The organism is Exiguobacterium sp. s28 (assembly GCF_018618135.1).
Classification (GTDB): Bacteria; Bacillota; Bacilli; order Exiguobacteriales; family Exiguobacteriaceae; genus Exiguobacterium; species Exiguobacterium mexicanum_A.
In genome coordinates this window covers 1-57,671 of record NZ_JACSLL010000008.1, presented here as the reverse complement: position 1 = coordinate 57,671, position 57,671 = coordinate 1, and the positions used below count along the sequence as shown (strand labels likewise).

At 45.4% G+C, this 57,671-nt stretch carries 53 protein-coding genes and 6 pseudogenes (1 of these 59 running past the window's edge); 35 read left to right on the top strand and 24 right to left on the bottom strand.

Annotated elements, in window-relative coordinates; genetic code table 11:
• From KNP78_RS09910 to KNP78_RS09900, 3 genes are all read left to right on the top strand, one after another.
• Window positions 1-502, top strand: partial view of a hypothetical protein gene (locus KNP78_RS09910; protein WP_214823937.1) — the 3' portion only. 335 nt of this gene lie to the left of the window's left edge; the window shows 502 of its 837 coding nt (coding positions 336-837); the start codon falls outside the window, past its left edge; the stop codon is at window positions 500-502.
• Complete coding sequence (locus KNP78_RS09905) at window positions 486-2,177, top strand: hypothetical protein (protein ID WP_214823935.1); 1,692 nt, start codon at window positions 486-488, stop codon at window positions 2,175-2,177. The genes KNP78_RS09910 and KNP78_RS09905 overlap by 17 nt, the downstream gene beginning before the upstream one ends.
• Before the next feature lie 294 nt (window positions 2,178-2,471).
• Complete coding sequence (locus KNP78_RS09900) at window positions 2,472-4,358, top strand: hypothetical protein (protein WP_214823933.1); 1,887 nt, start codon at window positions 2,472-2,474, stop codon at window positions 4,356-4,358.
• 184 nt (window positions 4,359-4,542) lie between these two features.
• Here the strand turns inward: KNP78_RS09900 and KNP78_RS09895 are convergent, their stop codons facing one another.
• The 3 genes from KNP78_RS09895 to KNP78_RS09885 form a co-directional block, all read right to left on the bottom strand.
• On the bottom strand, window positions 4,543-5,568 hold the full coding sequence (locus tag KNP78_RS09895; protein ID WP_214823930.1) for a tyrosine-type recombinase/integrase: 1,026 nt from the start codon (window positions 5,566-5,568) through the stop codon (window positions 4,543-4,545).
• A 280-nt stretch (window positions 5,569-5,848) separates the two neighbouring features.
• A complete protein-coding gene (locus KNP78_RS09890; protein WP_214823929.1) occupies window positions 5,849-6,673 on the bottom strand; it encodes a hypothetical protein in 825 nt (274 codons plus the stop codon).
• Window positions 6,674-6,865: 192 nt separating this feature from the next.
• Window positions 6,866-7,573, bottom strand: a complete 708-nt coding sequence (locus tag KNP78_RS09885; protein WP_214823927.1) for a YecA family protein — start codon at window positions 7,571-7,573, stop codon at window positions 6,866-6,868.
• Between the two features lie 440 nt (window positions 7,574-8,013).
• On the opposite strand from KNP78_RS09885, the gene KNP78_RS09880 reads away from it, so the two are divergent.
• Genes KNP78_RS09880 through KNP78_RS09865 form a run of 4 tightly spaced genes read left to right on the top strand, consistent with a single transcriptional unit; the run spans window position 8,014 to window position 11,378 of the window.
• A complete protein-coding gene (locus tag KNP78_RS09880; RefSeq protein ID WP_214823919.1) occupies window positions 8,014-9,132 on the top strand; it encodes a hypothetical protein in 1,119 nt (372 codons plus the stop codon).
• Window positions 9,133-9,156: 24 nt separating this feature from the next.
• Entirely contained in the window at window positions 9,157-9,753 is a 597-nt protein-coding gene (locus KNP78_RS09875; RefSeq protein ID WP_214823917.1) for a hypothetical protein, read from the top strand.
• A 23-nt stretch (window positions 9,754-9,776) separates the two neighbouring features.
• A complete protein-coding gene (locus KNP78_RS09870) occupies window positions 9,777-10,757 on the top strand; it encodes a hypothetical protein (protein WP_214823914.1) in 981 nt (326 codons plus the stop codon).
• Between the two features lie 57 nt (window positions 10,758-10,814).
• Window positions 10,815-11,378 (top strand): hypothetical protein, encoded by a 564-nt coding sequence (locus tag KNP78_RS09865; protein WP_214823912.1) that lies wholly within the window; start codon window positions 10,815-10,817, stop codon window positions 11,376-11,378.
• A gap of 764 nt (window positions 11,379-12,142) precedes the next feature.
• Here the strand turns inward: KNP78_RS09865 and KNP78_RS09860 are convergent.
• Complete coding sequence (locus KNP78_RS09860) at window positions 12,143-12,616, bottom strand: hypothetical protein (protein WP_214823910.1); 474 nt, start codon at window positions 12,614-12,616, stop codon at window positions 12,143-12,145.
• A gap of 106 nt (window positions 12,617-12,722) precedes the next feature.
• On the bottom strand, window positions 12,723-12,914 hold the full coding sequence (locus tag KNP78_RS15810) for a helix-turn-helix domain-containing protein (RefSeq protein ID WP_353049067.1): 192 nt from the start codon (window positions 12,912-12,914) through the stop codon (window positions 12,723-12,725).
• 365 nt (window positions 12,915-13,279) lie between these two features.
• On the opposite strand from KNP78_RS15810, the gene KNP78_RS09850 reads away from it, so the two are divergent.
• From KNP78_RS09850 to KNP78_RS09760, 19 genes are all read left to right on the top strand, one after another.
• Complete coding sequence (locus KNP78_RS09850; protein ID WP_214823906.1) at window positions 13,280-13,768, top strand: helix-turn-helix domain-containing protein; 489 nt, start codon at window positions 13,280-13,282, stop codon at window positions 13,766-13,768.
• Between the two features lie 298 nt (window positions 13,769-14,066).
• A complete protein-coding gene (locus KNP78_RS09845) occupies window positions 14,067-14,249 on the top strand; it encodes a hypothetical protein (protein WP_051627825.1) in 183 nt (60 codons plus the stop codon).
• Between the two features lie 12 nt (window positions 14,250-14,261).
• Complete coding sequence (locus KNP78_RS09840) at window positions 14,262-14,486, top strand: hypothetical protein (RefSeq protein WP_012390467.1); 225 nt, start codon at window positions 14,262-14,264, stop codon at window positions 14,484-14,486.
• 66 nt (window positions 14,487-14,552) lie between these two features.
• Window positions 14,553-15,653: a hypothetical protein gene (locus KNP78_RS09835; protein ID WP_214823904.1), complete on the top strand. Its 1,101-nt coding sequence runs from the start codon at window positions 14,553-14,555 to the stop codon at window positions 15,651-15,653.
• Window positions 15,654-15,667: 14 nt separating this feature from the next.
• The gene (locus KNP78_RS09830) at window positions 15,668-18,037 is read left to right on the top strand and encodes a VirD4-like conjugal transfer protein, CD1115 family (protein ID WP_214823902.1); all 2,370 of its coding nucleotides are present in this window, start codon (window positions 15,668-15,670) and stop codon (window positions 18,035-18,037) included.
• A gap of 16 nt (window positions 18,038-18,053) precedes the next feature.
• A complete protein-coding gene (locus KNP78_RS09825; protein ID WP_128124162.1) occupies window positions 18,054-18,296 on the top strand; it encodes a hypothetical protein in 243 nt (80 codons plus the stop codon).
• Window positions 18,297-18,312: 16 nt separating this feature from the next.
• The gene (locus KNP78_RS09820; RefSeq protein ID WP_211781024.1) at window positions 18,313-18,720 is read left to right on the top strand and encodes a hypothetical protein; all 408 of its coding nucleotides are present in this window, start codon (window positions 18,313-18,315) and stop codon (window positions 18,718-18,720) included.
• A gap of 20 nt (window positions 18,721-18,740) precedes the next feature.
• On the top strand, window positions 18,741-20,702 hold the full coding sequence (locus KNP78_RS09815; protein ID WP_371819211.1) for a pLS20_p028 family conjugation system transmembrane protein: 1,962 nt from the start codon (window positions 18,741-18,743) through the stop codon (window positions 20,700-20,702).
• Between the two features lie 6 nt (window positions 20,703-20,708).
• The gene (locus KNP78_RS09810) at window positions 20,709-21,008 is read left to right on the top strand and encodes a DUF5592 family protein (protein WP_214823897.1); all 300 of its coding nucleotides are present in this window, start codon (window positions 20,709-20,711) and stop codon (window positions 21,006-21,008) included.
• 1 nt (window position 21,009) lies between these two features.
• Window positions 21,010-21,630, top strand: a complete 621-nt coding sequence (locus tag KNP78_RS09805) for a hypothetical protein (protein ID WP_214823895.1) — start codon at window positions 21,010-21,012, stop codon at window positions 21,628-21,630.
• Window positions 21,631-21,647: 17 nt separating this feature from the next.
• Entirely contained in the window at window positions 21,648-23,600 is a 1,953-nt protein-coding gene (locus tag KNP78_RS09800; RefSeq protein ID WP_214823893.1) for a VirB4 family type IV secretion system protein, read from the top strand.
• Entirely contained in the window at window positions 23,600-24,706 is a 1,107-nt protein-coding gene (locus tag KNP78_RS09795; protein WP_214823891.1) for a lysozyme family protein, read from the top strand. Before KNP78_RS09800 ends, KNP78_RS09795 begins: the two co-directional genes overlap by 1 nt.
• A gap of 30 nt (window positions 24,707-24,736) precedes the next feature.
• Complete coding sequence (locus KNP78_RS09790; RefSeq protein ID WP_214823889.1) at window positions 24,737-25,315, top strand: hypothetical protein; 579 nt, start codon at window positions 24,737-24,739, stop codon at window positions 25,313-25,315.
• On the top strand, window positions 25,316-26,155 hold the full coding sequence (locus tag KNP78_RS09785; RefSeq protein ID WP_214823886.1) for a hypothetical protein: 840 nt from the start codon (window positions 25,316-25,318) through the stop codon (window positions 26,153-26,155).
• Between the two features lie 192 nt (window positions 26,156-26,347).
• Window positions 26,348-26,599 (top strand): hypothetical protein, encoded by a 252-nt coding sequence (locus tag KNP78_RS09780; RefSeq protein WP_214823884.1) that lies wholly within the window; start codon window positions 26,348-26,350, stop codon window positions 26,597-26,599.
• On the top strand, window positions 26,592-27,746 hold the full coding sequence (gene mobP2, locus KNP78_RS09775; RefSeq protein WP_214823882.1) for a MobP2 family relaxase: 1,155 nt from the start codon (window positions 26,592-26,594) through the stop codon (window positions 27,744-27,746). Before KNP78_RS09780 ends, mobP2 begins: the two co-directional genes overlap by 8 nt.
• A gap of 9 nt (window positions 27,747-27,755) precedes the next feature.
• Entirely contained in the window at window positions 27,756-28,205 is a 450-nt protein-coding gene (locus KNP78_RS09770; protein ID WP_214823881.1) for a hypothetical protein, read from the top strand.
• A gap of 5 nt (window positions 28,206-28,210) precedes the next feature.
• Complete coding sequence (locus KNP78_RS09765; protein ID WP_214823879.1) at window positions 28,211-28,498, top strand: hypothetical protein; 288 nt, start codon at window positions 28,211-28,213, stop codon at window positions 28,496-28,498.
• Between the two features lie 4 nt (window positions 28,499-28,502).
• Entirely contained in the window at window positions 28,503-29,939 is a 1,437-nt protein-coding gene (locus KNP78_RS09760) for an ImmA/IrrE family metallo-endopeptidase (protein WP_214823877.1), read from the top strand.
• 69 nt (window positions 29,940-30,008) lie between these two features.
• On the opposite strand, the gene mphN is transcribed toward KNP78_RS09760, so the two are convergent.
• From mphN to KNP78_RS09745, 3 genes are all read right to left on the bottom strand, one after another.
• Complete coding sequence (mphN, locus tag KNP78_RS09755) at window positions 30,009-30,899, bottom strand: macrolide 2'-phosphotransferase (RefSeq protein ID WP_214758528.1); 891 nt, start codon at window positions 30,897-30,899, stop codon at window positions 30,009-30,011.
• Between the two features lie 535 nt (window positions 30,900-31,434).
• A complete protein-coding gene (locus tag KNP78_RS09750) occupies window positions 31,435-31,659 on the bottom strand; it encodes a DUF3006 domain-containing protein (protein ID WP_024127775.1) in 225 nt (74 codons plus the stop codon).
• Window positions 31,656-32,498 carry a ComEC/Rec2 family competence protein gene (locus tag KNP78_RS09745; RefSeq protein ID WP_214823875.1) on the bottom strand — a complete coding sequence of 281 codons (843 nt, stop codon included), beginning with the start codon at window positions 32,496-32,498 and terminating at the stop codon, window positions 31,656-31,658. The genes KNP78_RS09750 and KNP78_RS09745 overlap by 4 nt, the downstream gene beginning before the upstream one ends.
• Window positions 32,499-32,642: 144 nt before the next feature.
• Between KNP78_RS09745 and KNP78_RS09740 the strand changes: the two genes are divergently transcribed.
• From KNP78_RS09740 to KNP78_RS09730, 3 genes and pseudogenes are all read left to right on the top strand, one after another.
• Window positions 32,643-32,924, top strand: coding sequence for a hypothetical protein (locus KNP78_RS09740; protein ID WP_214823868.1), 282 nt, complete (start codon window positions 32,643-32,645; stop codon window positions 32,922-32,924).
• Window positions 32,925-33,047: 123 nt separating this feature from the next.
• Window positions 33,048-33,428, top strand: coding sequence for a hypothetical protein (locus tag KNP78_RS09735; protein ID WP_214686262.1), 381 nt, complete (start codon window positions 33,048-33,050; stop codon window positions 33,426-33,428).
• A gap of 56 nt (window positions 33,429-33,484) precedes the next feature.
• Window positions 33,485-34,428, top strand: a pseudogene (locus KNP78_RS09730) (DNA/RNA non-specific endonuclease).
• Between the two features lie 76 nt (window positions 34,429-34,504).
• Here the strand turns inward: KNP78_RS09730 and KNP78_RS09725 are convergent.
• The 6 genes from KNP78_RS09725 to KNP78_RS09700 all read right to left on the bottom strand — a co-directional run bounded on the left by KNP78_RS09725 (window position 34,505) and on the right by KNP78_RS09700 (window position 39,685).
• Entirely contained in the window at window positions 34,505-35,113 is a 609-nt protein-coding gene (locus KNP78_RS09725) for a helix-turn-helix domain-containing protein (protein ID WP_214689682.1), read from the bottom strand.
• Between the two features lie 204 nt (window positions 35,114-35,317).
• On the bottom strand, window positions 35,318-36,178 hold the full coding sequence (locus KNP78_RS09720) for a hypothetical protein (RefSeq protein WP_214782782.1): 861 nt from the start codon (window positions 36,176-36,178) through the stop codon (window positions 35,318-35,320).
• Between the two features lie 658 nt (window positions 36,179-36,836).
• Complete coding sequence (locus KNP78_RS09715) at window positions 36,837-37,127, bottom strand: hypothetical protein (RefSeq protein WP_214823867.1); 291 nt, start codon at window positions 37,125-37,127, stop codon at window positions 36,837-36,839.
• 874 nt (window positions 37,128-38,001) lie between these two features.
• Entirely contained in the window at window positions 38,002-38,589 is a 588-nt protein-coding gene (locus tag KNP78_RS09710) for an SCO family protein (protein WP_214689690.1), read from the bottom strand.
• A gap of 11 nt (window positions 38,590-38,600) precedes the next feature.
• Window positions 38,601-39,017: a disulfide oxidoreductase gene (locus tag KNP78_RS09705; RefSeq protein ID WP_214823866.1), complete on the bottom strand. Its 417-nt coding sequence runs from the start codon at window positions 39,015-39,017 to the stop codon at window positions 38,601-38,603.
• Window positions 39,014-39,685 carry a DsbA family protein gene (locus KNP78_RS09700; protein WP_214689672.1) on the bottom strand — a complete coding sequence of 224 codons (672 nt, stop codon included), beginning with the start codon at window positions 39,683-39,685 and terminating at the stop codon, window positions 39,014-39,016. The genes KNP78_RS09705 and KNP78_RS09700 overlap by 4 nt, the downstream gene beginning before the upstream one ends.
• A 364-nt stretch (window positions 39,686-40,049) precedes the next feature.
• On the opposite strand from KNP78_RS09700, the pseudogene istA reads away from it, so the two are divergent.
• Window positions 40,050-41,589, top strand: a pseudogene (gene istA, locus KNP78_RS09695) (IS21 family transposase).
• Window positions 41,586-42,344: an IS21-like element helper ATPase IstB gene (gene istB / locus KNP78_RS09690; protein ID WP_214689670.1), complete on the top strand. Its 759-nt coding sequence runs from the start codon at window positions 41,586-41,588 to the stop codon at window positions 42,342-42,344. Before istA ends, istB begins: the two are co-directional and overlap by 4 nt.
• 704 nt (window positions 42,345-43,048) lie before the next feature.
• Here istB and KNP78_RS09685 read toward each other — a convergent pair.
• Window positions 43,049-43,804 (bottom strand): annotated as a pseudogene (locus KNP78_RS09685) (IS3 family transposase); the annotation flags it as partial.
• Between KNP78_RS09685 and KNP78_RS09680 the strand changes: the two are divergent.
• Window positions 43,796-44,920: pseudogene (locus tag KNP78_RS09680) on the top strand (heavy metal translocating P-type ATPase); the annotation flags it as partial. The pseudogenes KNP78_RS09685 and KNP78_RS09680 overlap by 9 nt on opposite strands.
• Window positions 44,921-45,417: 497 nt before the next feature.
• Here KNP78_RS09680 and KNP78_RS09675 read toward each other — a convergent pair.
• The 7 genes and pseudogenes from KNP78_RS09675 to KNP78_RS09645 form a co-directional block, all read right to left on the bottom strand.
• Complete coding sequence (locus KNP78_RS09675) at window positions 45,418-46,269, bottom strand: cation diffusion facilitator family transporter (protein WP_029336174.1); 852 nt, start codon at window positions 46,267-46,269, stop codon at window positions 45,418-45,420.
• Window positions 46,270-46,481: 212 nt separating this feature from the next.
• Window positions 46,482-47,375 (bottom strand): annotated as a pseudogene (locus KNP78_RS09670) (arsenic resistance protein).
• A 321-nt stretch (window positions 47,376-47,696) separates the two neighbouring features.
• Complete coding sequence (locus tag KNP78_RS09665) at window positions 47,697-48,512, bottom strand: ZIP family metal transporter (RefSeq protein ID WP_029336175.1); 816 nt, start codon at window positions 48,510-48,512, stop codon at window positions 47,697-47,699.
• A 124-nt stretch (window positions 48,513-48,636) separates the two neighbouring features.
• Window positions 48,637-49,578, bottom strand: coding sequence for a cation diffusion facilitator family transporter (locus tag KNP78_RS09660; RefSeq protein ID WP_029336176.1), 942 nt, complete (start codon window positions 49,576-49,578; stop codon window positions 48,637-48,639).
• Window positions 49,579-49,601: 23 nt separating this feature from the next.
• Window positions 49,602-49,940 carry an ArsR/SmtB family transcription factor gene (locus KNP78_RS09655; RefSeq protein WP_029336177.1) on the bottom strand — a complete coding sequence of 113 codons (339 nt, stop codon included), beginning with the start codon at window positions 49,938-49,940 and terminating at the stop codon, window positions 49,602-49,604.
• 420 nt (window positions 49,941-50,360) lie between these two features.
• Window positions 50,361-50,780 carry a disulfide oxidoreductase gene (locus KNP78_RS09650; RefSeq protein WP_029336179.1) on the bottom strand — a complete coding sequence of 140 codons (420 nt, stop codon included), beginning with the start codon at window positions 50,778-50,780 and terminating at the stop codon, window positions 50,361-50,363.
• Window positions 50,777-51,451 carry a thioredoxin domain-containing protein gene (locus tag KNP78_RS09645; protein WP_029595508.1) on the bottom strand — a complete coding sequence of 225 codons (675 nt, stop codon included), beginning with the start codon at window positions 51,449-51,451 and terminating at the stop codon, window positions 50,777-50,779. Before KNP78_RS09645 ends, KNP78_RS09650 begins: the two co-directional genes overlap by 4 nt.
• A gap of 384 nt (window positions 51,452-51,835) precedes the next feature.
• Here KNP78_RS09645 and KNP78_RS09640 point away from each other — a divergent pair, with 384 nt between their 5' ends.
• The 3 genes from KNP78_RS09640 (at window position 51,836) to KNP78_RS09630 (ending at window position 56,185) form a co-directional block, all read left to right on the top strand.
• On the top strand, window positions 51,836-53,377 hold the full coding sequence (locus KNP78_RS09640) for an N-acetylmuramoyl-L-alanine amidase (RefSeq protein WP_081828362.1): 1,542 nt from the start codon (window positions 51,836-51,838) through the stop codon (window positions 53,375-53,377).
• Window positions 53,378-53,684: 307 nt separating this feature from the next.
• Complete coding sequence (locus tag KNP78_RS09635; protein WP_214824038.1) at window positions 53,685-55,022, top strand: murein hydrolase activator EnvC family protein; 1,338 nt, start codon at window positions 53,685-53,687, stop codon at window positions 55,020-55,022.
• A gap of 770 nt (window positions 55,023-55,792) precedes the next feature.
• Window positions 55,793-56,185, top strand: coding sequence for a FixH family protein (locus KNP78_RS09630; RefSeq protein WP_029336184.1), 393 nt, complete (start codon window positions 55,793-55,795; stop codon window positions 56,183-56,185).
• 378 nt (window positions 56,186-56,563) lie between these two features.
• Here KNP78_RS09630 and KNP78_RS09625 read toward each other — a convergent pair.
• Window positions 56,564-56,692: pseudogene (locus KNP78_RS09625) on the bottom strand (ATP-binding protein); the annotation flags it as partial.
• 195 nt (window positions 56,693-56,887) lie between these two features.
• Entirely contained in the window at window positions 56,888-57,271 is a 384-nt protein-coding gene (locus tag KNP78_RS09620; protein ID WP_029595509.1) for a hypothetical protein, read from the bottom strand.
• Window positions 57,272-57,671: the final 400 nt, after the last annotated feature.

Below are 57,671 nucleotides of genomic sequence, written 5' to 3'. Positions count from 1 at the left end.
GAGGGAACTCAATCAGTCGGAGATGATTTTGATTGAAAAAGAAATCTGGGAAAGAACGCATAAACTCTCTTTGAAAAAGAGTTTGACCTCGAACATGGATGATGTTCAGGACAAAATAAAGAACCATGAAGAATTGAAGGAACAGCTCATCAAATTATATCGTAATGATGAAGACACGAGGGTGAAGGTCTCTTTGCTCGACAAGAAGCTGGCGTTATTTTTAGATACACCATATGACGAGGCCTCCATCAACGAATACAAGCAAAGATACAATCTTCAGAAAATCACCCAGTATTCGTCGATAGAATTAACTGAATTCAGCGTTCAATATGATATTTACGTGTTCTTGGGGAAAAGGGCCACTCACGCTGCTTTCAACAAGCTCAAAAGCAAAATATCTAGGGAACGCTTATTACAAGTGAGCGGCCAAAACATAGACATGGTGTTCAACGAAATCACTCAACAGTTAAAGGGGAAGATGGACGATGCAGCAGACCAATAAAAATTCAGTGTTTTTGAACCGTTTGTCCGATGATACGAAAGATATGTCTCGTCATTTGGAAGGTAAAGAACGAAAAAAATTTCTGTACAAAAAAATCGACCTTGCACAGGTGGGGGAAGATGAGATAGCGGATGACCTCCTCACACTCAGGTATATCGCGGGTAATCGGATGAGTGAGTACGAGAACATCTTGAAAGAGAAGCTGGATGTTTATGAGGATGCGTTGATAAGAGCCGTCGAAGAATCGTTCACCGAAAGAATTACGCGCAACGACGAATTGATTGAGATGGTAGAGAAAGAATTAGTCCCGTACTATCATGGACGGTTTCAAATCAACCTCTCTAGAGAAATCAGTTTCTTACCGCTCGAGCTACGTCTTCTGGTGTATACGAGGCTGCTTGCCATCGAAACCCGTCAAATCACCCGCTATCATCTGATGGATCGAATCTCTTTGACGTTGTACAAGTCAGGAGACACGAGACTCGGCGAATATGCCACTTTCCTGAAAGCGATACTTGGCGCCGAGTTGGCACCCATCATATTCGGGACGAGAAAACGATTCGAAGAACTGTTCTGGTCGGACATCGAGGCCTGCAAGAAAATCGAGACCGTGAAAGAAGAAATCTTGGATGAAGCAAGCCTGTATTCGAAAACCGTAAATCGCGAGTTTTGGTACGGTTTCAAGGGCATGAGCGATTTGAAGAATATAAATGATGTGCATGCGGCCAAACTTTGCCTGAAGGCATTCACGCTGTATTTCAACAAAATCTTCGAGGTGTCGAACCGTATGGAAGAAGTGTTCTTGAAGTACTATGACACGAAGAACCGAAAACAAATGGAGAGTCTGTTGAAGGAAGAAGGGCTCGAGAACCTCGTCATCAAGCCGCGATACAACGTTGGAACGATAGGACAAACAGGGATGAGAGAGATGACCTCAGAAGAGGTGGGAAAATACGAGGAAGGAATGGCAAAAAGAGCAAAAACATGGACCAGCGTCGGCCGCGATAACCTGCTGATGAACAAAGGGAAGACAAGGGCAAGAGAAGAAGTTTACCAAGCCCCCGAGGTGCTAGGTCAGTCTTCTGCTCGTCTCCATCTCAACAACCTGGTCGAATTGATAACCAATCGTTCCTATACACTGGACCAGTTTGACCGATATATGTTCGGCCTGGCACTGTCCTCCCTAAAATCAAAAGAATGGGACAAAAAACGTCTGAATCTGTTCTTGGGAGTTCTCAGAGACGTCCATTCTATGCTTTGGATCAGGAACGACAAGGACCCGGTAATCTTATTGAAAATCACTAGCGATCTCATTGGACAGGACGGATTGTTAGAGTCCTACGGCGATGGGTGGCCGATTGGTCTCGTCGTGAACGAGATGGGAAGGGCATCGAAAAAAGACTATCTGGTCGTGTTCGAGGAAATCGAGCGGGACGATGTCTTTGCAGGGGTTGCATTCGTCTCTTCTCCTGAACCTCTTGCACAAAGCAAAATGAAACAGTCGGAAATCGAGAATGACATCGTCCAGCCGCTATATTCAATCGCGACAGATTGGAAGAGAATAGGGCGTAAGATGGGTGCGACGAAAAAAGAATCCGTACTTCTCCAAGATGGGTTGAAAGAACTATCGAGAGAAAAGGAGAGAGTGTTTGTAGCAAATCAAGGCAAAAAATAATTACAGTACTAAAAAGAAAACAATCAGCAATCCCTTATCCTCACTTAAAGGTAGGGGATTGCTGGTTTCGTGAAGTACTCAACCGTAAACATCGCGGGCATACTTAGTTCTTAGATGAGATGACAAGATTGATTCCCCATACATAAACAGACGAATTTAAAAAACGGTTTTTCTCATTAACAATCTTATTTTCAGAAAGAATAAACTTTCAGCTAATCTAACTTTTATGAAAAAAGATATGATAAGGAAAAATCATCCTCCCTTATTATTATATTACTCTTTAGGAATCGAGGGGTGAAATTGATTGGTAAGATAAATAAGAACTTGGATAAATTAATGTATAGAAGGCACAAATTCAAACAAGCAATACTTCGAGAGTATTATAAAATCGAGGCGAAATATAGATACACAGGTCTTTATTTATTTAGTAGATTTCTTACTGGAATTGAGTTAGTTGTTGCATGTTTAGTCCTGCTAAGTGTTCTACATCTTACTAGTTTAATAAATTTAACTTTTTTGAGTTCCCTTTTTGATACTCTTCCTGTTTTATCAAATGACATCAACAGGCAATTGGTTTTTTCACAAGTCAGTATCACGTTTATCATAACGTCCTTGTTTTCTTTAATCCTCAGTTTGAAAAAAGAAAAAGTATTGGGAACTTCGATTTATACAATCACATTCGCTAAATCTATATTTGGAAACCTTATACTCGTAAGTATGGCTGTTTTTGCATTGTTATTTTTAAATATATTCTTTTATATAAAAGAAAAATCTCCTGAAGTAATTTTACCTCTATTTCTGATTACATTAGGAATATTTTCTTTTTTCATCTTGAAAATTATTTTGTTTACTAATAGCTCTAAAATTAGTAGGGAAAAAATAGGAAGTATTTATATTTGGGAAAATAGAAGGGTCATTCGTAAAGGATTAAAAGATAATTTTCTTAAAAAACGAAAAGAATCCGAATATCTATTTAATTTATCTGAGGATACGCATGAGAAAATTCTTAGAAGAGATGTAGAATACGTAAGAAATTTTTACGCCTTTGAAAGGGTCACCAACATTTCTTTGTATAACTATAAGTCGGAAATTCAAGAATATCATTTAGAGGGGGTACGTTCACCTGACACTATTGAATATTGGATCGGAGCGATTCAAGCGTTATTAAGAATGGAATTGTATACAGATGCTCTGAATCAATATATTAGGTTATTAAATCTTTTCATCAGACATGAGGTATATATATCCTCCACTGAACTAGCCGATTTGTTGAAGCAAATTTTTTCTGCTATTTCTGCAACAAAAAATAAAGTTATATTTGAACAAAATAAGGAAAAAATGCTTGCTGCTATGACATCGACTATGAAATATAGCTACTATAAAATAAATAATGATTTTTCTTATACACGTTTAGGAAAATTAAATATGGCAATTCCATTTGCCGTATCTGACAGTTTCTTAATTGATTACTACAATATCATAGATAAAAAATTAGATTTAAACGAATTAGAAAAATCGTATGAGTTGTCTGCTTTCTTTGAAAAAATTAGAATGATTTCACATGAGGTCACAAGTTTAGCTCATCTTACTGACGTGATAAAAAGCAATGAAATGTACCATGAAGCGCTTTACTCAAACGGAAATTTGAATCTCATAGGTGATCCACTTAGTAAGTTAATAATTTTATTGATTCAAGAGAGAAAAACCAGTAGAATTTTATATTTTTTAAAGCATTTTAACAATGATTCGATTTACTATTCTTGTTTAATCGTGGCAACTAAATTAACAAGCCTTTATTTTTATGTAGAACCGAATAAAAGGGGAGTGATAATAAATAATTTGATGATGGTATTAACGAAATTGATTGAATGGAATGATTACCAAATCAAAATTCATTGTTACCAACTAAGACAAGCAGCTAAGTCTGGTTATATAGAGAATGCCTATAGTTATTCAAGCCAGTCTTTGGATTCAAGAGATTTAGAATATCTCTCAATAGTTAGACAGACTGTAATGATGAGACGAAAAGAAGTTAATATTGAAAGTATAGATTTTTCAAATAAAAAATTAGGAGAAATTGCAAAACTTTTCTCAGAGGTTGAAAAAGATTTACTAAATAAAGCCCATGATAAGGTAGCTGATGATTTCAAAGAAAATTTTGGAGTGTTATATCTACTTTGAAATTATTTTTGATTGTCTACAAAATATTTAACTTGAAAAAATTTCATAGGGATTTCAGTTCACTTTTTTATAATCACCTTTATATAAAACCCAAATTTATTGAAGAATAAGCGTTAAATATAGGCCTGACTCTTTCTATATTGAAGTCCATATTAGTAGGTCATATATGACCTGCCCGTAATTTTTATTCAAATGGCAAGTCCGAATTCGACAGGTTTGAGAGTTGGTTCAAAGATTGCAGGTATGCGTTCGTCGTGTTGATAGATTCATGGCCGACCACCTGCATGACCCCAATCAGCGGACTACCATTGGCTAGCAGTTTAGTGATGTAAGCGCGACGGAACCAATGAGGTGGGGCCTTTTCTTCGGTCTCTGCGTGCTCGACCGCATTGTGCGTCATCAGGCGGAGGGCCTCGTACGTCATCGCTTTATGCAGCTTTTTGGTACTGAAAGCTATATAGGGAGAGGTGACCTCCTCGATCATCATGAGCGTCTGCAGTCGATTGACAAGATAGCTCGCCTTCTCGGTGAGTGGGACGCGTCGCCACCTGTCACGCTTACCCTTCACCTCGAGATAGAACGTGTTTTGATTCCGTCTCACATCGGTGAACTTGACCGAGAGGAGCTCGGCCGCCCGCATCCCTGTCGTCAGCAACAGATACCCGATTGTCTCGTTACGGAGCTCCAGGAGCTCCTTTTTCTTTGCACGTTTGACTGTATGGCGGAACGATTCGGCAATCCGCTCGACCTGGTCAAAATCAATCTCGCGGCGGAGCGGCTCGGGCCGTCTCTGATTCTTCACATGAAAGGCCAGGTTGTGTTGGTGGTAATGGTTGACGTGAAGGTAGGTCAAGAGCCTCTTCAACATATTGTTCTTCCGCTTCGCGCTCCGTGGCGCGTATCTCTCGTTCACCTCGAACAGATAGCGATGGATATCCAGCACCGTCAGACACTTCAGCCCCTCAGATTTCGTCATCACGAAGTTCAGTACGAACTCGAGGTCCTGTTTGTAGGCTCGGCGCGTGTGAGGGCTCTTCTCGGCATAAATCGGGAAGAGCTCCGTCGCCCAGAAGACCTCGATGATCTCGATGTCCGAGAGCGTCTCGAGGTTGATGTGGTCGTTCCTCAGGGCGTCCACGAGCCGCGGGTTCGCCCCTGTCATCTCCTTCAACGCCATCTCGAACATGGCCTGTCTCTTGTCGATTTCCATGTCTCTCCCTCTTTCTATAAGAAATTTTTTTCGACTTTCAGGTATTATGATGTTCCAAGCCTAGATACTTTGTATTACATATGTAATAAATGAGATTTCAAACTAAAAAGGCATATTTATGGTGTAATTTAAGTAATACTTTGAATGTGTATAAACCATACGTTTTCAATTAACTTGTGATAACCCCATATTATCACAAGTTAATGTGTCTTAAAAATACAAGACAGATTTGATAATCATTATGTTGATTTCAATCTGTCCCGCAATGTCTAGAAGCGTATTAGTTGATTGGTTGATACAAAGATCTCATAATCTCGATTTGCTCGGGTTCATAAAAATCTTTCAATGTGGCTATGACCTCTAACATCAGGTTCTCTTTTGTCGATTGTGTAACGTACGGAGAATCCAGTGTCAATTCAAGATAAAATCTCAAATCATTGAAAGAATGTTCGATGGTATGACGACAATGATTGTAAGTATACTCCGGATAGTCTTCTGAATGATTGGTCATCTCATGAATATCTGTCGGATCAGCTTGCCCTTCATGCACGTCCATCCAAAATAAGTATTCAGAATTATCAAAGGTATCTTTTTCTGTTTCTAAATTATTGTATGTTTCCGATATAGCTTCAGGTAGAGACAGCTTCTCATGTGTTAATTTAGTCTCACGAATATGATGTGTTAAATCATACACAAGTTTTACAAGATGGTTAGCATATGAGGCAGTCGTGACTGTTTTTGCTAAAATCCTAACATTAGAGTCTGCTAATAACTCAATGAAATTACTTACATAATAAAAAAGGTTGCCCTCACTAGCGTATTGGCTATTCAGTAATCCTTTCTTCTTCACCTCAAAAACATAAGTGAATGATTTTGCGATAATTTGGTCTATAGGAAATAGCGATTTAAACTTTTTAGCTTGTTCAGAGATGATTAAGACAATCTCTGCTTCGCTTGAGAAGGTCTCTTCTGAGGTTTTATCAATAAATGTAGCAAGCGTTTGATTTGTGTCTTCATTATTTTCTAATTGTTTATAATATTGTTCGAATAGAAACTTAATATCCATGTTTAATAATTGGATTTCTTCTTCGGTTGGCCAAAGCATATATACACTCCTTAAAAAAATATATAATGAATCTGTTCTTATATATTTTGGTTGCTTGCTGAAATCAGAATCGTTTTACTATCTGAGAAAAAGTTGGTTTGGCTTGAGAAACCACAGGCTGTCTCTATAAAATACTCCCTAATGAGGAGACAGAAATCTGTGCGCATGTTAGGGAGCATAAAGTTTCGAATATCAACCGTTTGAGGAATCAAGTGTTATCCATTGTGTATATAAAGGTCTGTTAGGTGAAAGTCGTTCTTCGGTAAAATTCAGCTCGTAGCGCACCAACTTCTCTTTTTCAATACCGTTTGAGCCAACATACAATTTTGCATAATCAAGATTTTGTGCATCTGGGACGCCTTTCGATATTGATTGATAGCAAAACTCAGTCAATACTTTCATGGCGTCATAATCTCCTGTCCCAACATCTTCAACAGTATGTAATTCTAAGAGATTCGATTCCATCATTGTGCGTAAGATAAATTTTTCATTATTGGTAAGGGAGGGGAGCAACTTAGCTCTTTTTCTTAGTACTTTTAGTTCTGCTGCTATGTGGGGATCGTTTCTATCTATCATTATCTCCTTACTAATTTTCAAGTAAACTTCAACCATATTTGGGCTCGTAGATAGTTCATATAAATCGATTACAAAAGTTTTTAGGTTGGCAACGTGTACATGTTTCTCCGAAAGCAAGATAATGATTTGCTCTAATTCTGCCATTACGAGCTCTTTTATACCGAAGGATATATCGTGTCCATTGGTGTGATTAACTAGAAAATCGTTAGTGATTTTGGAGTTTTCTACCTTATTAATCTGTACGTTGTCGTTTCCTAGGCAACATTTTTTGTACTTTAATTTTGAACCACAGGGACATAAATCATTTCTTCCTATAATCCCCATCACAAACACCTCTATTCTTATAAATTAACGAACCCGTACAAAAGTGTGAAACTTACAAATAAAGTTGTTGAGTTCTCATTGCTACGGTAAGTATGCCCTTAGGAAGAGGTATCGATGCCAATAGAATTTATGACGAGGCTAAAATAAAATCCCAGGTCACTGGCAGATAATCTTGACCTGTTTGGATGATTGTCTTAAAAAGTCACCTCATCAAGTTTTCGTACACTCTCTCGAGACCTTGTTCCACAATGTTATTTAATTACTATATGGTAGCATCTCACCCAATTAAATTATATAAAATCCCAAAAAATATTTAATTATCAAATATGCTGTTATAATATTTACATGTTTAATAAAGATTTACATATTGGTGTCAAACGCTTCTTCCCTCCTCCAGATGGAGGTCCACTTTAAACCAAAAGAGGAGTGAAATCTCTCAAATGATTATCGCGTACGCGTTCGAGAATGGCATCAAGGAAGAGAATGTCTTCCGGGATCGCCTGAATCTTCAGCTCAACTTCGAGAGGCATGAGGTTCTCGCCGAAAGGTCAAGCACCCTGTTCGTCGAAGACACCGACTCCAAACGTCATCACAAAATCTATCTCACGGTGAGACTGAAGCTCGTCACTAACGAGTCCGAGGAATTTGGTACATACGGTGAGGAAAGGCATGAAATACGGGTCATGTCGAAGAAAGAAGGCGATGAGAAAGAACATGCGTCCTCTTATAGTTTCAAGACCCCTGATAAATTCGACAAGATCGCGCTCTCCACATTGATGGGGATGGTTCTACAAAAAGAGGCCCTCTCGCTGGTTGATGCACATGAATGGATTGAACAATCTCCCTTTGCCCATCATGGACCTTCCATAAACGAGATATTGATGGAGCGTTCTCACCCGATAGATCGAATTAAACTGGCACGCTTCAAATATGACCATCGTTTTTATAGGACCGACGAGTGGTCGACCCGGTTCAAACCTACAAACTTCCCGGTCCTTGATCCATTCTTTACCTGGAAGGGGAAGAATGTCTTCGTTCAAATAAACACCTTCCTAGAAAAACTTGAGAAAGCGTCCGATGTAACGGCACATATCATTCATCATGAGATCATGCCTACTCATGTCGACGTCTATTATGCGACCCGACAGGATAACGGCGCACTCTATCACGACGCGGTCTTCCATCATTTCCAGAACCTAATCCAAAGATTTCACAACAATCAAAACGACGTGAACTTGGTGTGGTCGGTCATCGAGTACACATTGACCGCCGTCAAGGGAAATCCTTTCGGGCACACCATCGAGGAGGCTCACAAATGTCTGGACCTTCTTAAGACATTGTTCGTCGTTACGGACCGGGCGCAAGCGTTTTATGACATAGATGGGGACATCTTCTTGTACTCTTATTCTCAGGAAAATCGGACGAATGTATCTCTTGGTGAGTTCGACCCTTCCGGTGATTTGTATCCCCTCACGAGAGAAGAGGCGCTTTATTCTCATGTATACAAAATCATGAACGATGCGGCGTACGTCCTATCTGCGCCGAGAAGGTTCAAATAACCTATCAATCAAGGAGGAAAATCGATGTCTGAAAGACTGATCATCGACATCAGGTCTCAAGGTGAGACGGTTGCAAATGCCTATTACAGAGGGGGCGGGTTTCCGAGTGTGGCGATACGACTGGCCCAAACAATCCTAAGAAACCTCGACAACATCGAGGTCAACCTTCTCGGTTCCATCTATCATGCACTCTATGAGACGGGGGCGAGGCCGGGGCCCACGGAGGTCGAGTACCTTAAGACGTTTGGGATAGTCGCCCATGTAGGAGTCGAAAATGATGAGATGGCGTTCTCCAAGGAAGGGATTCGGCGACTGGGACAGGCGGAAGAATATTATGTGAGTATTTCGTCAGAGGACGGTACAGCAGATTTGAGCATGATTCTGCTGCGGGGACTGGATGAAACGTCTGACTCCCGACGATATATGGACATGCATCGCGATGGCATGCCTACCACCGAATGGGAGATGGACCTGAAGAGGCTGGATGAAGGCGATTTGGCGGAAATATTTAGGGTCGGTGACGAGGCGTCGAAGTCGGACACACTCTTCATGATTAAGGGACAACGTCATGTGATTGACCCTGTCCTTTGGTGGGTCGCGGACCGAGAGTGGAACTCATAAAGCACTTAGAGAGGAGGTAGTTTATGAGCGATGCCAGACTGATGTTGTTGCCCATCCAACATGAGCTCGATGCGATAAAGGGACCATTTGAGAGCCATGTCCTCCAACTGTTCCATGCTGACGAGTCGGAGTTGCAACGCCATTCCCTCGAACCGGGGGCAGATGACAGGGGCCGGGCAGCTGCGGAATATTATCTCATTTCGGGAACCCGTGGGAGTGGGGACATGCATCCAACGGGACCTATCTCGACTCGACTCGAGACAACACCCACATCACCATTGGAGTTTGAGCAGGAGGTCGGACAGGAGGTGCGCTCGGGTATCCTCGCCTGGGAACAGGGCATGTTCGAACTCTCCCTCGCGTTCTTTGACTCGGCGTTAAAGTCATGGCAGGAGAATGGGCCGGACGATGGCAAGACACTATACTACGCACTCATCAATAAGGCGAGTCTTTTGATTTCGCTATACAAACATTTCAACCAGAGTGTACCGTATGAGATGATCCTCAAGGAAATGCATGACTATCAGATACGTCTCGAAGGTCCGCTCCGGACGGAGTATCGCTATTTTTTTCTCGAGCACATGTCCAGGTTATATCTGGATTCCGGCCAAGACTACGCCTCTTATGTCGCTTTAAAGAGAGAGGCCATGGCCCTCATCGAGCAGAGGCGTGTGCAAGACGAGCACTATCCGATGGAACGGTATTTGGACCATAAAATGAATCTACATCTTGATCTAGGGATGGCGCTGATAGGACGTTCAGGTGAAAAGCGGAGCGGTTCTTCTCATCTGGCCGAAGTGTTGACGAGTCGCTTGAGTGAGACTTCACAGAGGACCATGACCCGCGAGTATGACCTGTTTCGTAAAGGACAGGCCAATCTCTGGCTGGGGAACAGGATGGCAGCTGAAGATGAGTTCGATCGATTGCTGAAAGTCTCGATGAACCATATGTGGGGGGACTTGGTCCAAAATGAGCTTGAAAAAGCTAGAAGCAGGGGCCACTAAAAAAATCAATCAAAAAAGCAAGGAGCTGTATGAGCATGACGAGAAAACGACATTTCGATGGTACCGGTGCTATTGATGGCCGGTTGCTCGAACGATGGGGATGACCAGGCGTTCAAGACACTTGAGACAGAACACGAAGCCTTGAAAGAGGAGTTGGGCGAGGCAAAGAAACGATTGTCGGACTCGGAAACCCTACTCAAGAATAAAGATGAGGAGATCGACCGACTAGGTAAGGAGATAGAGAAGCTGGAGACAGCCGGTTCCACCGTCACCGAGATTCCGGAAGACGCACTTATCGATTCCGAGATACCTTTGCCAGGGGATCCCGAGCTGCCATCACCGGTAGCGGCAACGCATGAACCTACTGCTGCTCAGCGGGAGCAGATGTCAGATCTCGAGCCGTTCGATGCATTGATCACCTCCGACGAAAACCTTCCTGTCTATGACTCGTTCACCGACCAGGATAACTCTATCACGGAGCTTACGCCAGGGTATTCAGTCATAGTCCATGCGACCTCAGACGATGGCATGTGGTACTATGTCACGACGACCACCTATGACGGGGATCCGATCTCTGGTTTCGTCTTCGCGGTTTTCGTCCGAGATTTAAGCTCATTATGATTACAGCACCGAGTCATCGCATATGAAAAGTCGAGCGCCCAGTGGGCGCTCGACTTTTCATATGCGATCAGTACCCTAGTGACCGAAAGGTCTCTTTAAAGTATGCATAGAGAACTTTTGGGCTGATTCGATACCTTGGATGATAGAAACCGACGAAGGTCGTATTTAGGCAATGGCCGACTCTCGTACCAGAAGAAGTGACCACGGGGGTGAATCCCAGGATCTCTTGAACGATTGTGAATGTCCCCCCGCAGACGACCACGTCTGGGTTCATGATTATAATCTCCTCAGTCCATAGGTTCTTCGTATCCAAGGCGTGCTTTCGAATCTCATCGATTTCGCTCCCCCCTGTCCCACCGCTCTTTTTAAGATTGGTGATGGAGATGCCGCTCAATCCTTCTCTTACATGTTTCTCTTTTGAGTGGAGGAGTTGTTGGTAGCATGGGAGCCCGTTCATGAGTCCGAAGCTCCAAAGCCCTATGATTTCGAAAGTGAGATGGTACCTTGTGTCCTCGGACTGACGATGGATGAAATCGACAAGTGACCAGTCTTCTGATTGGTCCCGGTCATTCACTTCTTTGAGTAGGAACAAGAGTTTGACGTCGGTTGAACTGTATCGCCCCTCGTCGATGACGCCCCCTCCCACGAAATGACCGGGATGATTTTGTCACCAAGTTACGTATAAGTCGTTTAATCGTTGATTGATTGACATGGATGTGTCTCCTAGTCTCTTTGGGGTGTAAATAATGTGGAATTCTTACCCATCATTGAACATCTGCCATGAGAAGCTTATTTAATTGTTGCAGCTTGAATCGGGATGTCCAAATCAGATATGACGGCTTGATTACGATGTTCATCGACTCTTCGATGAGCTTTCGGTGCACGGAAGGTAGGGATGACAACTCGAAGTGATAATAAGAGAGGTCGCCCTGGTGTTGACGTTGTTTGAAAAATTGAGACCGTTCATCCTTACGAGAATAAATCTTGTCGATATGGCGAATCATTCTTCTCTGGATGCTGCTACCGCTCTCCCCTATGTATAGCACCTCCGTGTCTTTCATCAATACATAGATACCTTTTGACTTATCAGGAACATGGATGCGTATTTTTCGTTTTGCTTCATCATATTTCTCCCTTGTTGAATCAGAGCATAGACAGAAGTCGATCTTTTTCCAATGACCTTCCTGTATGGGTAATAATTTTAACTCGATTAGACTTGCCCTGATTTCATCCTCCATGACAGCCATCCCCCTCTTGAATCAACTATTCAACTCGAAGTCCGATGAATATCGGTCAATACAACACGCCTTCCATCGACTTTTTTGAATCATATCGCATTGTCTCCTACCTGAACTTGTCATCGTCAAAAAAGTGATTGATGGGTATCTGTAAGCCATCACAAAACTTCTGTATCGTGCTTATTTTGGGATGTTTCGTACGACCACTCATCAGTTCGGAGATTGTCGCTTGGTTCAATCCACCTTTCTGAATGACTTGATGGATTGTCATATTATGCTCTGCCGCGAGCTCCTTCATCCGCTCTACGATTGCCCTGTTCAGTTCCACTTGCTCACCCCACGATCAAAGTACTCTCTCATACTTATTCTTTATGAATCCTTCTACTCCTCTACCCCAAGCCAATCCCTTGAAATCAAAATATCAATCCTTATCTTCTATCATCGCCCCGTTATTTTTTTACAGTTGTGATACAAAACAAAAAATATTGAATAACTGTTGCCTATAAACCCTTATACAGGGCAGATTCGACAGAAATCGGCAATTGTAAAATTTCTGACATATCAGAAAACTGATGATTTTTATTCCTTTCCCTGCTATATTGGAACCAACAAAAGGAAACATCTGTATGGTCGTCGCTCTGGTCTACAGAAAGGGGAAGGCTTATGTATCGATTCGGGGAGTGGTTGAAGGAGAACCGCCGGCTCTCGGGCTGGTCGCAGGTCGAACTATCGGAGAAGACATTCGGAGAGATCTCACAGCCCGCCATCAGCCAATATGAGCAGAACCGTTCGGTGCCGTCAATCGCGGACATCAATCATCTGGCCCGCGCGTTCGGGCATACGCTCGCGACGGTCCCATGGGACGCCATCGACTTCGGATACGGGGCGAAACGTTCCGTCACGAAGCTCGAGCGACGTCGGTTCGACCTGCAGGAATTGCCGCAGGCCGACTCGGTCCGCACGTTCGACGGGAAGACATATGAGCTGCATGGCTTCATCGGCATCGATAAAGGGAGCGGCGAGACGGTCCAGTTGACGCAACTCTACTATCGAATCCGTACGGTCGTCTGTGACGCCCACGTGCTCGCCAAGCGCAAGAACCCGGATGACGAGCTCATCCATGTCAAGAAACGAAAGCGAATCCGACTGTAACCCACATCGACGCAGCAGCACATCCTTAAGGATGGTCTCCTCCAATCACATATCGGCGTGTCCCTCACCAGTGACCGGGTGGGCGGGATCTACGCACAGATGGTTCGGCGAGAGTCGCCTAAAACTCGCCACAAGGTCACCGCATCGTTCCGGGTCATCGAAAAACCCTGTACAGCTCCTTAGATTCACGAGGGGCGGAGTTCGTGGGGGAACGGCTAGAAACCCACCGCACCGAATCCGACTGTCCTTAATGATGTGCTGCTGCACATCAAGAGATCAAGGGAAGGAAGTGTGTACAGTGGCATCAAAAGAACAGAAACAGAACCGTAGCTTCGCCGAGAAACTTTTACGCATCCGTGGGAAGGATTACGAGGAGTGGCTTGACGAACAGCATCAGCAGGTCATCCAAGACAACCAGGAACTCATCATGGAGGCGCTCGAGGCGAAGCTCAGCTTCAAGTCGCCGGCGCACCAGGACTAAGGAGGAAACGACATGGGACTCAATGAGACAGGGCTCAGCTTGCTTCAGTTCTTCCAGGGGCTCGCCGTCATCGCCGCGGCCATCGCCTTCGCGATCGGGGGCTTCTACTTCATCTTCGGCGGGGATCGTGGCCGCTCGAAGGCCGTCGGCTGGCTCGTCGGGGGCGCCGTCGGCCTGATCATCGTCATGGGTGCATTCACGCTCGCCGAGATGGTCGACCAGAACATCAAATTCTAATGCACACCCACGCAGCGTTCCAATCGGAAGGCTTTTTTTGTTGTTTGAAACGAGAGGAGGAACGAGATGCTGTTTGTACGATTCACCGACGTGCCGGACACACGGATCCAGAACTATGAGCGGCTCACCTTTGCCGAGGCAGTCGTGGCAACACATGATCTGCATCAGGCCCTTAGCGAGGAAGGGGCGAGCTGTTCCGGTGACTTTCGGCTCTTTGACCAGAAAGATGAGCTGCTCTATCGGGGAACGTTCACGTTCGGGACCGAAGGAACGTATCCGAATCTGTATCATCAAGTGCAAGACCGGGTACAACGGATCCGGACGAAGAAAGAGGACAATTCGAAGAAGATGTGGCTCCTCGACGAGATCGAGTCCGAGACACCGGACGACTATAAGCGCCCGTCCGCTAAATCGAATCCGATTGTATCGTCGACCTATCAATCAAGCCTGACCCGACTACAGCGCCGCCTTATCTACGGGGCGGCCACGGCCGGGATTCTATTCACCTCACTCTTCACTGCCGCGCAATGGTTCATCGATAAAGAGGCACACGCCGAACAGGGGATCGGTGGTGAACAGACGTGGCTGAATGCTTACGAACAGGCGCTCCAAGGTGAGGAATCCTCACTAATCGATTTACTAGAACAGAAAGACCGGTCAGAGGAAGAGGATGCCCTATTGATCGACCTCTATCTGGCGGAAGGAGAAGACCAGAAAGCGCTCGAGCTCACGGATGATCCCATCCTGATCGAGACGAAGCTGGGCGGGCTCGACCTATCCGGTAAAGAGAAATTGGAACGGATTCAGAAGTTCCAAGCATCACATCCGACCGATGAGGGTGCGTTCGATATCGCCACACTGGAACGTGATCATGAGAGCGTAGCCAAAACGGAAAATGTTGAATGGACTGCTCCCCGTATCTCCGCGAAAGTGACCGCTTATCTCTTTCTCAAGGACATCGAGGCTGCGAACGATTGGGCGTCCAAAACGAACAATTCTGCCGTTCAAGAAAAAGTCGACACCTATCAAGACATCACGGCTACTATCAACGAACTGAACGAAAAATTGAAGAAGACCTCTAGTAAGGACACCTCGGCCCGTGAGAAAATTCAAGCCGCTATCGCTGCTGAAGAAGGCAATCTAGAAACGATTCTTTATTCAGATTAAGGTAGGTGAAATAATTGAGAACTCCGTCTCTATCACCACGATTCCCGATACGTCTGATTTTCCCCGCCCTGTTCTGCCTGTTGGTGGTGCCGTCCGGGATTTTTTATCTGCTGAATGGGGTCTACAACATCATTCGACAAATCATGACCCCGATTGTACAAGACGGGCTGTTGGCCGGAGCGACGATTCCGACGCTCTCCCCCTCCTTGTTCTTGGAGGTGAGACTTCCCTCTTCGACCGTCTTGATTGGACTGGTCGCGTTCAGTCTGTTCATCGGACTGGTCGTGTTCGGCAAGGTATGGCTGAACTTCCGGGATCTGCGGAAGAATCAGAAAGGGAGCGCCCGCTTCACCTCATTCGATGAACTGAAACAACAGTATCGCCGCGTCCCGGACCGGAAGAAACAGTATAAAGGATCAGGTGGTGTCCCGGTCGGACGGGTCAAGAACGAGCTGTTCATCGATGACTCGCCCGTCAACAATCTTGTTATCGGAACGACCCGCTCCGGGAAGGGCGAGACGTTCGTCTTCTCGACGATCGATCTGTACAGCCGGGCAAGTGACCAGGCGAGCCTGATCATCAACGACCCGAAAGGCGAACTCTTCGCCGCCTCGAAGGAGACGCTCGAGCAACGCGGCTATCAGGTTGAGGTGTTGAACCTGATGAACCCGCTCCAATCGATGTCGTACAACCTGTTGCAACTGACGATTGACGCATTCCTCGAGGAGAACTATTCGCTCGCCCAACAGTATGCGCGCTCGGTCGCCTTCATGTTGTACCATGACCCGAAGGCACGGGACCCGTTCTGGGCCAACTCGTCGATTGACCTGTGTACGGCGCTCATCCTCGGGCTCTGTGAGGAAGCGAAGGAAACACCGGAGAAGATCAACATGTACAACGTGGCGCTCATGCTCTCGGATCTCGGCTCACGGACGGTGGTCACGCGGCAAGGACAGGAAATCTCCGCGCTCGACGAGTTCTTTCAGCGATTCCCGGAGAACCATCCCGCCCGGCTCCAGTTCGCGACGCTCCACTTCTCGGGTGGCCAGACACGGGCGAGTATCCTGGCCAATACGAATGCGAAGCTAGGGATCTTCACGTTGAACGGGACCGGGAAGCTGACGTCGATGAACTCGCTCGACATGCGACGCATCGGCTTCAATCGCTGGATCAGTGGACGGACTGAACCTTTGACACGACTCACGTTTAGGTTCCCCGATGGGACGACCCATGCGCTCACGACAGACGACGATGGCAGCTTCATCGTGTACCACGCGTCGTCACTTAGAACCGGAGACGCCGTTCAAATCTCGACTGACTCAAGCACTGCGACGATCCAGCTGGAAGCGCATGATGAGGAGAGTGGACGTTTCCGTTACGCAATCGACGGGACGATACAGATCCGTGAAGTGATGTACCATATGCGTCCCGTGGCGGTGTTTCTCATCGTCCCAGACTATGACCCGACATTCAACGTCATCGCGTCGCTCTACATCAAACAGGTATACACGGCGCTCGCCCGGGTCGCCTCGCAGACGAAACAAGGCAAATGCGAGCGCCAAGTAGTCTTCTTACTCGATGAGTTCGGCAACATGCCGCCGATCGAAGGCATGGCCAACATCATAACAGTCTGTCTCGGCCGGAACATGCGCTTCAACCTCGTCATCCAGGCCTACTCCCAACTCGAGAACCTATACGGAGAGGATTGGAAGACGATTGACGGCAACTGTGGGAACACACACTATCTGTTGACCGCGGACGAGTCGACCGCCGAACTGATATCGAAGAAGCTCGGTGAGGCGACCATCGTCACGAAATCGCGGTCCGGGCAGACGTTCTCGCTCAAAAAATCGAAGACGGAGAACGTGGACGGCCGTCGGCTCATGACAGCGACCGAGGTCATGGGACTTAAAGAGGGCGAGATGCTCATCATCCGTGTCATCAAGCGTCAGGACACGAAGAAACGACGTATCCAGTCGTATCCGATCTTCCTGAGCGGCAAGACGGCGATGAAATATCGTTACGAATACCTGGCGGACGACTTTGACACGGATCGCTCCCTGCATGACATCGACATCCCATGCCGTCACGCCGGTCTCGACTTCGAACAGATCCGTATCCGTTTCGCGAAGCAAGAAGACGAAACGGATATCAATATTCCATCGAATCAGGAAGATAAGTCTAAGTCCTTGACGGTACGAGATGTGCTGCAGGACAGCATCCTCCGCTCGATGTTCGAAGGACATGACATCGGTGGGATGTTCCTCCCTGAGTTCGAGACGAACCTGAACCTAGGAGTTTACGACGTTACCGACAGCCAGAAGAGCTTTTTGAGCACGATGATCGCGAAGCGACTCGAGAAACTGAAGCAAGGTACACCGTAGAGAGGAGGCCGAACCCATGGCCGAGAGTGCGAGAGAGAAGCGAATCCAGAACGAATTGCGTGTCGTCGCGAGGATCATCGAGACGCAGCGCGTCCGCCTCGAACGGGGCGACGTGCTCAACATTCAGACGACCGACGGCTTTCTGACCATCTATCAGGACGACACCTCAGACACCCCGAAAACTGTTACACTAATAGATAAGTTCGACTTCCGCGTCAATTTAAAAGTCGCGGATCTACTGAAGGGGAAAATCGTCTGACGGAGGGGTAAACGTTATGAGGAAAATCTTGATTGGTGTCCTACTCGGAAGTTCGTTACTTTTAGCATCATGTGGTGCCGAAAGTTCGAATTATCTTTCTACGACTTCTGTTGAAGAAATTGCAGATATTAAAACTGAGCAAGAAAGTGCATACGTTCTTGTAGACAGCGATAGTCAAGGTAATGAAGGGGCTTACGTTGATACTGTGCGAGAAGTCGCCACGGAAAAAAAGAAAGACGTTCTCTTATTCAATCCGTTTCAGCCTAATGGGGAAGATTTTGAAGAACGTTCTACCCAAGAACATCCTGAACTTAAAGGTGGCAGATTGTACGAGATGACTGACGGTGAAATCAGTCGTGAATTAAATGTATCTGCCCTTACAGAAGATGAATTAAAGGATCAAGTCACTAATTTCATTAAATAGCCTCTGAATGGAGGGATTCTATGGGTGATAACGAAATAGTAAACAAGCTACAAGAGTTCACTGATATCCTTAGTCTCAGTACATTGGTACTGGATGCCCTCCGCTCAATGGGTTGGATTTTAATACGTGGCTTAGCAGTATTAATTGATGGACTTGAAAAAGTGACTGACAGCATATTACTAACGAAAGCATTTTTTAATAACTCTCAAGTGGTTGAATTCGTTTCTACGATTCAACCTTTTTTGTACGTTCTTTTAGCTGCTAGCTTCCTATTCACGGGTTACCTCATCATTTTTCAAAAGAAATTTGATCGAGAAGGATTTTTAATCAATCTGTTTATCACGTTGCTCATTCTCGGACTATTATCTCCAACGATGACGCAAATAAGTGAATTCAGTGATACCGCTATTGATTTTACAACTCAAAACTCTGGCGAAAACTCTTCAAGTGAATCGATATCAAATCAGATTTTACGAGAAAACATTCATGATTTGATTGAATATGACCGAAACGATTTTTCCGGTTTGAAAGGTGAGGCTTTGAACTCTCTGCCTCAAAGTCATTTACGAAATATCGATATCAACGAGGTATTCGATAGTAATGAATTTCGCTTGGGAAGTATTGGCGAACAAATCTCTCAGTCCAAACTAACCTGGAATGGTGAAACGATGGGAACCTCGAAACTCGACCAAAGTGGCGTCGAATGGAACAATCAGTATTACTACCGCTATCAGCCGAACTGGTTGACCATCTTCGTGACACTCGGAATCATGGGCTTCACGCTGTTCTCGATCGCCTACAAACTGGCACGTCTCTCGTTTGAGCTTGCCTTCAACTATGTCCTGGCGATCCTCGTCGCACCGGCCGATCTGCACAGTGGTCAAAAGACGAAGAAGGTCATCCAGAGCATTTTGAACACGTTCCTCGTGATAATTCTGATTTTCGTCTCGATCAAACTGTACACGATCGGGACCGCCTACCTCGCGGAGACGTTGGACGGACTCGCCTATCTGATTGCCCTCATCGCCTTCTCGGTCGCATTGATTGATGGGCCGAACATGGTCGAGCGGCTGTTCGGGATTGATGCCGGGCTCAAGCGGGGCTGGGGTGTCGCGCTCGGCGCCTATGCCGCCGGAAAAGGTGTGACCTCGGCAAGTGCCCACGCGGTCTCGAAGGTCGCGCGTGCCGCGCAAGGCACACCGAAGATGCCATCGCTCCATGAGGCCGCGACGACGCGGATGGATTCAAGCGCCACTCCTCAGAATGGTTCACCGCTTAATGCATCGAGTCAAGCTTCACAGCGGATGGACGCCGAGAGACACATTGATCCAGATAATGTCGCTCAGGAGAACCAAACCGCAAGTCGCACGCAGACCGACAAAGAGAAACCGACAAATCCGAAGGAGGTTGCGCAACCAATCAGTGCTCAAAAATCAGAACCGGAAGCGCCAGGCTCTCCAAACGTGAAGGAAGCGTCGGGTCGCATGTCTCCTGAATCGAATCATGCGACGAACCCTGAATCGATTACCGAACGTGCCGACGATCCAACAACGTCATCTGAGACACAAAGACCGGAGTCGATTCACGACCATTCAAGTTCTGGTCATTCTCCAGTCCCTGCTTCGTCGACTCTCGAATCGGTCACCGGGTCTACCGATACCACATCCGGACCAGGCCATCGTCACAATGAATCAGTAGACAGAAATGACGTGACGACACCGACACCTCATGATGCACCACATTCAAGCGACTCATCCCCGTCTTCGTCCTCTACGACGGGTTCGAATGATTCGGCAACAGAGAAACGCCAAGGACGAGCCCAACGGACCATCCATCAGGACACCGTGCTCGACATAGAGACCGAGGTCATCGAACAGGTGCGTGAGAATCAGACGCACCGTCATAGCCAGAATCATGAAGAGTCGCGACGGATCTATCCGACCTCGCCACCGAAACCTGACAACATGAAGAAAAAGGAGTGATGACCCATGCGCAAATACCGGATCCCGAACGAGGTCACGACCGAACTGAAGATCAACAAGATGCTCTATCTGCATGACTTCCTGTTCCTCGTCGGGCTCATCGTGCTCCGCCTCGTGACGCTCCCGTTCATCCCGTCGGCACTGCACATCCCGTTCACGGTCTTCCTCATCGTCTTTGGGCTGTTCATGGTCCTGCGGCCGGCGACGAACCCGCAGAAGCGGATGGTCCACGCGATTTACTACGCGCTCATCAAACGGAAAGACACCTATCTCGCGCTCGACGCGCACACGAAAGGACGTGACTGAGATGGCTTTCATCGAGGAGTCGCTACAAGAACCGAGACGCACGGGCACCTGGCTTGATGAACAGGACGTGGTCGAGAAACGGAAGGTCAAAGACAAAGTCGTCGTCAAATCGACGGTCGCCGAACTGATGCCGGTCGTCGACATCACTGGGACCGAGGCGTTCGAGATGCGCGACGGGACCTATCTCGACATGGTCCAACTCACCTCGAAAGATATCTATTCACTAAATGAGGAGGAAAAAGACCATGACGTGTTCTCCCTCGCCTATCTCCTGCAGGCGTACACGCATCCACTCAAGGTCGTGCCATTGAACACACCGCTCAGTCTCGAGCGGCAGAAAATCAGCATCGAACGACAGATCCGACAAAATCAGACACCGGCCTACCTGCCCTTTTTACTCAAGAAGAAGCAGGAGCTCGAATACCTCGAGGAGCATCGCACCAATCGCGATTATCTCCTCTTTTTTTATGCCGACGACGAGCGGATGCTACGCGAGCGGAAGACACATCTCTATAAACTGCTCCGCCGCTCGAACCCAATGCGCGAACTGACACTCGATCAGAAGATCCATGTGCTCTATCAGCTGAACAATCCGAACACGAAACCGCAACTCGACGCCTGAAGAAAGGAGTGACGCGCATGTGGCAGCGCCTGCGTGAGCGAATGGCCAAACAACAGGACCCGGAGACCATAAAAATCGAGAAAGGCTACAATCCCGAATTTATCGGCAAAGTCCAGCCGCAGGGCGGCATTAAGTTCGACGCCAACTTCGTCCGGCTAGGGGACGGCTATCTGTCGTGCCTCCATGTCTACAAATATCAGTCGCTCGTCTACGACTACTGGCTCGAACCGATCCTGAATATGCCGGGCGTTTTGACGACACTCGACATCGGGACGACCGACAAGAGTGAAATCATCCAGACCATCAACAAGTCGATGGCCGAACAGAACACACGCTTCGAAAACGCGAAGGACAACATCGACCGCATCGACGCCCGGGAGACGTACAAGGAACTGAACGAGCTCTACGAACAGATCACCCAGGGCGAGACGATGAAATATCTGCATCTGCGCCTCTATGTGAAGGCGAAAACGCTCGACGCACTCGAGGTAAAAGTGCAGGAAGTGATGGAAGAACTCGAGGCCCGGAACTTCCGCTCGACAATCTTCCTGAACGAACAGGAATGGGAATGGCAGAGCCTGTTCACGAGCTATGATCAGCAACAGAAACTGCCGAACCGGCGACGTGGGAAAGAGATACCGGCCCTCTCCATCGCCGGCGGCTATCCGTTCCATTTCACGTCGCTACAAGACGCGACCGGAACGTATTACGGGACGACCGACACGAACGGGAGCGTCATTTTTGACCTGTTCCATAAGGACAAACAACGCAAGTTCTACAACGCGCTCATGATCGGCAAGATGGGATCCGGGAAATCGACACTCCTCAAGAAGACGGTGCTCGATCAGGCCATCAAGGGCAACAAGATTCGCATCCTCGACGTTACGGGCGAGTTCTCTGACCTCGTGCGCCAGCTCGGCGGGAAAGAGATTGCGCTCGACGGGTCGGCCGGGCTCATCAACCCGCTCCATGTCTATAAGACCGTGACGAACAACGACGGCAGCGCCAACGAGGCACTCTCGTTCATGCAGCATCTCTCGAAGATGGCCGTGTTCTATCACTACATCAACCCGGCGGCGACGCAGGAAGAGACGAACGAGTTCGAGATCCTGCTCCGGGATTTGTACGTCCGGCACGGGCTCTGGGACGAAAAAGGCGAACTGCCGATCACAACGCATCCGGCGAAGCGGTACCCGACGTTCTCCGACTTCTTGCATCTCGTGCGTCGTGAGCTCTACACGGACGACACGCGCACCTCAATCAAGGAAGCGATTAGCCCGAACCGGGTCCGACGTCTCGAGAACATCGAGCTCGCCGTCACGAACCTCGTCCATAACTACGGCAACATCTTCGACGGGCACTCCTCGATCGACCGGTTCGACGAGGAGCTCATCGTCTCGTTCCCGCTCCGGAACCTGACGAGCCTACGGGACGAAGTGTTCCAGGCGCAGGTGTTCTCCTTGATGAACATGCTGTGGGACGGAATGATCGCCAACGGATCGAGTCAACTGAAGGCCTACAACCAGGGCGTGCTCCGGACGGAAGAAGCATGCAAGTACCTCATCGTCATCGACGAGGCACACCACTTAATCAACACGCGCGACATCGCGCAGCCGGCCATCCTGTATCTGCAACGCTGTATGCGCGAGGCGCGCAAGTACTTCGGCGGCATCTTCTTCGTGTCGCATCTGATCACCGACTTCGTGCCGGCCGGATCGAAGTCCGAGAACGCGGAGAACGTCAAGTCGCTCTTCCAGCTTACGCAATACAAGATCATCGGCGAACAGGACGCGGAGAGCATCCCAATCATCCAGACGGTGTTTGATGGCCAACTCTCGAATTCCGAGATGCGGATCATCCCCTCGCTCGAGACGGGGCGTGTCGTCCTCAGCATCTCCGGCGTGCAGAACCTCATCTTTGACGTCGATGTCGCACCCGAAGAACTCGCCTTATTCGGTGGGGGTGCCTAATGTGGGCGGCCGCGAAACGGACGGCGCGCTTCGCCGTCATCGCGAAATGGCAGCTCGCGACGCTCAAGTGGCGACTCATCCTGCTCGGCATCGCGGCACTCGTCTTGTTCCTGGTCATCCTCGTCGTCGGAATCCTCGACACGCTCACAGGTGTCCAGAACGAACAACCGACCGACGTCCCGATCGACACGGCGGGCGGTCTTCAAGTGAGCGATCAGGTGCTCCAATATCGAGCCTTGGTCGAATCGGAACTGTCGAAGCATGGGCTGGCCGAACAGACGAACCTCGTGCTCGCGCTCATGATGCAGGAGAGCGGTGGACGTGGGAACGACCCGATGCAGGCGAGCGAATCGAAGTGTGGACGGATCGGGTGCATCACCTCCCCCGAGGAGAGCATCATCTACGGCGTCGAGCATTTCGCGTCCGTCTTCGAACGGGCGAACCGAGACGTGCAGCTCACGTTACAGAGTTACAACTTCGGCGGCGGCTTTATCGATTATGTCCAGGAGAACGGCGGGCGCTACTCGAAAGAGCTCGCCATCTCGTTCTCGCAGATGATGTACCAACGCGTGAAACATACCGGCATCTATCGTTGTCATCGACCGAGCGCGGTCCAGCACGGTGCCTGTTACGGGGACATCGAATATGTCGACGCAGTGTTGAAATACCTCGCGCCAGTCGCCGTCGCCGATGGGGTCATCACGAAAGAACTGTTGTCGGGGTTACGTTCCCCGCTCACCATCCCGCTCAACGTGACATCGCGTTTCGGATGGCGCGTCGTCTTCGGACAACGGGACAACCACACCGGTATCGACTTCAGTTGCACCCCTTCCGACACGATTCACGCGGTCAAGAGCGGCACCGTCATTTATAGCAGGAACCGCGGACCGTACGGCAATCTCGTCCAAGTCCGGCACGACAATTACATCACGGCGTATGCGCACCTGAGTCGTCTCGGCGTCCAGACGGGACAACAGATCGAGGCTGGGCAAGCGCTCGGGTACTGCGGCACGACCGGCCGTTCGAGCGGGAACCACCTACATTTCGAGATCAAGACGGGTGAATGGTCCGGTCATATCGACCCCGCCCCGGTCTTCGGATTTTGAGTCATGGATGTATGGAAAGGAGGAAGAAGAATGAACTTCACCGCACGTCACCTCGCGTACCTGTTCGGGGTACTGCTTCTCATTTCACTCGCGGCGAACTCCTTTTTCTATCAACAAGCGACGGCTGTCACGAGTATTTCAGACCCTAGTGAGACGAAAAACGAGAGCGTCACTTCCCTTGAATCGGCAACCTCCGAGGATACGTCAGCGGACACCGAACAAGTCGTCGCTTCAAAGGAGACGGAACGAATGGAGGAGCTGACGACACAGGCGACGCGCTTCGTCGAGTACGTCTTCACCATCACGAAGGACAGTTACACGACCCAGAAACGACAGGCGAAGAACGTCATGTCGGAGGAACTCGCGGCCACGCTCTTCGCCGCTGACGGCAGTGACGTCGGCACGTTCGAGACGACCGTCCGCGACATCGAGGTGTTCCCTTCTGTCTCCGGAGAAGATTGCCTCGTACGGTTCGAACAGCACCTGTTGATCACCGAGACGGGTTATGAAGAGACGACGCAAGAACTGTTGGCCTTGACGTTCGAGTCTATCGACGGACGTTTGGTCGTCACCGAAATGGAAGACCTGACACCTGAAGGAGGAATCTAGATGCGACGACAAACACGACGGCGTCTCACCCAGAACGTCTCCCGGTTCTACCTCGTACTCGGCGCATTCTTTGTCATCGGCTTCCTCTTCTTTGGTACCTCGTCGTTCTTCTTCGCCGAGGAGGCACCGGTCAATGAGACGCCGATCAACGAGGCAATCCGTCTCTCGAACGGGGAGACCGTGACGCTCCACGCGTCCAGTTACGATACGGAGGCCAAGACAATACGCATCCGACTCTCGCTCGATGAAGCACCAGGTAACACGAACGATCATCTCTTCCGCTATGTCTATAAGGCACGTCCGGATTCCGAGAAGGAAGTCATGGTGCTGTATGACCGGAACGATCAATACATGTTCGAATTGAAAGATGTGCCGAGCGACTTCGACCAGCTCGCTGTCCGGATTTACAGATTGGATGAGTCACAATCGATCGACACACTCACATCCGAGGAACGGGAGAACAGTCTTTTGACGTCACTCTATGCCGACCACCGGACCATCCAACAGGCGAGCCACACATCATCTGACGAGACAACCTTCACGAGACTATTCGTCGAGGACGAGCTCGCGGAGACCGAACGGCATTTGGAAACAGCACAGCAGTCAGTCGTAGCACAACGGCAACAAATCGAGCGACTCGACCGTGACAAAGAGGAACTCGAAGAAGAACTTCCCTACCTCTCGCTCGACGAACAGGTCGAAAAGGAGAACGAGATTTTCGACCTCGGCCGGAAGCGTGACGAGCTCACACTAGAACTTGAAAAGCTCGAACAGTCGGTCGTAGCGCTCGAAGAAAAGCATGACAAATTGCGTGTTCGGCTCCGGGAACTATCAATTTAAGTGGCACATTTCGTGCCAAATCGCTGGTTTTACTGGCACATTTCGTGCCGTTTTCGGACTTTTAGTGATATCACGGAAACCCCAGGCTCTGCCTGGGCTATCACGACAAGTGATAGCAGTTTCCCCTTATGCTCTTTGAACGAACTTTTAGGACCTCGGCAATATACAGCCTCTAGAAAGGTGGTCAGGCAGATGGATCTGTTACTCCGCGACATCGACCCCGTCATCGTGAAGCAAATCGATGAATGGGCGAAGGAACACAACCGCTCCCGGCAACAATATTTGAAAGAACTACTCGCCTCCTGGTGCGCGAACGGCATCCAATCGACGCAGGTCGAGCGGCTCGAACGACAGCTTGAGGCGAACACGCTCCACCTGAAACGGAGCGCGGATGAGCTCGCCGAGTTGACCCGGTTGTTGAACGAGGTGATGCAGGATGCGTGAGACGCCGGGCGTTGTCATCAAGTCGAAGTTCAAGGTGCCGGGCACGAAAAAGAAGTCACGTCGTTACACGACGTACCTCGACTACATCAATCGACCGGACGCCAAAGACAGCCGCGAACAGTTCGAGACGTACCATGATTACATGGGGGACGAGATGAAATCGAGCGGTCTGTTCACACGCGAGGACGACCGGTTGGACGACGAAAAGCGTCGCGCCGTCCGCGACATCTTCAAGCACGCGCAAGAGAACGGGAGCATCCTCTGGCAGGACGTCATCTCGTTCGACAACGCTTGGCTACGCGAGACCGGCGTGCTCCACGACGACCTCGTCGACGAGAAACGGTTGATCCAGGCGACACGGAACGCGATCGATTCAATGCTTCAAAAAGAGAAGATGGTCCACGCCTACTGGACCGGTGCCGTGCATTACAACACCGACAATATCCACGTGCATGTCGCCATCGTCGAGACGAGCCACATGCGCGAGCGCGGCAAACGCAAACCAAAATCGATCGAGCTGATGAAATCGAAGGTCATCCATTCCCTCGCCGACCGGACGAAAGAACAGGAGAAACTGAACGCCTTCATCCGCAACGAACTGGTCGCCCATAAACTGAACCGGAAGATTCCAACGCTCCCGAACCGTATCCTGCATCCCGAGCTCGTCCGTCAATTCAAGGACATCTATGAGCAGTTGCCGGAAGACAAACGGCAATGGCGTTACAACATGAACGGGATCCAGCCGCTCCGTGAATCACTTGACCGTCTGACCGACCGCTATATTGACAATCATTTCAAATCAGAGTTTCAATCCTTCAACGAGCGGCTCGAACAGGAGGTGTCGTTCCATCGTCGCAGCTACGGCGACACGGAGAAGGCCGAGCGTTACCGGACGACGAAGCGACAGGACCTCTACACCCGGATGGGGAATGCCATCCTCTCCGAGATGCGCGACTTGTCAAAAGAACAAACGATAGTTGAGACAAATGGAGCTCCCAAACATCCGGTCAGACGTGCATTCAAACAACAAAAGATATTCAACGAATCACTCTATCGAATCGAGCGGCACATGAACGACGAATTCGAACACCTGAAGAATCAACGTGCTTTTGAACAGCTGGAACGGGACATCGAATATGGAAAGTGAGGGAGAACGATGGAAGAGTTGAGACAAATCCGTCTTCGGTTGAAACCGAAGACGGTCGCGTATTTGGAGGAGTTCGCCGACGACAAACGCTTCGGCCATCTTGGTCAGGTCATCGACCATATCGCAGAAGAACATAAACAACTGGCCAACGAGAAGTGGGACATGCAGTTCCTCACTCGCTCGATCAGCGCGCAGGTTTCATGTCATATCGAGGAGTTGATCAACGGCCAGGTATCGGCGGAACTCGAGCGCATCCGGCTCGCCGCGAACCGCTCCGACCGCCACGGACAGATCCTGACAGAGCTCCTGCAGGCACTCATGCAGACCGAGGGTATTGAGGACATCATGACGACGGATCAGTTCAAACCGACGTTCCTCGAGACAGCGGAACGTATCGTCCAGGGACGCATCGAACACCAAAAACAGAAGAAGGACACGCTAACTGTTGAGAGAGGATGAACCTTATGCGACCACTTGACCGCCCCTTCACGATGGGACAACTGTTGACGCTTCAATCCGATACCGTCACGGTCCTCATCTATGGAAAACGGTACGACATTTTGATATCAATGTCTGAGCATCAGCTTTTAACCGCTATCGCGCAAGACGAGATCGTCTTCCTTCCCGTCAATTTCGAGCGGACACAGCTGTTACTCGACATTTCGGAAACGTCGCCACAATTTGAATGTGAACTGAACGATTTTTCGGATAGTGATGAATCTGTCACCGACTTGTTGAAGGAAGGAGTCTGACACGATGGCCAAGATGAAGACGAACGAAGAACGGAAAGCCGAGCTCGAGGCCTTGACCGAGGAGATGGGAAAACAGATTGACAGCTACTTCGAGAGTCCAGAAAAGATTCGGGAGCATCTCCAGTTCCTCGGCAAGTTCCATCAATACTCGATGCGGAACGCGGTCTTGATCGAGTCCCAGTTCCCCGGCGCGGTCGCGGTCGGCTCTTATCCGTTCTGGGAGAAGCAAGGCGCACAGGTGCAAAAAGGTGAGCGTGGCATCAAGGTGTTCGTCCCAAGCCCAGTGACGTATGCCTTGTACAAAGACGAATGGGTACCGCTCAGCAAGGCACCGAAACCAATCAAAGACGGCGTGAAACAAGGACGCATTCCGTCACGCAAGATGATGTACTTCAAAATCGGTCACGTGTTCGAGTATACGCAGACCGACGCGCGCGAGAAAGGGATCGAAGTCTCGGACATCTTCAAACGGTATCACCGGGACGGCGGAATGGAAAACGAACAAGACATCCGTGACGCCTTGACGACGCTCGCGGATGTCCGGAATGTGACACTATTGGAGGAACCGCTCGACGAGATTGGAACGGCGAAGGGTTGTTACTATCCGGAGCTACATGCGATCGCCTTGAATCCACGGAACACATCCATCGAGGACATCACCGTCCTGATCCACGAGCTCGCTCACGCGGAGCTACACAATCAAGAACGGAACTTTGAACGCGATCAACCGCTTACGGCACCCGAGAAGGAGTTCCAGGCCGAGATGGTCGCCTACGTCGTCTCACATCAGCTCGGGTTCCCGACGGATGATTTCTCACTGTCGTACTTGGCCGGTTGGACGAAAGACAAGGAGCTCCTCGATAAGGAACAACTGTTGCAGGAGGTCCATCAGACATCCGCGGCTTTCCTCGACCATATCGAGTCACATTTAGAGAAGGTGAACACTTTGGAGCAAGAAAAGGAACAGAGTCCACTCGAGTATATCAACCAGATGAATCACCGCATGGGGTGGAAAAATACTGATCTCAATCTCTATGAACAGATGCATGCCGTACAAAATGTGTTCCCCGAGGAAGTAGAGCCCTATCTGAACGCAAAAGCGGCCCTCGAGACGAACCTGAAGGTGGATCGCGTCGATGAGCCGCTCATGTATATTCATGGTAAGGGTCTCGGGTTTCAGCAGTTCGGCATCGCCAATAATCATGACTTCAGTGAAGATCAGCTTGTGGCTTATACAATCGCATTACCGAATCAACCATTGGTCAGTGGTCACTTCGTCCCGGAAAGTGCCGTACATCCTTTACACCATCTTGAAAAAACCAATCGTTTGGAGAGACCGGTCCTGAAATCGCTTGAAAATCACTGGCATGACGTGTTGTTAGATGAAGAACAAAAGTCCCTTTCAAGAATTTCATTGTTTAACATCGAAAGACTCTGGTGACATTCGTGGGTATGATGATTTAAAAATTCATACCCTTTTCAATTTCAGAGCGCTGCCATTGCTTTTACCTCATACATTTTGTGTAAGCATATGAGCAGCTGTTTCACGCATATCTTGTAGGTCAGATATCTCTGCGAATTCAGCTACAGTTATTGCGCTGGTTGTTAACAACTCAATTATATGCTCGTCCATTCTTGACCATGTTCTTCCGCCTGCATTGTCGTAAGCATCGAGTAACTTTGTCAAACCATCCTTACCAAACAGTAATAGATGTGATAGAAAATCCACAGATGTGTCCGCAATACTAATTTCTGTCCAATCTATCAAACCAGAGACCTCAAAATTCTTATTTATTAGTATGTGGCCAGGGTGTAAATCCCCGTGGCTTACACCTACATGCGATGGCCATAGCGAATCATTCGCCAACCATTCTTGCCAACGCTCCCATAGCTCTGAATTCACATGATACTTCTGTCTCACCTTCTCCATCCGTATCTTCATTGAACTGTTTAAATCTCTAGCATATAGAGTTTTGATACCGATTTCTTTGAAGTGTCGATGTGGTAATGTGTGTAGTTCTGCCAACACTTTACCTAATGACTGATAGTAAGATTGTGGTGTATTCTCTTTGTCAAAACTCCAGATGTAATCTTGTTGCTCTACATCAATTGTTGCAACCGGAACACCATCTAATTGCTTATACGCAATTAGTTCATCATCAAAAATTGACCAATTTGGAACTTGAAAACTCACATGTTCTTCCATAATTTCTAGTGCCCTCTTTTCTTTCAAGGCGCTCCTCATCGAATCTAATCTTCGAGGAATTCTTAGTATCCACTTGCTACCAAGCGTATCTTTTGCATAAGCAACTTGAAAATCAACACCCGATTCATTTACCACAATGCTATTCTCTAACACATCTAATCCTTTATTTTTTGCAAGCCGTTTAAATTCGTTCATGATTTGTTCCTCCAATTTTTATGTTGTGCGATAAGCAAGTGAAATGTATGCATTTTTAATACTTTTTCATTTCAATCTTTTCTAATTAGACTTAACTAAATGAAGTCATAAAAAAATCACAGACAAAATGGTGTCTGTGATCAAGAGTAAATGAGCTACAACCAAGAAGCGTCCATTATCAAAAATAAAAGGACACGACAAAAAGAGTTGTAAATCTGCTATGTTTGTAAGTGTGTGGTTTCTTCGTCAAAGATTGATAAAAATGTGCAGACTACTCCCATTTACTCTGTTTTATGAAAACAGAGCCTTTGAACATATTCAATTAGCCATTGTTCAAAGTGTGGTGGCGTAATCTCCCGGCGTGCATCATTCTTAACAATCCTCCTAGTGAATATTATGCTGTTGACTTTATATCAGTTTTTATTCAATGTCAATCGAGCTTTATATTTAGATAAAAAATATTTGCCGATTTGTCTTTATTAAATACTGATTTGTAAGTTTTAAAAATACAATCATGAATAATTGATACTCGTTTTTAATCTTCCCAAAGCTCATCCATCAACTCATCGATATCACTCGATAATCGTTTGCGTTCCTTGGCGTCCACTTCAACTTTCCCATCTTCATAAAACCAAAGCACGTCACCAGGTTGAACCGTGTCTGGAAGTCGTGACTTTGGAATATCCTCCATCACTTCTCCGAATTCGACGACAGCCAAGTCCCCTTCAAATCGATCGATGATACCTCTCCGTCGCTTCATCTTGATTTCTTTACGGCATAACTTGAACCGTTCCCTGTAATGATGATCGTGCCATTCTTATCTGTGCGAAGCGTGTTCGTTTTTTGACGCTTCAAGTTCGTCACCACTTCGGACGTCGGGTGCCCATAGCTGTTCTTCCCGACGCTGATGATGGCATGCTTCGGTTTGACCGTGTTCAGGAACGTGCTACTTGTTGAGGTCTTGGCACCGTGATGCCCCACCTTCAAGACATCCGCTCGGAGCGTCTGTTTCTTCGCCATCATGTCTTTCTCGGACACGTGTTCCGCGTCTCCCGTGAACAAGAACGTGTTCTTCTTGTACGTGACATGAAGGACTGCACTCCAGTTGTTCAAGTCACTGTTCGAGTAGGATTTGACCGGACCCACAAACTTCGCGCTGACACCTTTGATTGGCAGTTTTACACCGGCCTGTGCCGTTTTAATGGTCTTTCCTTCCCGTTTAACGGCTTGTAGAAAATCTTTGTAAGCCTGGGTCGTGTGCTTCACTTTTGGCGCGTAGACGTTCTCGACACGATAGGCATCTAGGATTTCGTCTAATCCACCGATATGATCCGCATCCGGATGCGTCGAAATCAATACCTCGATATCGTCAACTTTTTGCTTTTTGAGGTAGGCGACGATGGCATCCCCTTTTCCTTTATTTCCGCCGTCGATGATGACGTCTTCACCGCTCGGCATCTTGATATAGATAGCGTCTCCTTGCCCGACATCAATGTAATGGACTTTGATGCTCGCAGCAGCTGATGCTTCCCCGTATGGCGACACCAATAGCGCTCCACTAAATAGAACGGCACTCCCAATCTTGATCAATTTATTCATCTTCTATCACTCCACTTTAAAATTATTGTAAAATTATCCAACACACCTTTATTATAATCCGGTATTTATTAAATAGCTTCTTATTCCTGTGGTTGACCGTATACATAAATAGGCAAGGTGTAATTGATAGGAGGAGTGAGAGAAATGGATTTACGAAAACCAATCGCAATAAACAAGACGAATAAACCGGTCCTGATTTTTAAAGACGGAGTAGAATTAAAGGAGTGTGTCTCCATTCAGGAAGCTGCACACTATCTGAAGGGATACACGTTATGCACCGCAATGCCGTATCGTCATATTATGAATGGCATCATTCTTGATGAGACCTGGATCCATGAGGGAAGCAGCTATAGGTTCAGCACTGATCCTGATGTGAAAAAGGCAAAGTTGGAAGAGATGAAAATCCGGAACAAAGTCCGTTTTTAAGGAAGGACAGAATATGAAATCGAACAGGTCTCATGTGCGGCACCTTAAACACGCTGTACACGACTTCGTCACTGTTTATTACAACCCTACGAGGTACACTTGAACTAAAAAGGGGTTCTCCTTATGCGACTTCAAGAATGGATCCAGCAATATCACAGTACAGAGATACTACGCTTTGATCACCTTTGCGAGTACTTGGATGCGACACCGTTTGAAATCAAACACCACCTTGATGGAATCAGTACTGAGATAACCGGCGTACTGAAGTCAGAAGAGGGTGTTGGCGACGACGCGTTCATCACGAAGCTAGAACATCATTTGCTCAGTCGATTCAACAAACGAAGAAAAAAAGTGAAAGTCACAATTGAGGTAGAACTGCCATTACCGGAAGAAGCCTACAACTTTTGTCAGCGCGAACGATTTGGAATGATTGAACGCGTCACTCAACATATGGACGAACAAAACGTGAAGGATTGGCGCATCGTAAACATGCGGAGGATATAATTGAACATAGATCGTATTGACTCATCTACATATATACATGCTATAAGGAGAACAAAATGAAATTCACCTACTTAGCCTTCCCTTTGGCCATCCTGCTGATGGCCGGTTGTACCAGTGAAGACACCCCTTCTACAAGTGAGAAAGTGGAGGAGCCTGCTACTCTCAAACAGAAGAAGTCGTCGAGACGACTGAAACGAGTACAGACGACTCAAATACGGAGACGACTTCCGAAGAGCCTGCAACAACCGAGGAAACGGTCACAAATTCGGTTAACAATCATTTCTCCGGCTATAAACTGATCAATGTTGATGGTGGGGATTTGTCCGGGTACCGTGAGGCGAACGTCGTCGTCGATATCGGATATGGAGATCGCGAGTATTGGGCGTTCACGAACGAACATGGTCAATTGATTCGTGTCATCGCCGATCAGATCATCCTGCAGGATGATGATTCGGAGGATGTGACCTCGGATGGCCGCTACTATCATGACGAGGCGAAGGTCCCAGGCGTCGAACACAGTGATCTCGACGAGGGTCATGTCATCGCCGACTCGCTCGGGGGCGTCTCGAACGCCTACAACATCACACCACAGGATAGCACGCTCAACCGCTACGGGGACCAGGCTTATATGGAGGATGTGATCCGTAAGGCAGGTGGCGCGACCGACTTCGAGGCGATCATCACATATCCGGATACGAAAACTCATATTCCGTCACACTACCAATACACCTATACGGTCAAAGGAAATGTCGTCACCGATTCCTTCGACAACGTGAACCCGGATGAGGTGAACGAAGCGCTCGGCCTCACAGAAAGTGAACCGGATCCCGCAGCTACACCTGAAGCCACAGCTGATGTCTCGAGCGTAGATACGAATGGAAACGGTCAGGTGACGATCCAGGAAGCGAAAGACGCCGGTTTCACGATGCCGATTATGAGCGACCATTGGCTCTACCCCTATATGCGTGATAACGACAACGACGGAATGGTCGGGGAATGATTTCAACCCAAAAATTAAAACAATGATGATTGTATAAAAAGACATCCTCCATTTCTAAGAGAATGTCTTTTTATATTCATTTACGTTTTCGATTCACTTTATCGAGCCGAATTTTCTCAATTAACGCGTGGATGATTTGCTCATCTCTTCCACCGAAATCTTTATTGAAGGGAATCCGCTCTCCTTCGAACATGAAGTAATCGAGCAGGTACGGGACTCGAGGTGTTGCGTGGCCCCACGTGTGCTCCGAGCAACGTTCCCACACCTCGGCTTCGAACTCTTTTGAATAGCGCATATGCTCGACGGCAGCCTTGACCTCCGATTTCTTCAGGACAAAATAGTCTTCAAAGACGAATTTACCGAGAAGCTCATACCACATCTCCTCGCGGACCCGTTCTTTAATCGCTTCTACATCGACTTCAACATGATACGGGGCCTCTTCTTCATTCTTGATGACATCCCTTGCTTCCCCTGTCACCGACTCCGGATGCAGCTCCCACCCTTCAGGCATCCGTTCTTTGATGAACTGTTCGAGCGCCTCCTCACTGATCCGATATCCTTTTTTACGTGACTCGAGCGGTTCTGCCTGGATCACGCCTTTTCGTACCCAGTTGCGGACCGTCTCCTTATGGCTTGTGAGCTTGTTCTTCGATAAGATTTCAAATGCCTCATCAATCGTATACATGATAAGCCTCCTTTTAACACAACGATGATTTTATTAAATAATACCATGACCATTGTATTAAAGTAAGCTGTTACTTTAATCGGTTTCAAATTGATAAGAAATTACTAAATGGATACCAAACAAAAACACCATTCCGGAGAATGGTGTACCTCTAGAAAATTGTTTTCATTTCTTAAAAAATATTTTTAATACTTATTATACTGCTTAACGAGACTTATCTCCTACTTGCGAATACGTTTGAGTAACTTTAAGTCCAGTTGACGTAGAAGCATCCCATCTCACTTTACTTGTTATTGACATATCAAATGACATTAATCCAATTCCGTTATAGCCACCGACAGTAACGTTGTATAATCCCATAGCGTTAATATCGTATCCGATTTTTTCAGCACGTGAATCAATTGCTTGCGAAGAAGCTTTGATTGCTGTCGGAAAAATACTCGACGTCCCACTAGTACTGTGCCCAGTTAATCTTAAGCCATCAGATCTTGTGGTATAGGTAGTCACAAGACCACAAGTAGAATCAGGGTACAATAACGCACGGATACTATATGCAATTTTATAAGAATATGTACCAAAACTTCGTGTTAATTGAAGACTTTGAACAGTAGCTTTATTTTGAGGAGTTTTTGCCAATTCAACTAATTCGTTTGATGTCACCACTGTAATTTCTGCTCCAGTTTTAGGAAGTGTATACGTCACTTTAGAATTCCCTCCTAAATTTTCATCATCAGCGATAGAAAAAACAGAGATTTCCTCTTCTAACAATTCGTTATATTGATTAAGAACTTCTGGGCTAGTATTTTTAATTAATGTTAATTCTTCTGGAAGTAAACCTTCATTTGATGAGAGTACAGAATAACTGAAAGATTTAGAGTTGTTTATTTTAGTCAACTTTTGATTAGTTTTGCTAGCTTTTTTCTTATCCATTATTTCTTTACTTTCTTGTGAAAATTCACTCAAGCTATCAATAAAGTAGTTTACATTTTCTTCAGCGCCAACTGATGGGATAAATAGATTAGCAGAAAGTAAAGTTGCTAAAGTTAAAGTGGAAATTTTTTTCATTTTATTCCTCTGCTTTTGAGTTATAATAAGTATTAAAGAAGCAAATAGCCTCTATTTCTTTCTTACAGAATAATATTAGAACATTATTTTCTTTTAATAAACAAATTTTAGGATTTTTTTGGATTTGATTAATAATAAATACCTTTTTTATTCATCTTTATTGCTTATATGCGTAGGATTAACAAGTAATATCCTTCTTGAAAAATTAGGTATGTTTTCAAACAGTACATTTAGCATCTTAAGTATTCCTATTGGTTCAGTTGATAATTATTTTTATCCCGGATTATTTTTATTGTTTTTGACCACGATAGGTCTGTATTTATTGCCCTTCTCATTCCTTCTTATTAAATGAGAAAAAAGCCACTATTAGTTTCACATTCTTAGTAGCAGTTATAATCTTCCCTCACATTCCATTTTAATTTTTCAGTAAGTAAATGCTGGTTAGCATTAATCTTGGCGAGTGCGTCTGCTAGTTCGTCATCACTGACCTATGAGAAGTTTAAACCCTTCGGGAAGAACTAGCGGAGAAGACTGTTGAGGTTCACATCGCTCCCCTGCTACCGTGATGAATAAGGGTCGGCGAAATAAAGTGGCATGCCAAGTGAGGACCGGATGCGCTCGTAACAGCTGAACGCCTTGCCTCAGTCCGTCGTCGCCGTCATGAATGTACCCCTCTGGGAAGACGCCATGGAACGTGTTGATCACCTCCAAAATCGAGGCCGCACTGCGGTTCGCGATTGGTAGGACGAGGTAGAACCGGTCCTTGCGCTCGATGAACGTCGCGACGCAAGCCTCCGACCTCCCGCGGCCGGTCCGAGACGGTCAGCCCGACGTTGATGCGCCCGACGATCTGTTCCGGGGACCAGGTCGCCCGCAGTTTCTCGATGATCGTCAGACGCATCATGTCGTCGAGCTTCGTCTTAGCGCCACAGTTCTCTTTCGCCCTCACATAGCGTTCCTGTGCACGTTCCGATTTTTACCCGGGGTTCCGTCTGATCTCCCGCGAGACGGTCGAGGACTGCCGCCCAAGCCCCAGATAGGTCTCTATTTCCACGCGCTCGGTTGTGGTAAGATGGGTATAGCTCATGGCGACTCCTCCGTCTGAATGTTTGCGTCGTAACTTCATTCTACACTAGGCCGCCGCTATGGGCTTTTTTTGCGTTCACGTTGGGGTATTGCACTTAATTTTATAATTCATCTAATATAAATAATGGTACGATTTACAACTTCCACTTTGAAACTATTGAATTATATTTAATCACAGAATGTCATAATTTTAAAAAAAGTATATCCATCCAAATAAATATACGCACAATAGTCAGTTGTTGAAGATACACTAAAATTTACGGATGCCGCTTGATTTAGTCCGATGCTCGCGTCCCCGTTTGTGGTAATTGTATTGTTATTATAAAAATCTCCGTTCACAATCAAAAAATTCGACCATCGTTTTGTAAATGCGTGTCTCGATTTTCCGTAACAGTTGGTTCGCTGGCACGAGTTCGTCGAACGTTACTATCTCCAATTGAGTTCGGTTGGTTTTCCGATTTTGTTGATTTCCTGATCATTCGATTCTCCTACATAACTGTTTCTATGTCCCTCATTATAAAAAAGCGATGACGTTACGAAAAAAAGGATTGATGCGTGGACCGACCAAGGGCACGGCGAGACTTCCAGGGGATCAGCAAGCAAAGGGAGGTCCAGCAGCGACAATGTCTCGATGCGGCTCCCTGTTTGTCCTCAGAAAAGCGAACTGTGCCCGGTCGGGCAAATAAAAAAGACTGCAGACAATGTGATGTCTACAATCTGAGACAGCACGGGCCGTCTTAAGAGTTCTGTAAAATCTTGATGTCGTTGACGATGTCCTCGATCGGCACGTCTTGGAATCCTTGATACGCCTTGATGATTTTCCCGTCCTGATCGACGAGATAGAACCACGTCGCGTGATCCACTTGGGTGCCTTCTGACGGTTTGCGGACGAGCGCTTTGAAGTTTTGTTGCGCAAACGCCTCAATCTCTTCTTGCGAATAGCCCGTCAAGAATTGCCAATCGGCTTTCGCCAAGTCGTAATCAGCCATGAACGCTTGAATCTTGTCCGGCGTATCGACGGTCGGGTCGACGCTGAACGACACGAACTGGACGTCTTCGACGCCTTCCTCGACGAGCGCTTCATTGAGTTTCGTCATGTTGTACGTCATCGGTGGACAGACCGTCTCACAGTTTGTGAACACGAAGTCGGCCATCCATACCTTCCCTTTCAAATCATCGAGACTGACCATCTCTTCATTTTGATTCATATAATTGAACGACTCGATCTCCCAATTGAGCGGGTCTTCAATTTCATTGCTGCACGCGGCGAGCACCGCCATCAGGCTAATCAAGCCAATGAGCATCCATTTCTTCACACGTTCCATCTCCTTCATTGTCAGTTGCGTCTCACGCGCCAGACGAGGAGCGTGATCAAAGTAAATGCCGTCAAGGCAAGGAACGGGATCGTGACGAACCCGTTCCAGTTGATGTATTGCACGTTGCACGGTACGCCTTGCACGCACGGCTTGATATCGGCGAAACCGGGTACTTTTTGAACCAAATAATGGTACAGTGAAATCAGACCGCCGATGATGGAGAGCGGCAATACATACTTCTTCACCGCCCGGTCGTCCGTGAACACGGCGACCCCGAGCAAGATGACGAGCGGATACATAAAGATGCGTTGAATCCAGCAGAGCTCACATGGCACGAACTCACGAATCTCGCTGAAATAAAGACTGCCGAACGTCGCCGTGAGGGCGACGAGCCAAGCGAGATACAGACCATAACGGGTCAAGAATGACTGCTTCATGGTGTGCCTTGCTCAATCAATCGCTCAATCGTCTCGTAGTCGAACGGGTCTTCGAGCATGACGCCGTTAATCATGATCGATGGCGTGAACTGGACACCGTGCTCTTTGACAAGCCCGTCATCGAGACTCACCTGTTCGAGCACCGTCGAGTTTTCACTCAAATCGTCCTCGAGCTTCGCCACGTCGACCGATGTCGTCTCGCTCGCAATCTCTGTCAACCGCTCGACCGTGACCCATGCCTCGTCGTGCTGCTGACTCGCCGGTTGCGCGTCGTAGAGCGCCTTATGGAAATCCCAGAACGCGTCCGGGTCTTGTTCATACACCGACTCTGAAGCGAGCGATGCCAAAATCGACTCTTGTCCGTGGAACAGGACGTTGATGTAGCTGAAACTGATTTTTCCGGTGTCGATATAGTCTTCCTTCAACTTCGGATAGACCGTTTCGCCCCACTGTTTACAAGACGGGCATTTATAATCCCCGAACTCCACGACCGAGACGGGTGCGTCCGCATCGCCGAGCGTCGGCTGGCCTTCCGTCGACACGTGTTCTGTCGTCGCCGGTGCCGCCGTTTCGGCTTGTTCGGTCGGTTGATTCATCAGGACGACCACGACGGCCACCAAGGCGACCGCGAAGAGCGTCGCGATGACCAATAGTTTATTCTGTTTCATTATGTCTCACCTCTATTTATATCGATTCGTCTTTCATTATAACGAAAGCGCTATCTGTTTCCACGAAATCGACCTTGTTTTTTCTCAACTTTACTTCATGTCATGGAAAAGATGACGATGACGTCGCATCAACTCGTGAACAAGCTCAGACAATCTTCATTCAAAAAAGAGTGTCTTTCCTAGTGAAATTATGTCTCGAGTTCACTATACCTAGACGATTCTTCATCCCTCTGTGAACGCTAGAATAAAATTGACAGTTTTTGCTCGATACGATTTTACACTATTGCCGAAAAATCAGAACAGAACTCCGATAGAGTAGTTGAGGCTATTTTATCTGGAGGGAATGGATTTGGAGGAAAAGTTAGTGTTACATATCAAGATTCATCAAATGTATCAGCAAAACATGAAAGTGGCTCAAATCGCACAGCACTAAAAATATCGAGACCGACGGTATATAAGTACCTGAAGATGACATATGAAGATGCCCTACATGAATTTGACGAGAAAGCCTGTTCACGAAAGAAGAAGCTCGATGCCTACCGAGACTGGATCATTGCATGGTTGGAGGAGTATCTGCATTTGAGCAGCGCACAAGTACATGACTGGTTACTTGAAAGATATCCCGACCTGTCGGTCGGATCGAGCACGGTCAGGACATACGTGAATGAAATCCGAGAAATCTATCAGATCGAAAAGAAAAGGGTCGTCCGCCATTACGAGGCCATCCCAGAACAACCGATGGGCAAGCAAATACAGGTGGACTGGGGTGAGACCAGACAACGGACTAAAGATGGAAAAATGATAAAGCTTTATTTCATCGCGTTCTTACTTACGCACTCTCGGATGAAATATGCCGAATGGAGAGAACGACCGTTCACCACCAAGGACACCATTCACTGCCACGAAAATGCGTTCCAATTTTATGGTGGGCGCCCTTCTGAAATCGTCTACGACCAGGATCACCTCATCGCAATCAACGAGAACGCAGGTGACGTCCTATTGACCAATGAGTTTCAAGCCTACGTGAACGAACGGAAGTTCAAGATTCATTTATGTCGCAGGGCCGACCCGGAGTCGAAGGGTATGATCGAGAACGTCATGAAGTACATCAAACGGAACTTCGCGGACAGCCGAGTGTACCGGCATATCGAGGATTGGAACCACCGTTCCATGAGATGGTTGGAGAGGACTGGAAATCATAACGTCCATCAGACAACGAAAAAAAGACCAGCTGAAGTGTTCTCCGTCGAAAAACAACACTTACAACCGGTCTTATCGCTACTCTCTTTCGAAAGTATCCGTACCGAAAGTATAGCAAGGAACGTCAGCAAGGACAACACAATCCGTTATCGCTCAAACCGTTACACCGTCCCAATCGGGACCTACTCATCGGTCAAGAAGAAGGTGGTGTTTCTCGAGGTGACCGAACAGGAACGGTTATTGATTCGCGAATCTCCCGAGGGAGAAGTGATCGCAGACCACCGGGTCAGCAAAGAGAGCGGAAAACTGATTCAAAGCCGTGACCACCTTCGGGATCGTTCCAAAGGAATCGAAGAACTGAAGCAACAGGTCCTCACCTATTTCGAGGACAGAGGGGCGGCGTCCGATTATCTGGGTAGCTCTCAAAGCGTTACCCGAGATACCGACGTGACCAGTTCAACATCATTAGGGACGTCGCGACCATGTATCCTAATCACTTAACGATAGCACTGGAAAAGTGTTCGCAAGAGAGTCTGTTCAGCGCCAACGATTTCCGGGACGTGGTCCACTATCTCGCGATCCTCGCGGACGATGGGTGTGATACAAAACCCGATACCGAACGTCCGAAGAAATCCGGGATACAGGTCGCAACGAGGCCGATCCAAGCCTACACCGACATCCTGAAAGGGGTGACGGCAAAATGAGTCAAAGCGTTTCCGAGTTACAACAGGACTTTCGGCAGCTTCGTCTCGCCGAGACGGCTGACGCCCTCCCACAGATTTTGAGAGAGGCCGAAATGGCCTCCTGGACGTATATCGAATTTCTAAGTGCCATCACGAACCATGAACGCGCAAAACGAGACGCTAAAAGTTTGGAAAGACGAATGAAGTGGGCCCGATTCCCGTTCATCAAATCCCTCTCGGAGTTCAATTTAGTGGAACAGACCGCACTAACCGCCCGACAGCTGAAGCAGTTGAAACAACTCAACTGGCTCGAACAACAGTACAACCTGATCCTCTTGGGCCCTCCGGGCGTCGGAAAGACGTTTTTGGCTGTGGGGCTGGGAATCGAGGCGGTCAACCACGGGTTCAAGGTATACTTCGTCACGATGGGCGAACTCGTCCAACTATTAAAAAGTGAAGAGTTCTCAAGCAAGTCGAAGATCCAGTTAAAAAGGTTGCGAGATTCGGACCTGGTCATCATCGATGACCTGATGTACATGGCGATGGGCCAACGAGAAGCCAATCTCTTCTTCCATCTCGTCAACCACCTTTATGAGCGCAGCTCGATCATCCTGACCTCGAACAAAAGCCCCGATCAATGGGGCGAATTGATCGGGGACCAGGGCATCACGACTGCGATACTGGACCGCTTACTCCATCGCGTCGAAATCATACATAGTGATGACGACAGTCATCGGATGAGGAACCGAAAATCATTGTTTTCGGCAGAAGTGTAAAAGGCAAACGAGCAAAAAGTGTCAAAATCAACTTGACGTCTACACCCTCGCATATGACCACCCAGAAACATATCTCCACTAAAATCCTTTCTGAACAAACCCTATCCGCTTATAATGACAAAGGTCTACCTATTGTCGTTCTAAGGTTTGGTGCCATCTGTGCAGAAACGAATTCTTATGGGGTGGCGATCACATTAAACGCATGCTGAACTTCGACAATGTGACATGGGTTCACCTTGATGACTCCGTTCCTTAGGTCCATACCGATAATTTATTAGAAATGATTTACATAGTTTTATTACAAGGCATAGACGGAGAAGTCTACCACGCCATAAAACAGAATGTAGACAATCGCAATTCCCGTGTAAGATTAGCCATTGCCGCAAAAAAAGAAAATCATTGCTCCCAATTATCAAGTAAAAAGTGACCTATACATTCGATAAGATTCAAGCAATTGGATATAGACCGCGTAAAACATGCAAGCAGACGGTGGGAAAACTTCAAAAAAATCGGGAGAAGAATAAGGGTATGGTCTCATTTTTGAACACAAAAACACCATTCGCCCGATTAGTCAGGCTATTGACAAACCAAATCGCCCTTTGCGATTTGAACCGCTCCCCGTCAAGTAGACAGGGCAAATAATGAAAACCAATCTAAACGGCTTGAGACCTGTATTCGACAGGGCTCAAGCCGTTTAGTCGTTTCTAGAGTAGACCATGGTTGTAGAACGATATGTAGGTCTCGATGGCCGACGTGAGTTCGCTATAGACCTGGAACTCACGCAAGTAGTACATCTCGACTTTCAAAGTGCCCCAAAAACTCTCGATCGGGGCGTTGTCGAGACAACGACCAACTCAGGACATGTTGCCGATTAGTCCTGCGTCTTTCACCATACGTTTGAACCCTCTCGAGGTATATTGGAGCCCTCGGTCACTATGGATCATCGGACGCGCTCCTGGACGGAGCCCCGCGATGGCTGGCATCATCGTCTGGAAGACGATCCCGTTGTTGTTGGACCTTCCGATACGATAGGCGACGATCGATCCGTCGTACAGGTCGATGATCGCGCTCAGATACGCCTTCTTCCCGGTACCATATTTGAACTCGGTGACGTCGGTGCACCATTTCTCGTCCGGCCGAGACGCACCGAATTCTCGGTTCATCAGGTTCTCGGCCACATGCTGTGGCATCGACTTCTTATGTCTCTTCCGCTTCCCGCGGATGATCGATTGGATCCCATGGATATGCATCAGGCGATAGACTTGCTTTTCATTGAACGTGGACAGACCTTGTTGCCTGCGTAGCCGATTGATTGTCATCGTGACCCGACGGTAGCCGTATGTACGGTTCGCCTGGTCATAGAGTAGACGAATGTCCTCCAGGAGCTTCTCGTTCTCTTCTTGACGCACCGATACGGTGCGGTTCAACCATTTGTAATAGGCCGCACGTGAGATGCCAGCTGGGAAACCTGGGTCTATCAAGGATTGGCGGTTCTAATAGTGGGTTGCCCGTGTGCCTTAGTCACTTCGACGCCGATTTCGATTGTTTCCGCCATCGGTAATGCTGCCAAAAAAGGGGTCTTGATTAAAGGCGGCGTATACCTGGAAGAAATGGGCGCGCTGAAAGCTATTGCATTTGACAAAACCGGTACCCTGACCAAAGGTGTACCTGTCGTCACAGACTTTAAAATCACGAACAAGCAGGTAAACGAGAGAGAACTGCTTTCTATCGTGACGGCATTGGAATATCGTTCTCAGCATCCGTTGGCCTCTGCCATCATGAAAAAAGCGGACGAGGAAAACATACCTTACACCTCTATCAGAGTTGAGGACTTCTCTTCCATCACAGGAAAAGGCATTAAAGGAACGATAGACGGCACCACCTACTTTATCGGAAGCCCGCTTCTCTTTAACGAGCTAGGTGTTGAAAGTATTGATAATAATCTGGACCAAACCGTAACGGCTCTGCAACAGCAAGGTAAGACTTCGATGATTATCGGAACGAAACAAAGCATATTGGCGGTTATCGCCGTAGCCGACGAAGTCCGGGAATCCAGCAAAGAAATCATCCGGAAACTACATGATATGGGTATTAAAAAGACAATTATGCTGACGGGTGACAACAAAGGGACAGGCAAAGCTATCGGCCAGCAAGTTGGCGTCAACGAAATCCAGGCAGAATTGATGCCAGAGGATAAATTAAATGTCATTAAACGCTTGCGAGCTGAGTACGACAATGTCGCGATGGTCGGGGACGGCGTAAATGACGCTCCGGCACTCGCTGCCTCTACTGTTGGAATTGCCATGGGTGGTGCTGGAACGGATACCGCTTTGGAAACAGCAGATGTCGCCCTGATGGGCGACGATTTGAGCAAACTACCGTTTACGATAAAATTGAGCCGAAAATCCCTAAATATTATCAAAGTGAACATCGCGTTCGCTATCAGTATCAAAGCGATTGCATTACTCTTGGTCATCCCGGGCTGGCTCACCCTATGGATAGCTATTATGTCCGATATGGGGGCAACTCTTCTGGTAGCACTGAACAGTTTAAGACTGATGAATGTCAAAGAATAAAAAAACAAAAATATTCATTTTTATATCCTCGAATTTGTACTGGGTATGATAAAAATAAATGATCTCTGTTTTTTAAGACGGCTTTAAGATGACTTCGGTATTGTTCCCGAGTCATCTTTTTAGGTTTCATTATCAGCTTTTTTATCATCAGACAGTTTTAATCGAGGCCGAACCTTATTCATTGACCGGAATATTCTCCGAAGTATGGAAAGAAAATCCGGTCGATAGGTCTACTAAACTATGACAATTAAATCTAAATATTTGAACGTTCGTTTTGGAATCATTCATTCATTCGAATACATCCTATTTTAAGAGACGAAATTTCGATAGTGTTCAAAAAAAAAACGAATGAGGGGGTTTCTAAATATACCCTCATTCGATATTCAGTTTCCTTGCACGTAGAAAAGTATTTATTGGTATCAGACGGTATGAAGTATAGAATTTTTACTCATATGTCGAACCTCAGTGTGGATTTGGTGCAAGGATGACTTATTTCTTTAGTTGTGTTTTTTTGATTCTAACTCTATTGTAGAATGTTTAATATCTAGTTTTGAAGTCACTTCTTTGACTTTTTGTTTAACAATAGTTGAATCCTTTAGATTCATCTCTTCTACTATTAAGTGTAAATTCATGGCGTTATCTTCGCCATCAATTGACCAGACATATAGGTTTTGAACAGAAATCACTTCTTCAATACCTTCAATCTTTTGCTTCACCTCATCGATGTCAATACCATCAGGGACAGCACCTAAAAGTATTTTCATTGTTTTAACTAAATTACGAAACACATTCACTAATATAAACAACGCAATAGCAATTGATAGGATGGGGTCAAGTATATGTATATCCTTGAAGAGTAAAACTATCCCTACTACAAGAACGGCAATCCAACCTAAAACATCTTCTAAAAGGTGCCAAGATAGTACTCCCTCATTTACTGATTTTCCTTTGTGTAGACGGAATGCCGCAAAACCATTTAAAAGCACACCAAAAATTGCAAACCAAATCATTCCTTGTGCATTAGAATGCTCCGGTTCAAACAGTAGAGGAATTGCTTGAGTAAAAATATATACAGATCCAATTATTAATATTGTCGCATTTATTAATGCTCCTAAAAGGGAAAAACGATTATATCCAAAAGTGAAGTTATGATCGGGTTTTTTGTTCGAAAATTTTTGTAAGAACCAGGACAGGCCCAATGCAAGAGCATCACCTAAATCGTGAATGGCGTCCGACATGATTGCAACACTATTAATCAAAAATCCCCCGATAAATTCACCAATCGAGAAAACAAGATTAATTATAAATGCTAGTTTGATATTTTTTGATGCCTTATCAGTACTCGCCATTGTTCGATCTCTCCTCACTTGGTAGTCCATCCTTAAAAAGGTTAGTTGTTAGAATAATACTGGTCTCTAGCGTTCTGCAATATAATAAATTTCTTTGCCTATTGATTGTAAACAACGCATACTTGAGAACTTAAGCGCAGTTCTTAATATTTTAATAAACAATCGAAGGACGTAATTTTTGAAAGCGAAATTAAATACATGTATCTAATTTGTTAGAACCATTTAGGCACTAATTTTATATATAAGACTTCTCCGAACAATTCGGTAACGGTCTGTAAAATGATCACTACAGCTACTTGTGTTGATAGGGGCTCTGGTAATATAGATGCTAATGGAAGAACTACAAGTGAATTCCTTGTTCCCATACTAAATGTAATTGCTCTTCTTGAAGCAATATCTAGTTTGAACAACTTACCAAGGGACTTTGACACCCATGGTATGATAAGTAGAAATAAAATATAAACTGGTATTACATCTATTAATGTCCCGAGGTCACTATACACTTCCCTAATTTGAGAGGCAACTACCACAAAAAGTACAAAAGACATAAATGGAACGGGAATCCATGGCGGCATTTTCATGATACGATTACCTAAAGAACTCTTTTTAGAACACAATTGTGTCATTATCGCTAATAGAAGCGGTATAAAAATCAAAAATAGAAATGCATCTAGAAATGGACCCATCCTAACGATACTAATAGCCTTTTCTCCTAATAATACGAATAAATATATGGGTAAGAGTATCGTCTGTAAAATTAAAAGAATCGGTGTTACTTTTAACAATATTGATTCGTTTCCCTTTCCCATCTTTGTAAAAACAATCACATAGTCGATGCACGGTGTTAACAACACCAAATACACCCCCAGCATTAGTGATGAATCTTGAAGAAATATGATAACCAAAACCTAAACTATTAAAGGAACGGCAACAAAATTTCCTAATAAAAGAGCTACCACAAACCTCATGTTTGTAGCAGATCCATTCGATTTCAGAAACGGAATTTGAACGAACATCCCATACATCAAAACTCCTAAAAGGGGAGAAATAAAAATATCGAGATATACAGCTTCTGTATTCAATAGACCAAAGATTACTGCCAACATCAAAAAAATGATGTATATACTGACTTGGTGGGCTTCCACCTTCTCTAGCACTTGAATTCCGAATTTGCTTTCCTTCTCTATCAAAATCACCCCCAAAATTTTCAGGAAATTTCAGAATGAAATAGATAACTCCACGATTTTAATTGCCAGGGCAAGAGGTTTTATATTTTTTCTTCTAGTATTTTTATTTATCCAACAGTAAAAATACCGACTGAAAGTAAATATAATTAAGGCTCATTATTTACACTTCCGAATATAGTTAGTATCTTGAATATATATCAGTCAAAAAATAAAGTGATAACCATTAAAAAAATAATTATTTTAGCCTAAAGCCACATCTAAAATCATCATGATTGTAAAGCCAAACATTAAACAAACAGAAGCCAAGTCCTTGTTTCCATTTTCTTGAGATCCTGGGACTACCTCCTCCACTACAACAAAAATCATTGCTCCTGCAGCAAAGCTTAGCGCAAACGGAAGTAAAGGCTCCATTATGAGTACTGCTACTACTCCTACCAACGCCGCGAACGGTTCAACCATACCAGATAACTGGCCATAGAAAAAACTTTTACGACGAGATAATCCATCTCGTCTCAATGGCATTGACACAGCAGCACCCTCAGGGAAATTTTGTATGCCGATTCCGATTGCCAGCGCGATAGCTCCCGTGATTGATGATGAAGGGAATCCTGCTGCAACTGCTCCAAATGCAACGCCTATGGCAAGTCCCTCTGGAATATTATGCAATGTTATTGCTAACACCAGTAACGTGCTCCGCTTTCTCTTCTTAGGGTTTATACCCTCAGCCTCATCCATCGGTGAAGTGGGATGCAGATGTGGAATCACTTTATCAACACCTGATAAAAAGAATCCTCCAAGTAAGAAACCGATTGCAGCTGGTAACCACGCCGGAAGAGAATCTTGTTCCGCCATCTCAATTGCAGGTGAGAGTAATGACCAAAAACTAGCGGCAATCATTACTCCTCCAGCAAAACCGAGCATCCCATCCATTAGCTTTTGATTCATTGATTTTGTCATAAACACTAACGCGGCACCAAGCGCCGTCATCCCCCAAGTGAATAAAGTACCCAGCAATGCTTGAGTAAGGGGTTCTAACGAAGAAATATATTCAATCATCTATCAAAACTCCGTTGCCAAAAATCGAGTTTCTATACATGCTCAAAATTAAGTAACTATTATCCAAAATCAGCATTGCTGTCTCCTCCTCTTGATTGTCAATCCTACTCAACAGGTGATTTTTTTAATGTTGATGTACTACTTCCCCTACCTTCAGTTTGCAAAGCAATTCATCGCTGTGAGGATGAGAAAGAGTTTCGAATTGAATCGTAGAGTGTTGAACGTTCAGATGTGCTAAATCGTGTTCAATTTCTTGAAGTAGATTCTCACTGTCATAGATTTGTAAATTACCATCAACGACAACATGACATGAGAGTGCATTCATTCCACTTGTGATACTCCAAAGATGAAAGTCGTGTATACTCCGTACCCCCTCCTTGTTGTGAATGACTTGAAGAACCTTTTCGACATCAACGTTTTGTGGTGCACCTTCCATTAATACGTTCAATCCGGATTTCGTCACGAAATAACCACTTCGTAAAACAAGTCCCGCTACAATGATTCCTGCGAGCGGATCTGCCCAGTTCCATCCAAATGCCATGATAAGAAGCGCTGCCAGTATTGCACCGACTGAACCCAACGTATCGCTTACAACATGTAGATAAGCACCTCGCATATTCAAATTATGTTCTACGTCTGCACCTCTTAACATAATCCATCCAACAAGAAGGTTTATAGCAAGGCCAATACTGCTAACAATTAACATTCCTACGGATGCGACCTCAGGTGGTTGAATAAATCGATTGATGGCCTCATAAAAGATATATATGGAAATCAGTATGAGTGTGACCCCGTTTAAAACAGCTGCTAGAATCTCGAAGCGTCTATATCCGAACGTTTTACGATTGTTCGCTATTTGTTCACCTAATTTAAAGGCAAGTAATGCAATAGCGAGCGAAGCCGCATCACTAAGCATGTGACCTGCGTCCGCTAAAAGTGCTAAGCTATTTGTAAGGTACCCTCCAATCGCCTCTACAACCATGTATGCCGAAATAATAAAGAATGAAATGATCAAAATCTTTTTGTTAGAGGTATGAGAATGATCATGTGCATGATTATGTGCCATAAGATTAACTCTCCTTACTATATTTAGTGGTGTTTCGCATGCTCAATCGCCTGTCTTAGTAAGTTCATGACATGGTGATCATCTTCTGAATAAAATAGAGTAGTTCCTTCTCTTCTAAACTTGACAAGTCGAAGATTTTTTAAAAAACGTAGCTGATGAGACACGTTTGATTGACTTAAGTTAAGAAGATCAGCTATTCCGTTGACCGAATGTTCCTTTGTGCATAGCAGGGTTAATATTTTAATTCTTGTCGGGTCACTAAGTGCCTTGAACGTCTGAGATACAATAAATAGAGTCTCATCGTCAATCTGCGCCCCTATTTCTATTTCATTTTCTGTAGTATCTTCAATCGGTTCATCCATAAGTCAGTACCTCCGCTCATGATAACTATACATGTTCATATGTTCATATATAACTTATTAGACTTTTGCTGTGCCGTCAACACTTAATTTAAAAAACATTTATTCTATCAGCTCTACATACTTGAAGATTTGAGATACTTTCTCTGGTTTTGCGATTATTTCTTATTTTTAGCCATACAAAAACTACCTATTAGAGAGCTAGTTAGATCTCATACTCGATAGGTAGTCACGCTTTTTCAAAAAATCAATATAGTACACTAACGTTTTAAGAAAACGTCAATTGAATTATTTACTGGGTATTGTCTAATCTATTTTCCAACTTCAAAAAGCTTTTCATGTTTTTCTAAATCAAAGCTGTTTTTTAGTAAGCATACCAATTTGATACAATTAGTTCTTCATTTTTCAAATCCAAATCAAAAACTACTGTTTGGTACTGATTCGTCCAAGAATGACTGTAATCAGAAAAAAGGCGGTCAACGCTAAAAACGGAATTGTGATAAAACCCATCCAGTCAATGTACTGTGCATTACAGGAAACTCCTTGTTCACATGGTCTGACTTCCGAAAAGCCGGGCACCTTTTGTACAAGATAGTGGTAAAAAGAGATACAGAATCCGATTATTGATAAAGGGAGAACATAAAATTTGATTGAGCTATCTTCTCTGAAAACTGCAATTGCAAGAATCAAAGCTATTGGGTACATAAAGATACGTTGAATCCAACAGAGTTCACAAGGTATAAAACCACGAATTTCGCTAAAATATAGACTTCCAAGTACTGCAGTAATTGAAACAACCCAGGCGAGGTACAGTCCATATCGGTTTATTACTGAAGCGCTCATTGGGTTAGCTCCTTTTCAATTTGTTTTTTTATAGAGGTATAGTCGAATGGATTTTCAAGGATGACCCCATTAACTGCAATCGTCGGGGTCAGTGTAACATTGTATTTTTCTACGAGCGCCGCATCCATTTTAACTGATTCTAATCTAGAAGAACGACTTGATAGGTCTTCTCTAAATTTATTTAAATCTAGAGAAGGGACAGTCTTCGTCGCAATCTCTTCCATTTTCTCCACCGTAACCCATGGATTATCGTGTATTTGCACGTCAGGTTGAGCTTCATAAATAGCTTTGTGAAATTGCCAAAATGATTCTGGGTGATTTTTGTAAACAGATTCTGATGCAAGGGCAGCTAAAGTGGACTCATCTCCGTGAAACAAAACATTAATGTAACTAAAGGAAGCTTTCCCACTTTCAATGTAATCTTTTACAAGTTGAGGATAGATTGTTTCACCCCACTCTTTACACGAAGGGCATTTATAGTCTCCGAATTCTACAATTGATATCGGCGCTTCCTTTTTACCTATTGTAGGTTGATTATTAACTGATATCTTTTCATCTTGAACAATTTTAGTCTTTGATTTTTCGGAACTTTGATCATTTAAAAATAAAAAAGCTAAGACTGCAATTACTAATACGGATGTAAAAATAGTCAATAGTTGATTAGTTTTCAAAACAATTCACCTCTTTTATAAATTCGTTATTTCTTTTATCAGAATTATAGCTAAAAATACTAGAGTATCCTTAGTTTTTCAACATTGAATCCATGGACTTCTAAAAACGAAATCTATGAGTCAAACAAGTTACATTCTAACACATTCATGCAACTAAACTTTTATGCAGATGAAAGGAGGGCCAATTTATTTCTTAAAATACGTCTATTCCCCTTAATAATAGTGCATTTTAAAACAGGGCAAGAAAACTTTTAACTGTAGATAGACGAAAGCCAATAATCGTTGCATAGAATGACTAATATTTAAAGGATAAGTACCATACAGATAGTAAAAAACCATTCATGGGTCTTTACAACCAAAAAAACTACATATGAGGAGTCTATTATGAAGTCTAAACATAAATTTCGAATAAGCTTAGTAATTTCCTTGGCTTTATTAACTTCTTTTTTCTATCCCTTTAAGCTTTTAACTAGTGTTAACGTCCTAAACGTCGTACATGCAGAGGAATCTCTATTCATAACAACTGAAAATTTGAATTTGCGTTCCTCGTTCTCTTCAAAAAGCAAAGTCCTTTTGACGATTCCAAAAGGAAAAACCATTAAGAAGATAGGTGTATATGGAGAAGATAAATCCTGGTTTAAAGTTTCATTTAATTCAAAAATCGGTTATGTCTCAACGAAGTACGTGACGCCAAAACCTATACCTAAAAATTCAGTCAGTTCAATAAACACAATATATAAAACTAAAACTTCACTAAATCTGCGTAAGGGCCCATCTGTCAAATCACCCGTTTTAATGACTATCCCAAAGTCCAGCCCACTAATGTACCATGCTGCCTCAGGCCCTTGGTATAAAGTATCATACAATGGGACTCAAGGCTATGTGGCAAGTCAGTATGTAACCATATCGCCCTCGGCTATGAAGTCACGAAGTAAGCAAACGACCGAGATTCGCTCAAGCATGTCTTTAGTGAACTCAAAGGTCCTTATTACGATTCCAGCATCTACTGAAGTGACTGTACTAGGAAAATCGGGCACAACGGGTTCTTGGTTAAAAGTTATGTATAACGGTATTACAGGATTCACACCTGCTCGACATTATATAGTGCAAGTGGCACCGGGGGATTCTTTATCCACTTATCCAACATATATTACTATCGAAAATCTTAATTTACGTAACCAAGCGAGTCGTTACGGATCTATTTTGACAACAATTCCCTCAGGCACTTCGATTTCTGTCATATCGAAAAGCGCCAGTTGGTACAAGGTGCGATATAACAATCAAGTCGGTTACGTATCATCTGGTTTTGTGCAACCATTTACCGGAAAAACTCCTATAAAATCACCGGTGATTCCAGCTAACAAACACGTGATTTTAATTGACGCTGGACACGGTGGGGGAGATGCTGGTGCAGTGACTTCAAACGGTACAGTTCAAGAAAAAGTACTCACCCTAAACATTGCTAATCGTGTAGCCGACGAACTAAAGAAAAACTATGAGCTTTATGAAGTGAAACTAACGCGCTCAAATGATAGATACTTGTCACTTGTTGAGCGGACCAATCTATCAGAAAGGCTTGATGCTGACGCTTTCATAAGCGTCCACATTAATTCTTCACCTTCTTTCGCTACAGGTCATGAAGCACTCGTCCCTACTTCTAGCGCGTACACCACAAATCCATATGCGAACGCTAGCCGCAGATTAGGTGAAGTAATTAATCAAGAAATCGCCATGAACGTTCCAGATTTTAAAAATCGAGGCGTTAAGCGACAAGATGTCTATGTGGTAGGAAGAAACACGGTACCTTCTACTCTCATCGAATATGGCTTTATTGCTAACTCAGTAGATCGCTCCTATATGTCGGGAAGTAACATGATCAAAGCAACCGCCAAAGGAATTGATAAATTTATGAAGAGTTACTACTAAATAAACACCAAACAAATACTAACAAACGATTTGACCACTGAATTTGAGACAAAATGTCCTAAATTCAGTGGTCATCATTCATTTCCTCATCAAAATGGCATTATAAGTATTTCTCTTGATATACTCGAATGACAATAAACCCAAAAGAACAACTGACATAGAAATGAAAAGAAATAGAAATATAGATGGTGAAGTAATATTGATACAATGATTCCGGTTCGAGTTTTAATCATGATACGAATACTTTTATCCAGCAACGCATTTTTTATAATAGAGATAAGTTACGGAGGCAACAACATTGTTTACCATGAAAAAAATTATAGCTTCAACTTTACTTGGTGTTATGTTAGTTCAAAGCGCATCCCCTTCTTACGCTTTAAACTTGACTGAAAAACAAAAAAATATCCAGCAGAAGCAAGCGCAAAATTCTACAGAGCAACGTAAAGCTAATACGTCAATTCAGCAGCGTGAACAAGATATCACACTCGAAGAACAGAAACTGAATGACTTGGAATCCGAGTTACAGGATATTATCAATGAGGTCACCCAGAAGAAGGCTGAAATTCGGACAACCCAAAAGAAAATTGCTCAGATTCAAACTCAAATTAAAGAATTCCAGAAAAAAATGAGCTCTCAAAAGACATTGATGGAAGAACGCATGGTCACGATGCAAAAAAACGGTGGTTCTTCTATAAACTGGGCTGAATTTATTTTTGGTTCAAAAGACTTTGGTGATCTGGTTTCACGCATGATCACCGCAGGGACGATTCAAGAAAATGATCAAGAACTTTTCAAAGAATATCAATCAACAAAAAATAAGCTTCAAATTGCTAAAGCTGAATTGGACACTGAAAAAGATAAGCTTATTAGTCAAAAAGAAGAGCTAGAGAATAGTCAGAAAAAATTGAACGGCAAAATTAAAGTGCGGGCTGCTCAAATAAAAAAATTAGAGGCCGAAAAAATCCAGTTCACATCTAAATTGGTAAGCTTGCAACAAATGGAATCGACGCTTCAAGAACAAGAAAAATCAATTCAAGCAGAGATTGAAGCCCAAAGGCTTGAAGAACAAGCTAAAATTCGTACCAAAGAGGCTGCGCGTAAAGCTGCAGAAGCAAAAAGTGCCGAAAAAAATGAAATCAGCGAGAATAAAGCCTCTCTCGAAAAATCACCAAACTCTGAGAAAGTGGTAAACACTTCAAAGACTACGGATTCACTCGCTTCTCCAACAAGTGGCGGAGTTTTTCAACGTCCAACCTCAGGTATCGTAACCCAAGGATGGGGTCCAGCAGGCGGGGCCAATGGCTACAGCTTCCATAATGCACTAGATACAGCTGGACCAGTAGGAACTCCTATTATGGCTGCTCAAACAGGAACTGTAACTCGAGCAGGCTGGGGTGGACCTTATGGAAATCATGTCATCATTACGCATGTCATAGGCGGTCAAGTTTGGACTACCCTTTATGCTCACATGAGCTCATTGTCCGTTTCCGCCGGACAACGTGTGACCCGAGGACAGAACATCGGTTCGATGGGGAGTACCGGAAATTCGACCGGTTCTCATTTACACTTTGAAGTCCATCGAGGAAACTATTCGTACTCAGCTACAAGTGCAGGGAATACAGTCAACCCATCCCAATTTTTCTGAATTTCAGAGGCGAAATTGTTTAACACTATATAATTACTTCAGTAAATCACTTAATATTTAGACCACAGAATATTAGATGCCCCGTAAAAGTTGGACCTGATAATCTAATTTTTATGGGGCGATTTTTATGTCCGAAAGCTTTTAAAGTCTCGGTGACCAAACGCTAACTGACTCGCAAGAAAAACTTCAGAAAGTTAGGATGAGCTTTCGTTCGTGCCCCCACCCCCCTACGAGTGCCTGGGGAATACAATCTCAGGTGCGACATACACATTCACTATGTAGATATTAAAAACGATATGGATGGGTAGACAATCTTTAATCGATTCAATCTTGAAGTACAGACTCTTCTCTCCTTTGATGACCTTCAACTGGCAATATACGTCGAGACGAACCTTAGGTTACTAAGGCCGTGTCTAACGGTCGATGATAAATTTACGGATATGAAGGTCCAAATTCAAACCTAGGTTGTCGAAGTCACCAGATGATCTATTTCATGATCCAACTTTTTGGATTAAGTTCAATTAATATCTTTTGAACTTAATATATAAAATTGAACTTAATATATAAAATGTACATTTCTTTATTTTTTATATAGAAAAGTAAACCAATCGAGCATACGACGCTCTATAAAGTCTTGAACCTTAAAAGTGACATGGGGTCTATGCTCGATAGCTAATAAGATTGCATGATCAGGTCACTTTTAATGTAATAATCAATACATCACATTTTCGTGTATGTTAATATTAAATCGTTTAAAGGAGAGAAAAAAGATGGCAAGGTTTTTTTCACTGTTGATTGTTTTGTTAGTATTATCTGGTTGTGGAAGTACAGTAAGCAATAATGGACCTGAAGTGATTCCAGAATTAATTGATGTACAATTTAAAACAGATCCTGAAATAGTAAAAGCAAACGAAGTTATTGAACTTATAGCAACTGTTTCTCAAGGAAACGAGAAAGTAGACGATGCGGATAAAGTTGAATTCGAGATATGGAAAGAAGGCCAAGAGGAAAGCCAACACGAAAAAATTGAAGCCAATTATCAACAAGACGGACTGTATGTAATTTCTTATATTTTTGAAGAGCCCGGTAAATACTTTATATATTCACATACGACAGCAAGAAGCTATCATTCTATGCCCAAAAACGAAATATTAGTAAAATAATAAATTTTAATTATTACAATTAATAATATAGACGAGCTAATCCATGATGAAAAAACTCGTTTTTATTGAATCGCGCGACAACATCAACCTTGTGATATATGCTCGAAAAATACCAATTTTATGATATATCCTTTCCGCTCCAATGTCTGATACGTCCATTCCGTCGCTCCACCTTGGAAACTACCATCAGTTGTATGCTTATATGTAGGAATATAAACGCGAGTCAAATAGAGTCACATTGCTCAAACGCATCCTCAAAAACTCGAAGGATGCGTTTTTTGTCCTGCTGAGTATTGCGGATACAGAGAGCCACTAGTGCGGACGACTGAGCGAGTCAATATGAAGAAAAAGGCCATCGACTCATCGATGGCCAAGATCTTAGCTTATCCCTAGCCCGTGGTGTTCCCTCATTGAGGTTTCGCCATCGACCAGGATTTTATAGGAGTCGTGTACGATCCTGTCGAGAATTGCGTCCGCGATTTGGGCCTGTCCTAGATTCGAATGCCACTCCGCGTGGCGTTAGACGCGCCCACGCTCTTGCTTTTGACGTTGCCCTTACGCTCCGTGCCTCCCGTTAGAAAGGGCCAGGAACATAGAGATGCGGCGGTGAGCCAGCAGCTCTTGTTATCGGGCCGTCAGGGGGGCAGCGGTGCGATGAGCGACTTCGCCTCCTGGCGTTAGACGCTCACGCATGAGCCCGGATCACCATTCCTTCTCCCATGCCCCGTCTTCAGACACGCCCCAATCCTCGAACCGATACTTGATGAGCCAATGGACATGCATCACTTCATATTCGAATACACCCTTGGATAGCTCTGAGACGACGAAGCTGACTTCTCCATCCGCCACCACCCATGTCCCGTATAGATACACTTTCTTGATCGGACGCTCTTCTGCATCCAGATAGATCAGCACCCGGAAGTAAGGCGAGTTCCGTCCGTCATCGAACCGGACGACCTTCTCGACGCAATGTTCCCTGTCGACGACACGCATCCATTCGGGATGTTCCATCAGTTCCGAGAACACCGTCCGGACGAACGGATCCAATCCAGCGAACGCATAGTCATCAAGCAGCCCCTCATCCATCACGTCTCCCCCCTTCCGCTTCGCTATAGAACGATTCCCCGTCCAGAGCCAGTTCAGTCCTTGTTCATGAAACTACAGAAATGACGACTTTAAAAAATGTATACATGTATACGCGTATACAAATCTACATGTATACATGTATACAAATATTTTTGTTCTTATGTACGACGATTCCGTCGAATCATATTGGTATTGAAAAAGACGGTGAGGTGGGTCAAGCGTTCTCCTTCCTTCACATCACAAAGAAGATCCATGCTCACAAGTTTTAAGTCGTCAAAATCTTCTTGGAGCCGGTCAGGAAGGCGTCGAAGTGTGTAATGCAAAATAGGAGTGCAGAAGTGTGCAACGGAAACGTACACAACTCTGCACTCCTATTTTAGAAAAGAAAAAGGACTTGCCA

Coding starts and splice junctions, on each gene's coding strand:
- KNP78_RS09905 (WP_214823935.1), top strand. CDS start 486: ATGCAGCAGACCAATAAAAATTCAGTGTTTTTGAACCGTTTGTCCGAT.
- KNP78_RS09895 (WP_214823930.1), bottom strand. CDS start 5,568: ATGGAAATCGACAAGAGACAGGCCATGTTCGAGATGGCGTTGAAGGAG.
- KNP78_RS09890 (WP_214823929.1), bottom strand. CDS start 6,673: ATGCTTTGGCCAACCGAAGAAGAAATCCAATTATTAAACATGGATATT.
- KNP78_RS09885 (WP_214823927.1), bottom strand. CDS start 7,573: ATGGGGATTATAGGAAGAAATGATTTATGTCCCTGTGGTTCAAAATTA.
- KNP78_RS09880 (WP_214823919.1), top strand. CDS start 8,014: ATGATTATCGCGTACGCGTTCGAGAATGGCATCAAGGAAGAGAATGTC.
- KNP78_RS09875 (WP_214823917.1), top strand. CDS start 9,157: ATGTCTGAAAGACTGATCATCGACATCAGGTCTCAAGGTGAGACGGTT.
- KNP78_RS09870 (WP_214823914.1), top strand. CDS start 9,777: ATGAGCGATGCCAGACTGATGTTGTTGCCCATCCAACATGAGCTCGAT.
- KNP78_RS09865 (WP_214823912.1), top strand. CDS start 10,815: ATGGTACCGGTGCTATTGATGGCCGGTTGCTCGAACGATGGGGATGAC.
- KNP78_RS09860 (WP_214823910.1), bottom strand. CDS start 12,616: ATGGAGGATGAAATCAGGGCAAGTCTAATCGAGTTAAAATTATTACCC.
- KNP78_RS15810 (WP_353049067.1), bottom strand. CDS start 12,914: ATGAAGGAGCTCGCGGCAGAGCATAATATGACAATCCATCAAGTCATT.
- KNP78_RS09850 (WP_214823906.1), top strand. CDS start 13,280: ATGTATCGATTCGGGGAGTGGTTGAAGGAGAACCGCCGGCTCTCGGGC.
- KNP78_RS09840 (WP_012390467.1), top strand. CDS start 14,262: ATGGGACTCAATGAGACAGGGCTCAGCTTGCTTCAGTTCTTCCAGGGG.
- KNP78_RS09835 (WP_214823904.1), top strand. CDS start 14,553: ATGCTGTTTGTACGATTCACCGACGTGCCGGACACACGGATCCAGAAC.
- KNP78_RS09825 (WP_128124162.1), top strand. CDS start 18,054: ATGGCCGAGAGTGCGAGAGAGAAGCGAATCCAGAACGAATTGCGTGTC.
- KNP78_RS09820 (WP_211781024.1), top strand. CDS start 18,313: ATGAGGAAAATCTTGATTGGTGTCCTACTCGGAAGTTCGTTACTTTTA.
- KNP78_RS09815 (WP_371819211.1), top strand. CDS start 18,741: ATGGGTGATAACGAAATAGTAAACAAGCTACAAGAGTTCACTGATATC.
- KNP78_RS09810 (WP_214823897.1), top strand. CDS start 20,709: ATGCGCAAATACCGGATCCCGAACGAGGTCACGACCGAACTGAAGATC.
- KNP78_RS09805 (WP_214823895.1), top strand. CDS start 21,010: ATGGCTTTCATCGAGGAGTCGCTACAAGAACCGAGACGCACGGGCACC.
- KNP78_RS09800 (WP_214823893.1), top strand. CDS start 21,648: ATGTGGCAGCGCCTGCGTGAGCGAATGGCCAAACAACAGGACCCGGAG.
- KNP78_RS09795 (WP_214823891.1), top strand. CDS start 23,600: ATGTGGGCGGCCGCGAAACGGACGGCGCGCTTCGCCGTCATCGCGAAA.
- KNP78_RS09790 (WP_214823889.1), top strand. CDS start 24,737: ATGAACTTCACCGCACGTCACCTCGCGTACCTGTTCGGGGTACTGCTT.
- KNP78_RS09785 (WP_214823886.1), top strand. CDS start 25,316: ATGCGACGACAAACACGACGGCGTCTCACCCAGAACGTCTCCCGGTTC.
- KNP78_RS09780 (WP_214823884.1), top strand. CDS start 26,348: ATGGATCTGTTACTCCGCGACATCGACCCCGTCATCGTGAAGCAAATC.
- mobP2 (WP_214823882.1), top strand. CDS start 26,592: ATGCGTGAGACGCCGGGCGTTGTCATCAAGTCGAAGTTCAAGGTGCCG.
- KNP78_RS09770 (WP_214823881.1), top strand. CDS start 27,756: ATGGAAGAGTTGAGACAAATCCGTCTTCGGTTGAAACCGAAGACGGTC.
- KNP78_RS09765 (WP_214823879.1), top strand. CDS start 28,211: ATGCGACCACTTGACCGCCCCTTCACGATGGGACAACTGTTGACGCTT.
- KNP78_RS09760 (WP_214823877.1), top strand. CDS start 28,503: ATGGCCAAGATGAAGACGAACGAAGAACGGAAAGCCGAGCTCGAGGCC.
- mphN (WP_214758528.1), bottom strand. CDS start 30,899: ATGAACGAATTTAAACGGCTTGCAAAAAATAAAGGATTAGATGTGTTA.
- KNP78_RS09750 (WP_024127775.1), bottom strand. CDS start 31,659: ATGAAGCGACGGAGAGGTATCATCGATCGATTTGAAGGGGACTTGGCT.
- KNP78_RS09745 (WP_214823875.1), bottom strand. CDS start 32,498: ATGAATAAATTGATCAAGATTGGGAGTGCCGTTCTATTTAGTGGAGCG.
- KNP78_RS09740 (WP_214823868.1), top strand. CDS start 32,643: ATGGATTTACGAAAACCAATCGCAATAAACAAGACGAATAAACCGGTC.
- KNP78_RS09735 (WP_214686262.1), top strand. CDS start 33,048: ATGCGACTTCAAGAATGGATCCAGCAATATCACAGTACAGAGATACTA.
- KNP78_RS09725 (WP_214689682.1), bottom strand. CDS start 35,113: ATGTATACGATTGATGAGGCATTTGAAATCTTATCGAAGAACAAGCTC.
- KNP78_RS09720 (WP_214782782.1), bottom strand. CDS start 36,178: ATGAAAAAAATTTCCACTTTAACTTTAGCAACTTTACTTTCTGCTAAT.
- KNP78_RS09710 (WP_214689690.1), bottom strand. CDS start 38,589: ATGGAACGTGTGAAGAAATGGATGCTCATTGGCTTGATTAGCCTGATG.
- KNP78_RS09705 (WP_214823866.1), bottom strand. CDS start 39,017: ATGAAGCAGTCATTCTTGACCCGTTATGGTCTGTATCTCGCTTGGCTC.
- KNP78_RS09700 (WP_214689672.1), bottom strand. CDS start 39,685: ATGAAACAGAATAAACTATTGGTCATCGCGACGCTCTTCGCGGTCGCC.
- istB (WP_214689670.1), top strand. CDS start 41,586: ATGAGTCAAAGCGTTTCCGAGTTACAACAGGACTTTCGGCAGCTTCGT.
- KNP78_RS09675 (WP_029336174.1), bottom strand. CDS start 46,269: ATGGCGAGTACTGATAAGGCATCAAAAAATATCAAACTAGCATTTATA.
- KNP78_RS09665 (WP_029336175.1), bottom strand. CDS start 48,512: ATGATTGAATATATTTCTTCGTTAGAACCCCTTACTCAAGCATTGCTG.
- KNP78_RS09660 (WP_029336176.1), bottom strand. CDS start 49,578: ATGGCACATAATCATGCACATGATCATTCTCATACCTCTAACAAAAAG.
- KNP78_RS09655 (WP_029336177.1), bottom strand. CDS start 49,940: ATGGATGAACCGATTGAAGATACTACAGAAAATGAAATAGAAATAGGG.
- KNP78_RS09650 (WP_029336179.1), bottom strand. CDS start 50,780: ATGAGCGCTTCAGTAATAAACCGATATGGACTGTACCTCGCCTGGGTT.
- KNP78_RS09640 (WP_081828362.1), top strand. CDS start 51,836: ATGAAGTCTAAACATAAATTTCGAATAAGCTTAGTAATTTCCTTGGCT.
- KNP78_RS09635 (WP_214824038.1), top strand. CDS start 53,685: ATGAAAAAAATTATAGCTTCAACTTTACTTGGTGTTATGTTAGTTCAA.
- KNP78_RS09630 (WP_029336184.1), top strand. CDS start 55,793: ATGGCAAGGTTTTTTTCACTGTTGATTGTTTTGTTAGTATTATCTGGT.
- KNP78_RS09620 (WP_029595509.1), bottom strand. CDS start 57,271: ATGGATGAGGGGCTGCTTGATGACTATGCGTTCGCTGGATTGGATCCG.